The sequence below is a fragment of the Flavobacterium ginsenosidimutans genome (genome assembly GCF_003254625.1).
GTDB lineage: Bacteria > Bacteroidota > Bacteroidia > Flavobacteriales > Flavobacteriaceae > Flavobacterium > Flavobacterium ginsenosidimutans.
The window spans coordinates 114,415-172,085 of record NZ_QJRJ01000076.1 but is presented as its reverse complement, the minus strand read 5'-3'; the positions used below and the strand labels follow the sequence as shown (position 1 = coordinate 172,085).

Genomic DNA, 57,671 nt, shown 5'->3' with positions numbered 1-57,671 from the left:
TTCAGATGAAAATGAAAGCGGAAAACTTCAAACTAGAATTGATGCCGGAATTAGCAGTTTAACTCGATTGGTTCAAAACTTCTTTATTGATATTCTGCCTTTGTTTGCTAACGCTTTTGTGGCTTTAGTAATTATGTTTTATGCCAATGTTTATGTGGGTTTGGTAAGTTTATGTATTATTCCGATTTATTTTTACATCAGTCAATTGCAGGCAACGAGATTGAGCGGATTCCGACGAAGAATGCGCAAATATCGCGAAACTAAAAATAATGGAATCATCAGTTTAATTGAATCGATAACGGTAATTAAATCTTTTGTACGCGAATCGACAGAAGCCGATCGACATGAAAAGATTCAGTTTGAAATGACCGAAAATCAGCTGCAAACCAGAAAAACCAGTTTTATTTTTGAAAGCATTAAAAGTTTTGTAGAGCAGATTGGAGTAGTAATTATCATTATTCTGACTGCTTATTTCGTTTTGAATAATCAAATGACGATTGGTGCAATTATGTTTCATATTATGCTATTTAATAATGTTTCGTCGCCAATTAGACAATTACACCGAATTTATGACGAAGTAAATGATGCACTAATTTATTCGGAAGGATTCTTTGATATTTTAGAAGCAGAGCATGAAACAGAAACCAGCGGTAATTATATCCCAGAAAAAATTCTTGGATTAATAGAAGTGAAAAATGTAGATTTTGTATATCCAAACGGAACACAAGCGCTTTATGATATTAATTTTACAGTAAAACCAAATGAAACCACAGCTTTGGTTGGATTAAGCGGTGCTGGAAAAAGTACCATTATTAATTTGCTGGATAAATTCTACTTGCCTTCCTCTGGTCAGATATTTTTGGATGGAGTTGACTTGGTTGAATACAATACCGATTTTCTGCGTAAAAATATTGGTTTGGTGCTTCAGAAAAATCACATTTTTAAAGGCACAATTTTAGAGAATATTTTATATGGAAAACCAGAAGCTTCAAAAGATGAAGTTATAGAAGCCGCAAAGCAAGCCTATATTCACGAGCAAGTTATTCAATTGCCAAAAGGTTACGATTCTGATGCACATTTGCTTTCGGGCGGCCAGCAGCAGCGTATTGCAATTGCTAGATTGTTTCTAAAAAATCCGCCAATCATTTTCCTTGATGAACCAACGGCAAGTTTGGATGCTATAGCAACAGAACAAATTAAAAAGTCTTTAGATGCCATCAAAAAAGACAGAACCGTGATTATCATATCGCACAGTATTTCACAGATTATCGATGCTTCTAATATTATCGTTTTAGAAAAGGGAAGATGTGTCGAAAAAGGAACTCATGACGAATTATATGATAATAAAGGAACATATCATCAAATATTCATGGCAATGGCAAACAGCTTAAATATCGAAAAAATCACACAGACTTTTGATTGATATAATTCAAAGTTATTTTCTCAATACAAAAAGCGACAATAATTCCAAAAGTGTAAGCCAGAATATCTTCCCAAAGAAATCCTTGTCCTAAAACATATTTTCCAAAAAGTGTTTTTCTAAGCTCGATCATCCATTCTCCCTGATAAAGCTGTAAAAACTCAATTCCGTAACAAATAAATAGAGAAAGTAACACAATTGCGAAAGCATTTTTAAATGGAAGAAATATTCGAACTAAAAAATAAATCATTACGGCATACAAAAAATCGCCAATCCATAATGGAATAAAAGATGTTTTTCTTGAAAGGATTCCAAGAAAAATGATGCTTAGAAAGATTAAGAAATAGGTAATTCTAGTTTTGTTCAAGTTGAGATTGGGTTTTGGTTAAGACAAATTTAGAGTAATTTTTTTAAAGAAATTACGAGATGTTTTGTCATTCCGAGGAACGAGGAATCACACGAGAAATTCCACAAAGTAATTCGCCAATCTTTGTCGATCTGCGAGTGCGATTCCTCGTTCCTCGGAATGACAAACTAAATCTTATGCCTTAAAATAGTACATCAATAATCCACTTTTAGGTAACAAAAAATACAAAACCCAATTAGATTTATTTTATTTCCTAAATTTATCGATTAAACAAACTATCGACCACATGAATGCAAAATTTTTCACCCTGATTGCCACATTGTTTATTCTAGGAAATCAAGGCTATTCTCAAAAAGATAAAACATTTAATATTAAGAAGCAATTGGATTATTGCGCAGAACAAGCTTCGGAAACCTTAAAGGTAATTCCGAATAACGGAACGTCTCCACGAACAGTTCCAAACGGAAGCAAAGAATGGAAATTTGTTGACTACAAAGATTGGACAAGCGGATTCTGGCCTGGAGAATTATGGTTTTTGTATGAAGCAACAAAAGATAAAAAATGGGAAAAAGAAGCTGATAAATTTACTCGTTTTCTAACACCTTTATCGGTTACCAAAGCCGCAGACCATGATTTAGGATTTCAGGTTTTCAATAGTTTCGGAAACGGATATCGATTAACCAAAAACAAAGAGTATAAAGAAATCATTCTCAAAACTGCAGATACACTTGCAACACTTTTTAATCCAAAAGTGGGAACAATCCAATCTTGGCCTCACAATAAAATGGGCGGTCATAATACTATCATTGATAATATGATGAATTTGGAGCTTTTGTTTTGGGCTTCAAAAAACGGAGGAAGTAAGAAACTATACGATATTGCTGTAAAACATGCCGAAACTACAATGGCAAATCATTTCAGACCAGATAATACTTCTTATCATGTTATCATTTACGACTTCGAAACTGGAAAAAAAATAAAAGGAAGAACTGCACAAGGATATAGCGACGATAGTATGTGGGCACGCGGTCAGGCATGGGCGATTTATGGCTTTACAATGACGTATAGAGAAACAAAAGACGTTAAGTTTTTAGATTTTGCTCATAAATTAGCACGTGCTTATTTAGATAAATTAACCACAGAAGATTTAGTTCCGTATTGGGATTTTAATGCACCGAATATTCCGAACGAACCAAGAGATGCTTCCGCAGCAGCAATTGTTTCTTCGGCACTTTTAGAATTAAGTTCGTACACAAAAGACAAGAATTTAAAAGCTGAATATTTAACAAAAGCTAAAAAGATGATTGTGTCACTTTCAGATCATTATCAAAGTCATGATGTTAATTCAGCGTTTTTATTGCATTCAACAGGGCATAAACCTGCAGGAAGTGAGATCGATTGTTCTATAAATTATGCAGATTATTACTATCTTGAGGCACTATTAAGACTTCAAAAATTAAAATAAAAAATGAAAACAAGCAATTATAAATTTTGGAACGGGTTCTTAACATTTGTACTCGTTATTTTTATGATTGTTAGGTTAGGTGCTGGAATACTTAGATTTTATGCATCTAATAAAGCGAAAGAAAGAAAACCAAAGGAAATTCTGGATGTTAGTCCTTATGTAATGACTATTGAGCAAGCTGAAAAAAATGCAGAGAAAAAGCTTACTGATATTAAAAATCGAGATAAAAAAATAAGAAACATTCTTTATTCACAATATGTAGAATTAGAGAATTTTAATGCTTCCGAAAAGGGAGAATTTGGTTTGCATAAACTAGAAAAAGATTCAGTTATGTTTGTCGATTTTAAGACTCAGATAAGAATACCCAAAGGATATTATCTTAAAAGTAATAATGGGGACTCTTTAATTTCAGCATCTAAATCTCCTAACGATTTGAATGTTTTTGTTCGTAACTTTAGAACGGAAGATAATTTTGAAAAATGTCTTAAAAAAATTAAAAGTAAAAATAACTTAGAGAACTATCAAACTGAGGATTCGTGGGGAAATATGAAATCTATTTCGTATAAAATAAATCCTGATGAAAGAAAGTTCAATGGAATTGTTTTTTGCTTTGACAAAAATGAATATGGGCTTATTACCTTTTATGAATTTGAAAGTAATAAGTTGTCAATTAAAGAATTGAAGAACATTTCAAAAGATTTCTTGGCGCAAAATCTTATGCAAGTTTCTAGATAATGTAGATTTTATATAACCTAAAATTAGTAAAGTGATGAAATATAAAGAAGGGATTAAGAAAATAAGCCAGATTACCTTTGCAATAATGATGGTATTAATGCTTGTAAGCTGTAAAAACACCAAACAAAAACTCCAAGAGTATGTTGTTACATATAACAAATCGATTGCTCCGAGTTTTAGAGCCGATAATGTAACGCTTACTACTGCAAGAGGTTATATCAACAATGATAAAATTGAACTGAGATTTGAAACCAATTTAGAACAAAACGAAGCTCATAAATCGGCGGCTGTAATTTCTTTTCCTAAATTGATAAAATTGATGATTGATAAAGATCAAATTCCAAGACAATTAATTGAAGAAGGAGTTCAATTTGATGTTTATTTTCTGGCAAATGATAATACAGTTTTGGATAAAGAAGTGCTGACTGGCGAATCTCTAAAAGATTTTTTGAAATAACAGATTGAGTTTTTTTTGAAAAACAAATCATTTTAATTCTTACATATTAGAAGTCTCTTTATAATTTAATTAAAGAGACTTTTTTGTATTTATGGCCAAAAATTAAGTATAAAAGAAACGTTTTTATTCTTACAAATGTTTGCCTTTTTGAGAGTATAATTGGTTTGTATTCAAAGAATTATATATGCGTTTTCTGTAATTGAATGTTGTTTTTTTGTTGTGAATTAGTTATGTTTGAGTTAAAAATAACTATTAAAACCAAAAATTTATGAAAAAAATTACCCAAATCGCATTTGCGCTTGCTTTTGCATTATTTTTAGTTAGCTGTAAAAATACCAAGCAGAAAATTCAGGAACATGTAAGTAATTACAATAATTCATCTTCGATAAAAGGGAATGGTATTACTAGTACAACAGCAAAAGCTTTTCTAAACGATAATAAGATTGAAATTAGAATCGAAACAAATTTAGAAGAAAATGATGCAAATAAATTAGCCTACAAAGAATCTTTTCCTGGTTTGTTGAAAGACATGATTAAGAATGATCAAATTTCTCCATCTCTTATCGCAGAAGGAGTGAAGTTTGATGTTTATTTCTTGGCTTATAATAATGTTATTTTAGCACAGCAATTAGTTGATCAGGAAGAATTAGCGGTTTTAGAAGGAACCTCTGAACCAAACAAAGAAACAGCAAAATTATAATTGAAATATGGATTTTAAATGAAAAGCCTCTTCACAAGAAGAGGCTTTTTTTATGAGAATTGAGTAACGTTTTTCAGATTATCAGGGAAATACTGTTCAGATAAATTAGAAAATTCATCACCACGCATGAAAATATTGATATCTACATCTGCAAAACTGCTTTTTCCTGCAGCTGCTAAAAGTTCATTTGCGGCGTGAAGCGTATTTTTATGAAAGTGATATACGCGTTCTGATTTATCAGTAACAACCAAACCTTTCATCAGCATTTTGTTTTGAGTGGCAACTCCAGTTGGACATTCATTATTATGGCATCTTAAAGCCTGAATACAGCCTAAAGAAAACATAAATCCTCTCGCACTGTTACACATATCAGCACCCAATGCAATAGCATGTAAAATAGAATAGCCAGAAATAATTTTCCCGCTTCCAATGATTCGCATTTTATCACGAATTCCTAAACGCACCAAAGTTTTATTTACAAAAATTAATGCAGGTTCAAAAGGCATTCCAACTCCATCTGCAAATTCAAGCGGAGCAGCGCCAGTTCCTCCTTCAGCACCATCAACGGTAATGAAGTCTGGATAGATATCTTCAGTAATCATTTCTTGACAGATAGATTCAAATTCAGCAGTATTTCCAATACACAATTTAAACCCGATTGGTTTTCCATTAGATAAATCGCGTAATTGTTTAATAAAATGGATTAATCCTTTAGCATCAGAAAAAGCGTGATGTCCAGGAGGAGAAAGAATCATAGTGTGAGGAACAACCCCTCTAATTTTAGCAATTTGTTCAGTGTTTTTCTTAGCAGGAAGAACACCTCCGTGACCAGGTTTTGCTCCTTGAGAAAGTTTAATTTCGATCATTTTTACATTTGGGAGATTGGCTTTTTCCTTGAAGTTTTCTGGACTGAAATTTCCTTCTGCATCACGGCATCCAAAATATCCAGTTCCAATTTGCCAAGTAATATCTCCGCCTCCAGCAAGGTGAAATTCTGTTAATCCGCCTTCTCCCGTATTTTGGTAGAAATTTCCTTTTTTAGCACCAATATTAATGGCACGAACTGCATGTTCACTTAGAGAACCAAAACTCATAGCAGAAACATTGAATAAAGAAGCCGAATAAGGCTGTTTACAGTCTTTTCCACCCACTAAAACGCGAGGCAATTCTTCGTTGACTTTTGCTGGAAAAATAGAATGTTTGATTCCTTCGTAGTTTTCAGTATTTAAGTTCAATTGCGTTCCAAAAGGTGTGCTCGAATCAATATTTTTTGCTCTTTGATATACTAATGAACGCTGGTTTCTAGAAAAAGGTTTTCCGTCTGTAGATCTTTCGATAAAATATTGCTGGATCTCTGGTGCAATCATTTCAAACAGATATCTGAAATAACCCAAAACAGGGAAGTTTCGTAAAATAGCGTGTTTTTCTTGGAGAGCATTGTAGATTCCAACAATTAATAATATAGGTAGAATAATAATTAATAAAAATCCGCGCTCGGTGTAATAATAAATTGCGGCAACAAGTACAAACAATAAGAATCCGTAAATAAAGAATTTTTTTCTCATGTTTTTAAAAAATTAAATAGGTAATAAATGCGATAATTAGTTGAATCTTAAACGTACATAAACGTGTTTGATTCCTTTTTTGTCTGATTCTCTTTCGTCAATTTCCAAAATATCAGTTAATGATTTAAGCATTGGCGTTAGTTTAGAAAAGCCATAATTTCGAGGGTCAAATTCTGGTTTTTTCTTCACAATCAGATTTCCGACATCTCCTAAAAATGCCCAGCCATCATCATCTTCAATATCTTCAATGGTAGCTTCAATCAGTTCAATAGTCTGTTTGTCAATTTTATGAAGTGCTTTTTCAGCTGGTTTTTCAATTGGCTTTTTGGTATCTGCAGTCGCTGTTTTAGGTTTTTTCTTTTGAATTGCTCCATCCAAAACCTCAATGTAAATAAATCGGTCGCATGCCACAATAAAAGAACTAGGCGTTTTCTTTTCACCAATTCCAATTACTTTCATGCCAGATTCGCGAAGCCTGATAGCTAGACGCGTAAAATCGCTATCGCTGGAAACGATACAAAATCCGTCCAGTTTTCCAGAATAAAGCAAATCCATTGCATCAATAATCAAAGCAGAATCTGAGGAGTTTTTTCCAACCGTATAGCTGTATTGTTGAATAGGAGTAATGGCATGTTCCAATAAAACGCCTTTCCAGCCATTTGCATTTGGCTTTGTCCAATCGGCATAAATCCTTTTCGTCGTTGGTGTTCCTAATTTTGCAATTTCTTCCATCATACCTTTTACATTGCTGTATGGCACATTGTCTGCATCAATAAGGACTGCCAGTTTTAAATCTTTTGAATTGCTTAAAGGCATTGTTTTAATATTAAAAATTAAATACTATCAAAGTTAAAATTAAAATTGGTTTTTATAAGAATCGAATGATGAATAAGTGGTTTTATGAGCACTAATTAGTTTCATTATAAATAATATATGGCGTTTCAAAAATTAATTAAAGATAAATTTGTCTTTTATATAAAACCTCCATATCTTTGTTGAGAATTAATAAGGAATGTATGTTTTCAAAAGCGTGTGAATACGGAATTAGAGCGTCAATATTTATTGCAACCAAATCTTCTAAAGGAATTAGAGTTGGAATAAAAGATGTTGCAAAAGAGATCGATTCTCCAGAACCATTTACAGCCAAGATTATGCAGATTTTGACAAAAAACGGAATCATTCATTCGGCAAAAGGAGTGGGAGGCGGTTTTGAAGTTTCGCCAAAAGCATCGAAATCCATAAAATTAATTCAGATTGTTGACGCTATTGATGGAAATAAAATATACAGCGGTTGCGGAATTGGATTAAAAGAATGTTCAGAAGAGCATCCATGTCCAGTTCATCACGAGTTTAAGAAAATACGTGGTCTTCTTTTAGAAATGCTGACAAAAACAACTTTAGAGCAATTGGCTACAGACGTAAAATCAGGCGATTTCTTCCTAAAGACATTAAACATAAACGAATAATAATATTTTAATAAATTATCTTAAAAATGAATACAAAAACCAAAATTTCGATACTAATCCTTATGGGATTTTTAGCAGTTACTTCTTGCGGAAAAAAAGAAACAGTTCCTGCTGATCAAACAGAAACAACTGAGCCATCTACAGAAGGAGAAGCTGCGCCAGTAACGCCAGCTGCTGAGGAAAATGTATTAGTTATTGAAGGAAATGATCAAATGCAATTTAATGTAAATGAATTGAAAGCTGTTACGGGAAAACCAATCAAATTGACTTTGAAACACGTTGGAAAAATTCCAAAAGAAGCAATGGGTCACAATTTAGTGATTTTACAAGAAGGAACAGATCAAGCTGCTTTTGCTTTAAAAGCTAATGACGCCAAAGCAACAGATTATATTCCAGAATCTGAAAAAGCTTCAATTATTGCTCACACTAAATTAATTGGTGGCGGAGAAGAAGATACAATCGAGTTTACAATTGATAAAAAAGGATCTTATCCATTTATTTGTTCTTTCCCTGGCCACGTGGCTATGATGAAAGGTGTATTAATTGTTGAGTAAATAACATAAACTCCAAATGCTGTAAATAGGTTTGGAGTTTTTTTTAAAACAAATAAAAGATAATTTTGTCTTTTATTAATCAATTTCCCCCCAAGAAAAATGAAAAGAGAAAAAAAATTATGGATAGTTTTTGCATTGGTAATGAGTATATCATTTGCCGTGCTTGGTTATTACGGTTACGAGATTTATCAGCAGGCACCGCCAGTTCCAAAAGAAATAGTAACCGATTCTGGTAAAGTTGTCTTTAGCGAAAGCGAAATTAAAGACGGACAAAATATCTGGCAAAGTATAGGTGGCCAGGAAGTGGGATCTATCTGGGGACACGGCGCCTATGTGGCCCCAGACTGGACCGCAGATTGGCTACATAGAGAAGCCATTTTTATACTAGACATTTATGCCCAAAAAGATTTTAACAAAAAGTATGATGAATTAGATGCTGAAAAACAATCGGCCTTAAAAATTCGATTGCAGAAAGATTTGAGAACCAATCGTTATAATTCAGACACAGGTATTTTGACTATTTCTGAAAATCGTTTAGCAGCGATTGAGCATTTAAGCGAATATTATAAAGGTCTTTTTACGAATGATCCAAAATTCGATAAATTGAGAGAAGAATATGCGATTCCAAAAAACTCTATAAAAAATGCTGAGAGAATGCATAAAATGAATGCCTTTTTCTTCTGGGCAACTTGGGCAACAGTCACCAATCGTCCTGATAATACTATTTCTTACACACACAACTGGCCGTCAGATGAATTGGTTGGAAATACAGCCACAACAGAACTTTTAGCTTGGTCTGGAGTAAGTATTATTTTATTGATTTTAAGTGTGGGAATCTTAGTTTTCTATCATGCAAAATCGGGAGAAGAAGAAGAATTTCCGCTTCCAAAAGAAGATCCGCTTATTAAGCAAGGCAAAACAAAATCTATGGGATTAGTGACCAAATATTTCTGGATTGTAAGTCTGCTGATGGTTTTACAAATGGTATTTGGAATTATCACAGCGCACTACGGAGTGGAAGGAAATGGTTTATACGGAATTCCAATTGATCAGATTCTGCCTTATGCTGTAACAAGAACATGGCATACTCAATTGGCAATTTTCTGGATTGCAACGGCTTGGCTTGCAACAGGATTATATATTGCGCCTGCAGTTTCAGGTAAAGATCCTAAATTTCAATGTTTTGGAATTAACTTCTTATTTGTCGCTTTACTAATTATTGTTTTAGGTTCAATGGCTGGACAATGGTTTGGCGTAATGCAGAAACTGAATTTAGTTCAGAATTTCTGGTTCGGACATCAAGGTTACGAATATGTTGATTTAGGTCGTTTCTGGCAAATTTTCCTTTTAGTTGGACTGTTTTTATGGTTGGCTTTAATGATTCGTCCTTTACTTCCAGTTTTGAAGAAAAAAACAGAAGAGAAAAACCTAATCATTTTGTTCTTAGTTTCTTGTACTGCAATTGCCATGTTTTACGGAGCAGGATTAATGTGGGGAAGACAAACCAATTTAGCAATTGCCGAATATTGGAGATGGTGGGTAGTTCACCTTTGGGTTGAAGGATTCTTTGAAGTATTTGCAACAGTTGTAATTGCGTTCTTATTTGTTCGTTTAGGATTATTAAAAACGAAAACAGCCACTTTAAATGTGCTCTTTGCAACCATTATTTTCATGTCTGGAGGTATTTTAGGAACATTCCATCACTTGTATTTCTCAGGAACACCAACAGCAATTATGGCTTTAGGAGCAACATTCAGTGCCTTAGAAGTAGTTCCGTTGACTTTAATTGGATTTGAAGCGTATCAAAACTATAAAATCTCAAAATCAACGCAATGGATCGCCGATTACAAATGGCCTATTTATTTTATGATTTCTGTAGCGTTTTGGAATTTTCTCGGAGCCGGAATCTTCGGATTCATTATTAATCCGCCAATTGCCTTGTATTATGTTCAGGGATTAAATACAACGCCTTTGCATGGACACACGGCTTTGTTTGGAGTTTACGGAATGTTGGGAATTGGTCTGGTACTATTTGTACTGAGAAGTTTATACCGAAATGTAAGCTGGAATAACAAACTGCTAAAAATCACTTTCTGGTCTTTAAATATTGGTTTATTTCTAATGGCAATTCTAAGCTTATTACCAATTGGAGTTTGGCAGGCAATTGAAAGTATTAGTCACGGAATGTGGTACGCACGTTCTTCAGAATTAATGCAGCAGCCAACAATGATTACTTTAAAATGGCTTCGCGCTATTGGAGATTCTATTTTCGGAATCGGATTTATTACAATGGCTTGGTTTGTATTTGAACTGACATTAAAAAACAAAAAATAAAATACACAAAATATAAAATAGAGTAACATGGAAAATTTAAAAAACAAAACAATAGGATCATTTGTAGCTGAGGATTTTAGAACAGCTGCAGTATTCTCTAAATATAGAATTGATTTTTGCTGCAAAGGAAACCGAACAGTAACCGAAGTCTGCGAAAAGCAAAACATAGATGCAGATGCCTTATTAGAAAATGTACTGCAAGTTGTACAATCAGAAAATAGCGGAAGCATTGATTTCAATTCATGGCCTTTAGATTTATTGGCAGATTATATTGAGAAAACGCATCACCGTTATGTGGAAGAAAAAACAAATGTTTTGCTTCCATTTTTAGATAAATTATGCAAAGTGCACGGCGCAAATCATCCTGAATTATTCAAGATTAATGAATTGTTTATTGGCTGTGCAGGAGAATTATCTCAGCATATGAAAAAAGAAGAATTGGTGTTGTTTCCTTTTGTAAAACGAATGGTAAAAACGAAAGAATCTGACGGGATTTTATCTCAACCATCTTTCGGGACAGTTTCAAATCCGATTGCGATGATGATGCATGAACATGATAACGAAGGCGAACGTTTTAGAGCAATTGCCGAATTGACTAATAATTACATTCCGCCAGCAGACGCTTGTACGACTTACAGAGTAACTTTTGCAATGCTGAAAGAATTTGAAGCAGATTTACACAAACACATTCATTTGGAAAATAACATCTTGTTTCCAAAAGCGGTTGTTTTAGAAAAGGACTTTGTTGAAGTTCAATAAAGGTTAATTTTAATAGTTCGAAAAGCACCGATAAAATATCTAAACATGATAATTATCGGTGTTTTATTTTTCAAGAAATGTTATTTTTAAAGGGTTGAATTTGGTTAAAAAAGCAAAGCGGAGTTCTTATGATAGCTTTAAGACAGCGTTTGTCATCCTGACGAAGGAAGGATCATACTAGAAAATCTACAATCCATATCTCCAATCTTTATTGAGTTTCGTTTGTGATCCTTCCTTCGTCAGGATGACAAGATTGTGTAGATAATATAAAATCTATGTTTCTATGTGTTTAAAAAATATTTCTAAAATGAATTCTCAAAAAAGCTGGATACTTTGCTGTTTTTTTAATTTTCTGATTGCTTGCGTTTTCGGATTATTAATGCGGTTTATGTATCTCTATCCTTTAGATTTTCTTAATTATAGCTTTCTGCTTCATGCGCATTCGCATGTTGCGATGTTAGGCTGGGTTTATTTGATCGTTTATGTTTTGGTTGTTCATTTTTTTATTCCGAAAGAAAAAAGCCAGAAACCCATTTACAACCGCTTATTTTGGCTGACAGAATTTTCAGTAATCGGAATGATGATTGCATTTCCTATTCAAGGTTATGCTTTGTTTTCGATTGTTTTTTCAACACTGCATATTTTGTTGAGCTATGTTTTTTGCCGTTTGGTTTGGAAAGATTGTGTCAAAGATAAATCGCCATCACAAAGACTTTTGTTGGTTTCGATTCTGTTTATGATTTTATCGACTTTCGGAGTTTGGTGTCTTGGACCAGCCGTAAGCATGCTAGGAAAACAAAGTGCTTTTTATCAAATTGCCATTCAGTTTTTTCTTCATTTTCAATTTAATGGATGGTTTATATTGGCAATTTTGGCTTTGTTTTTAAAACAATTTCAAAATAAAATTGATGAGGTAAAGTTTAAGAAGTTTTACTTTCTAATGATTGTTTCTACGCTATTAACGGTTTGTTTTCCAGTTCGCTGGTTTATCGAAAATGATAGTTTGAGTTATATCAATGGTTTGGGAGTTTTAATGCAATTGGGAGCTTTTATTTATTTCTATAAAATGCTAAAACCACAAATTATTGATTTCAAAAGCAGATTAAATAAAACTACTAAAATGGTTTACGGTTTGGCTTTATGTTCTTTGTTTTTGAAAGTTGGAATTCAATTGCTGACTCTTTTTCCCAATCTAGCAGAAGTTTCACATCAAATTCGAAATTTTGTAATTGGTTTTATTCATTTAACGACTTTGGGAATCATAACTGGATTTTTGTTTGGAATTCTGCTTCAGAATAAAATGCTTTATACCAATTCTAAAACATTAAAAATAGGAGTGAAGTGTTTTATTTTAGGATATGTTTTGACAGAAGTTTTGTTGTTTCTTCAAGGTTGGTTCTTCTTTTTTGGAGAAGGAAGTATTACAGGATATTTTCAAAGTATTTTGATTTTCAGCATTCTTTTGGTTTTGGGGTTGGTTTTAATGATGAGTTCGATAATTAGGCGAAATTTATATTGTCATATCAAATAAGTCCCAGCGGGACGGCATATTTATAGCAGAGGGATGACATATTGTAAAGCTTAGGATTATAAAGCTTCGGAGAAGCGACATATTTATAGAAAACGTTTGGCGAAGATAAAAAGCTCCAGCGGAGCGACATATTTATAGAATCATATTTGTTAACCTGATAAATATTTCGCTCCGCTGGAGCTCTCTATGTAGATGATTCAGATTTTTCTATAAATATTTCGCTTCTCCGAAGCGATACGAGTTCTAGAAAATAAGTCCCAGCGGGACGACATATTTATAAAAAACGTTTGGCGAAGATAAAAAGCTCCAGCGGAGCAAAATATTTATAGAATCATATTGGGAATTTGCTAACCTGATAAATATTTCGCTTTTCCGAAGCTTAACTTAGCTTTTTATGTAAATAAAAAACAAGAGTCAATTTATTTCTAAACTTACTCTTGTTTCTTACTAATTAACCTATTTAAATATCTATATCTTTCCAGCTTCAAGATTTATTATTTCGATTGTTTTTTCATTATTTACGCCTAAACCTTCCTGCTGAAAAACCAATTCTCCTTCAGGATTAAAAACGCTGATAATATTTGAATGCGAAAAATCTATTGGAGAGATTTTTTTATAATTGACAGCCAAAACTGCTGCAAATTCGCGAGTGTTTTCTTCAGTTGAACGAAGGAAAATCCAAGGATCTTGATTCATTTTGTTTTCAATAGCGAATGATTTTAGTCTTTCTGGAGTATCTGTATTTGGATCTATACTTACCAAAATCAATTTTACATGCTGTTTTGTTTGTTTCTCCAATTTTGATTCAATATCACGCATATCGGCAACTAATCTCGGACAAGCCGATTTGCAGCTGGTATAAATCATTACCATTACCAAAACATTTCCTCTCAGACTTTTCAATTCAATGTCTTTACCATCTTGTGTTGTCCATTTTGAAGGAAGATTGTAAATCGATAAATCACTGATTTCCTTTTTTGTTTCTGCTATAGCTTCTTTTTTATCTGCTTCTTTACAGCTGTAAAATGAGAATAGGAGAAGAAAAGCGATTGCTATTTTTTTCATTGTAAACTAATTTAAATTAGATTTTTGGTTTTGTGGTGCTGGCGCATCTAAAGCCAAGATTTCGTGTTGAATATTGCGCTTTCAAGCTTCCTCTGAACGCGTAACGCATAAAAGCGGCATAATCCATTAAATCGGATGCATTTACAGATCCGCTTCCGCAGAAAAGATTTTTGTCGGTACTTTTATCTTTTCTAGATTCTCCAGATAAAAAGATGCTGTTGAAATCAGAAGTCCATTCCCAAACCAAACCATGCATATCGTAAACTCCCCAATAATTTTTGAAAGTTTTTCCAATTTCATTTTCATACGTTCTCGATTTCTCATACCAAGACAAAATGTATTCGTTGAATTCTTTTTTGGTTCTGGCGTCAATCTTTTTAGTATCTGCCATTGCTACGTATTCCCATTCATCCATTGTAGCTAAACGTTTTCCTTCGCATTCACAGTATTTTTTTGCGGCAAACCAAGAAACACTTGTCACAGGCGAATTTGGTTTTGCATTTCCAAAATCAAAATCAGTTGACCAATACGACAAATAGCTTTTATCAGCAAAAATGCCTTTAATTTTTGACTTTTGGTAAGAAGGATTTTTTTTGACGAAATCTAAGAATTCACGGTTTGTAACAGGGTAAATGTCTATATAAAAGGATTTTACTTCGACAGGTTTTTTAGAAACGACTCCATAAAGAGGGACAAAAGATCCCTCTTTAATGAAAGCCATTTCTGTTTCCTGTGCCTTCATGACACTAGTAAACACAGGGAAAAAGACAATTAAAAGAATGAAAATGTATTTTTTCATGCCGTTGGTTTTGCTGTTATCTTAGCGCTTTTACCATTTCTGGCGTAATTTCTGTTTTATTATTTCCCCAACTGCTATAAATGTAAGTCAGCACATTTGCGATTTCATCATCAGATAAATTCTGAGCTGGCATTACGTTGTTGTATTTTTTACCGTTAACTGTAACTTCTCCCGTTAAACCATGTAGAATCGTTTTAATAGCACGTTTAGAATCAGCATTCAGATAATCTGATTTTGCTAAAGGAGGGAAAGTATTTGGGATTCCTTGTCCTTCAGATTGGTGGCAAGCGAAACAAGTTGTTCCGAAAATTTCTTTACCAATTTTAACTTTTTCTTCAACAGTACGTTTTGGAACTGCTGCTTTTGCAGTTGAGGTTCCAGGCATTTTTTGAATTGTTCCACCTTCAGGCAAATAAATACCTTCTTGAATAGTTCCAGAATAGATGTTTTTGTTTTCTTTTCCTTCCACTTTTAGCATTCCCAGAGCACCTTTGTTGAAAGCTCTAAAAATAGAGTGATCAACTAAAATGAAAGTTCCCGGAGTTTCAACTTTAAAATCTACAATTGCAGCGCCACCAGCAGGAATTAAAGTCGTTTGAACATTTTTGTTTATTGTACTTCCGCCTTCAACATGCACATTGTCAAATATTTCTCCGATAACGTGGAAAGAAGAAACCAAATTTGGTCCACCATTTCCAACAAACAAACGAACGGTTTCACCAACTTTAGCAGTCAATTCATTTCCATTTGTTAATGATCCCACTTTTCCGTTAAATACTACATAATCAGGAGTTTCTTTTACCGCTTTATTCATGTCAAACGGCTGAAGACCTTTTGCACCATATTCACCTTGAGTGTAAAAATCGCCTTGCATAACGTAGTATTCTTTATCAACAGGAGGAAGTCCGCCTTCAGGTTCAACCAAAATCAATCCGTACATACCATTTGCAATGTGCATTCCCACAGGAGCTGTTGCACAGTGATATACATACAATCCAGGATTTAGAACTTTAAAACTGAAAACTTTTTCGTGTCCAGGAGCTACAAGAGAAGAAGTTGCTCCACCACCTGGACCAGTTACAGCGTGTAAATCGATATTATGCGGTAATTTGTTGTCAGGATGGTTTTTTAAGTGAAATTCAACTTCATCGCCAACTCGCGTTCTAATAAAACTTCCCGGAACAGAACCGCCAAATGTCCAATAAGTATATTTTACACCGTCAGTCATTGTACCTTCTTGTTCCTTAATTTCCATGTTTAATTTAAGTTTCATGGCGGTTCTGCTGCCAACAGGTTTAGGAACGTGAGGTGGTGATGTGAGTTCGGCATCCATTTCGCCCTCAGTCATAATATCTGCGTAATTTTTAGCTTCATCTTTTTTGCAACTGCCTAAAAGAAGAATCATAAAAAATGAACATATCAGTACGTTCATTTTAATCCAAATTTTGTTATTTCTTTCCATAATTACTTGGTTTTGTTTTCGTTTAAATATGGATCAAAATTAAAGGACTATTTTGTCTTTTATTATGATAAAAATCATGTTTGCTGATAATTCCGAATAATTGTTTAAGGTAAAACTTACAGAATAAAATCAGATGATTATTTTTAAATAAAAATAATTGAGGCTCTTCATTTTAAATTAATAATGATTATTTTTGCTCGCTGATTAAGTAAAAAAAATTACTACATATATTATGGTAAAAGATTTATTCGAAAGAATTCAGGACAATAAAGGACCTTTAGGAAAGTGGGCTTCTCAAGCAGAGGGTTACTATGTTTTCCCAAAGTTAGAAGGAGAGTTGGGTCCTAGAATGACTTTTCACGGAAAAAATATTTTAAACTGGAGTTTAAATGATTATTTAGGTTTAGCAAATCATCCAGAAGTTCGTCAGGCAGATACAGATGCAGCAATTCAGTTTGGTGCAGCATATCCAATGGGAGCTCGTATGATGTCTGGGCACACAACGTATCATGAACAATTAGAAAATGAATTAGCTGAATTCGTAATGAAAGAATCTGCTTATTTATTGAATTTTGGTTACCAAGGAATGGTGTCTATTATTGATGCTTTGGTTACTAAAAATGACATTATTGTTTATGACGTAGATTCGCATGCTTGTATCATTGATGGTGTTCGTTTACACATGGGTAAACGTTTCACATACAAACACAATGATCTTGAAAGTATGGAGAAAAACTTGCAACGTGCTACTAAAATGGCAGAAGAAACAGGTGGAGGTATTTTATTTATTACTGAAGGTGTTTTCGGAATGCGCGGACAGCAAGGAAAATTAAAAGAAATTGCTGAGTTAAAGAAAAAATACAATTTCAGATTATTGGTAGATGATGCTCACGGTTTTGGTACTTTAGGTAAAACTGGTGCTGGCGCAGGTGAGGAGCAAGGAGTTCAAGATCAAATTGATGTTTACTTCTCTACTTTTGCAAAATCTATGGCTAATATCGGAGCTTTCGTAGCGGCTGATAAAACAGTTATCGATTATTTGAAATATAACTTACGTTCTCAAATGTTTGCTAAAGCATTACCAATGATTCAAACAATTGGTTCATTAAAACGTTTAGAATTGTTACGTAAATCTTCTGCAATTAAAGATAAACTTTGGGAAAATGTGAATGCATTACAAAGTGGTCTTAAAGAAAAAGGATTTAATATTGGAGATACAAATACTTGTATTACACCAGTTTACTTAGAAGGAAGTATTCCAGAAGCAATGGTTATGGTTAACGATTTAAGAGAAAACTACGGTATTTTCCTTTCTATCGTTGTATATCCAGTTATTCCAAAAGGAATTATTTTGTTAAGAATGATCCCGACAGCTTCTCATACATTAGCAGATATCGAAGAGACTTTAACAGCTTTCGAGGCAATTCGTGAGAAATTGATTAACGGAACTTATAAAGAAATTGCTGAACGTACAACTGTTGACGTTTCGTAAATTCATAAAAAAATAGATTTCCTTAAGTGGGAATTATGTAAAAAAATCCATTTGTTCTACGAATGGATTTTTTTTATTTAAGCTAACTTTATGTCATAATCACAAAATAAAAACAGCATTATGAAAAAAGTATTAACTATAACAACTCTTGTTTTAACAGTTCTTGTTTCATGTAAAAAAGAAACTAAAACAGAGCCAATTCAAATAACGCCAAGTCCACCAAAAGAAGCCGAAATTGTAGAGCCTGCAGGCGATCAATGTTATGCTTGGAGATCAGACGGAAGCGTGATCGAAATGAGTTTTAATGTTAATTCTCATCAGGAAGTAAACGGAAAACTAAGTTATAATTTGGTTGGAAAAGATAAAAACGAAGGAACTTTAATAGGAAATATGAAAGGCGACACTTTAATTGCCGATTATACTTTTAATTCAGAAGGAGTTTCGTCTGTAAGAGAAGTTGTTTTTCTGCAAAAAGATGGAACTTTTGTTGAAGGATATGGCGATGTAGTAACTGCCAATGATAAAGTTTCTTTTAAAGATAAATCAAAACTAAAATTTGATCAAAAAAATACTTTGACTAAAGTTGATTGCAAAGTAGAGTAAATGATGTGTTTATGAAGTGAAAAATCCATTCGTTTGGGGGCGAATGGATTTTTTTATTGTTAATTTTCTAAAACTAAAAACTGAGACTGCGACTGAAAACTAAAATTAAAGATTCTTCAAATAAGTCTTTCTCTGACAGTGAATAACTGGATCAAAGTTTTTCCAAAGTAAATGAATAGCATTGTTTTCTAATAATTCAGGAGTTCTAATGCAAGTTTGGATTCCTTTAGCAGAAAACGTTTTGTAATATTCGTCAAAAATAATAGCCGTAACACCTTTATTTTGGTATTCAGGATGAACTCCGATAAGGTAAAAAACAACATCTTTACTGTGTTTTCTAGCTTTTAATAGTTGCAGAAAACCAAACGGAAATAATTTCCCTCTTATTTTTTGCAAAGCTTCAACAAAACTTGGCATTACAATACTGAAAGCAACCAAATTATCGTCTTTATCAACTACAAATTTGATGTATTCTGGATTGATGAAACTGATATATTTCTTTTTAAAATACTCTTTTTGCACATCAGAAATGGCTACAAATGAAGCTAGTTTTTCATAAGATTCATTAAACAAATCAAACATTTTGTCTACGTGAGGCATAATATCTTTTGTTTTGGTAAAATTAAGAGCTTTTAGTCCGTAACGTTTCTTGATTAATTCTTGTGCCTTTTGAAAGAATTCTGGTTTAACATTAGAAAAAGGAAATATGCTTTCTATATATTGTTTTTCAACTTGAAAGCCTAATTCCTCAAAATGTCTTACATAATATTCATGATTATACCATGTAATCATGGTTCCAACTTGATCAAAACCTTCGGTAAGAACTCCAACTTTATCTAAATTTGAAAATCCCATTGGACCTTCAGCATGTTCTAAATTATGTTTCCTTCCTAATTCATAAACTTTTTCAAGCAAAGCTTTTGTGACTTCAATATCATCAATTACATCAAACCATCCGAAACGTACTTTTCTCTTGTGCTGGTTATTAACTTCAGACCAATTGATAATAGCAGTAATACGTCCCACAATTTTATTATCTCTGTAAGCCAGATAAAAGTAAGCCTCGGCATTATCAAACGCTGGATTTTTAGTTTTATCAAAAGATTCCAATTCATCTGAAATAATAGGAGGAACCCAATACGGATTATCTTTATACAATGAAAAAGGAAATTTTATGTATTCGGTTAATTCTTTCTTGCTTTTGGCTTCTTTAATTGTAATCATTAAGGTGGTATTGAGTCCTTTTTAAAGGTTTGTTATTTTTACTTTATTCGTATTTTGCTTTACGTTTTCTTTCTTTTTCCTGATAATCTATTTGTTTTTCATTGTCTGGATTCTTTTTGGCTCTGTCTGCGGCTTTGTTTACTTCTACCTTTTCTTTGTACCATCCGTCATATCGCCATGAAACTCCAACGCCACCATATAAAATAGATGGTGTGTTTTTGAAATTAGTACTTATAGAAGCATCAACCTGCATATTTGAAGAAAGCAGAAAAGCAGCTCCTGTACGAAGAATAGAATCACTATAAAAGTCGCTTTTATATCCTTGATTTTCAATAAAACCAGACCATCTGTCATTAAATCCGTGCGTCAAAGTTAATACATATCCATAACTTGGATAGTCTGTGCCAATATAATCTGCAATAATATTAGTTACAAAAACCCAAGATCCTCCGCCTAATAGGTTTTGTGTAATCAATGAAATTTTAGGCGAAATAGCGCCATCTGGAGAAAAATAATAAGGATTATCGGCACCAACAAAATTAGCTCCTGCAAAAACAGAAACAGCTGGAATCAATTCGCGCCATTGAAAATTACGATTGGCTTTGTAGCTATAAATATTAGCTTCTCTTTTATAATTTTTATAAGGATCGTAAATAAGATATTTAGCACCTAAAACAGTCTGTCTGAAATTATTCTTTTTATAACTAGTGTAAGAAGTATCAAAATTTTCCATTTGATATTGAATATCAGCAATAAATTCTAATTTCTCAAGAAACGCACCATATCTAATAGTAAGATCTGTACCAAATCCGCTGGCGTCATAATCTAATAAATCGTGTTTTTCTTTAATGCCATAAACACCTAATTCGGCTTGAATCACTGATTTTCCAACAGCATAAGCTGACATGGTTTCACCTGGACGATTTGAATTAATGACATCAGTATATTGCGCAAAAAACAGTTGTGGAATAAAAAAAAGTACCGGGGCAAGTAAGTTTTTAATTTTGAACATATAATTTTTTTTGGATTAAAATATAATAACGCATTTCAAATGTACATATTTTATTATTTATTTAAGATTCATATTTTATTTTTAAACAACGGATTTATTAATTTTGGAAAAAAATTATAGAGTTATGCAAGAAGCATCATTTTCAGGTTTGAGATTTATTATTGGGCTTATCGCCTTTTATTATATCATGAAATTTTTAGCTCGAATCTTTTTGCCAGTATTGGTAAAAAAGGCAGTTGAAAATGCGAGTGAAAATTTTCAAAGACAGCAACAACAATACGGTCAGTACAATCAAGGCAATAATTGGCAGAATAACAATACTAATAAAGACGAAATAATTATTAATACTGCTAATGCTAAAAACCCGCGCGAAACCAAAAAAGTCGGGGAGTATGTTGATTACGAAGAAATAGATTAGATTTGTGTCCTGAAAATTTAGGATTCATTTTAACCCAAACCAGCCAAAATTGAAAATAGTAAATAAGTTCTATCCGCATGCCCTTGTTGTACTGGGCTTTATCTTAGTATCATTAATTTATTTTTATCCAGTTCTACAAGGAAAGCAAATTTTCCAGTCAGATATTGCTCAATATACCGGAATGGCAAAAGAGCAAAATGACTTTAGAGCTGTTGAAAATGCTGAACCTTATTGGACAAATTCAGCTTTTGGTGGTATGCCAACATATCAGCTTGGAGCAAATTATCCGAACGATTTTATTGGTAAAGTTGATGATGTACTGCGTTTTCTTCCGCGTCCTGCAGATTACTTGTTTTTATATTTCCTTGGTTTTTATGGTTTATTATTGGTCTTAAAAACTGATCCGTTGAAAGCTTTTATCGGAGCTATAGCATTTGGTTTTTCAACTTACATGATTATTATTTTAGGAGTTGGTCATAATGCCAAAGCGCACGCTATTGCTTATATGCCTTTGGTAATTGCAGGATTTATACTCGTCTTTCAGAAAAAATATATTTGGGGAGGTTTGCTCACCATGTTTGCTGTGGCACTTGAAATTAGTGCTAATCATTTCCAAATGACCTATTATTTATTGATATTCTTATTGATACTTTCAGGTTATTTTGCTTTTAATTTTATCAAAGAAAAGGACTTTAAAGGACTTTTAATTTCTTGTGGAGTTTTACTTGTTGCTGGAATTTTTGCTTTAGGAGCTAATGCTGGAAATTTAATGGCAACAAATGAATATGCCAAATATAGTATTAGAGATAAAAGTGAGTTGACTTTTAATCCAGACGGATCAAAAAATGAAACCACAGCTTCTATGACAACCGACTATATTACAGAATATAGTTACGGTATCGCAGAAAGTTTAAATTTAATTGCTCCAAGAATTTTTGGAGGTTCAAGCCATGAAAATGTTGGTACAGACAGCCGTATGTATGCATTTATGGTTGAACAAGGAGTTCCTACATCTCAAGCTCAGGATTTTGTTTCGGGAATGCCAACGTATTGGGGAGATCAGCCAATCGTTTCTGCGCCAGCTTATATTGGAGCAGTAGTTTTCTTTTTAGCAGTTTTAGCACTATTTATAGACGAAAGAAAAATCAAATATGTTTTCCTTACAGGAGCACTTTTTACTTTAGTGCTTTCTTGGGGTAAAAACTTCTCTTTGTTGACGAACTTTTTTATTGAATATGTTCCGTTGTATGATAAATTTAGAGCGGTATCTTCAATTCAAGTTATTTTAGAATTATGTTTCCCTGTTTTAGCTGTTATGGGATTACAGTCATTCTTTAAGGCTAAAGACGAGCCTAAATTACAGCAGAAAGCTTTAGTTCAGACTGGAGTTTTTGGTTTGGGAGTTCTTGTTATTTTATTAATAGCAAAAAGTTTCTTCCATTTTACAGGAACAAGTGATCAATATTTCTTAGAAAGCTACGGACCAGGCTTCGTTGATGCTTTAAAAGAAGATAGAATGACTATGTATTATGCAGATTTATTAAGATCTGGATTTTTAATAGTTGTTACTTTTGTGGTGTTGTGGATGTTTATTAAAAACAGATTATCTCAGACAACAACTTTAGTTATAGTTGGAATTGTAATGATTTTTGACTTATTCTTTGTGGATAAAAAATATGTTTCGGCTAAAGATTTTGTGAGTCCAGTTCAAATTGCGGCGCCATTTCAAGAAACACCTGCAGACAGTCAGATTTTAAAAGACACATCGGTTTACCGTGTATTTGATCTTCAGGGACAATTGCAAGGAAGATCTTCTTATTTCCATAAAACTATTGGTGGATATAGTGCTGTAAGACCAAGAAGAATGCAGCAATTGTACGATTATCAAATTGCTAAAAATAATCTTGAAGTGCTTAATATGCTTAATGTTAAGTATGTAATTCAAGTAGATAAAGAAGGAAATCAAATTCCTGCTGTTAATCCAGATGCTAACGGAAATGCTTGGTTTGTGGGTGCAGTAAAACTGGTAAATAAACCAGATGATGTAATGAAAGCGTTGAATACTTTAGATACTAAAAAAGTAGCGGTTTTCAATGTTCACGAGCATGAAAGTAAATTCCAAAACGCGAGATTAAAGAAAGCTTTTGATACAACAGGAACGATTAAGGTTGTTACTTATAAGCCAAATTATATCAAATACAAATCAGAAAATAACGGAGAAGGTTTAGCTGTTTTCTCTGAAATGTATTATAAAAATGGCTGGAACGCTTATATAGACGGTAAATTAACAGATCATTTCCCAGTTGATTATGTTCTAAGAGCAATGGAAGTTCCTGCTGGAAAACACACTATTGAATTTAAATTTGAGCCTCAGATTATCAAAACTGGAGGGACAATTACTTTAATAAGTTCAATTGGAATGCTGTTGCTTTTAGCTGGAGGAATTTATTTTGAAAGTAGAAATTCTAGTAAGAAAAATGAAGTCTAGAATTTCAAAATTCTAAATTCGCACTTTAAAAATAGTAAACTCATTTTCCTTGGAACAAAAAAAACTTTTAATAATTACCTATTATTTCCCACCTGCGGGAGGGCCTGGTGTACAGCGTTGGCTGAAATTTGTAAAATATTTGCCAGAATTTGATGTACAGCCAATAGTTTACGTTCCAGAAAATCCGACTTATCCAATTGTTGATGAAGGATTGGTAAGTGAAATATCAGATAAAGTAATTGTTTTAAAGAATAAAATTTGGGAGCCTTACCAATTGGCTTCCATTTTTTCGAAAAATAAAACCAAGAAAATCAGTTCGGGAATTTTTCCGCAAAAGAAAAAACAGACCTTTTTAGATAAAACATTCCTTTGGGTTCGAGGAAATCTTTTTATTCCAGATGCACGCGTTTTTTGGGTAAAACCATCCGTTTCTTATTTAGAAAAATACATTCAAGAAAATAATATTGATACGATTGTAACTTCTGGACCGCCACATAGTTTGCACTTAATTGGTTTAGAATTACAGCAAAAATTAAAAGTGAAATGGTTTGCCGATTTCCGTGATCCTTGGACAACAATCGGATATCATAAAGCGCTTAGATTATCTTCTTATGCAGAAAAAAAGCATAAAAATTTAGAACACAAAGTGCTTAATTCGGCAGATGAAATCATTGTAACAAGTAAAACCACTAAAACTGAATTTGAAGCGATTACCAATAAGCCAATTACAGTAATTACAAATGGTTACGATGTTGAAACTGTTGAAAAACAGACTTTAGACACGAAATTTACTTTAGCTCATATTGGTTCTTTCTTATCAGATAGAAACCCGCCATTTTTATGGGAGGTTTTGGTTGAATTACTGAAGGAAGTTCCAGAATTTAAATCTCATTTGGAAATTAAATTAATTGGAGCGGTAAGTCAGGAAGTTTTAGATGCAATAGAAGAAAATCAACTGAAAGAATACTTAAATTTAGTGGGTTACGTTTCTCATAAAGAAGCTGTTGCGCATCAGAGAAAATCTCAAGTTTTACTTTTAATAGAGATTAATTCTGAAGATACGAAAAGTATTATTCCAGGAAAATTGTTCGAATACATGGTTTCAAACCGCCCAATTGTTGCAATTGGACCTCAAGGTTCTGACTTTGCAGATATTGTAACAGAGACTAATACCGGAGTATTTTTTGATTATTCTGAAAAAGCGAAATTAAAAAGTGTACTTTTGGACTTTTTTAATCAGTTTTTGGAAGGGAAACTGCAATCGCATGGAATTGGCTTACAGCAATATTCTCGAAAAAATCTAACGAAGCAATTAGCACAGCTGATTAGGAAATCATAGATTGTAAAAAATCTAAAATCTAAAATCTAAATTCAGAAATCCAAACATGGGTATTGTCTTAAATCAGTCTTTTAAAAACACTATAATTACATACATTGGTTTTGGTATCGGAGCCATTAATACATTATACCTTTATCCTGTTTTTCTTGGGGCAACATATTATGCTTTAACGAATTATATTACTTCTGCAGCAAATGTAATTATGCCTTTGTTTGCAATTGGAATGCAAAATACACTTGTAAAATTTTATTCGCAATATAAAACAGAAGAAGAAAGAGAGCAGTTCCTGTCTTTTACAGCTTTATTTCCTGTTATAATGTGTATTCCGTTAGGTCTTATCGGAATCTTTTTTTATGATGATATAACCGATTTTGTTTCTAAAGAAAATCCTGTCGTTCGTGAATTTATGCTTCTTATTCCGTTTATAGGGATTTGTATGGCATATTTTGAAATTTTCTATGCGTGGGCAAGAGTGCATATGCATTCCGTTTTTGGAAACTTTATTAAAGAAGTTGGTTTAAGATTACTTTCAACTTTTGCCTTAATCGGATTGTATTTTAACTGGATAAGTTTGGTTGAGTTTGTTTATGTAACGGCGGCTATTTATTTCTTGGCTTTTATTGTAACAATGTTTTATGCTTTTTATATTAAGAAGCCTAATTTTCAGATAACTATACCTGAAAATGTAAAAAGTGTAATGGAATATACTTTTTATATTATTTTGTCAGGTAGTGTTGCCAATTTGCTTTTAGACGGTGACAAATTGATTTTGAATCAGTACATGAAAATTGAAAATATTGCGTATTATTCTGTTGCAACTTATATCGCTTTAGTAATTTCAGTTCCAAGTCGCGCTATGCACCAAATTGTGTATCCAATTACGGCGAGATTAATGCATGAAAACAAACATGACGAATTAAATCGGCTTTATAAAAAAACGTCTATCAATCTTCAGATTGTGGGAGGATTTGTAATGCTTTGTATTTTTGTAAATATTGATCAATTGTACGAGTTGGTTCCAAAGGAATATAGCGGAGGAATTCCAGTAGTATTTATGATTGGTCTTTCAAAGTATTTCGATTTGATTTTAGGAAATAATAATGCGATTATTTTCAATACTAAATATTACCGAATGGTATTGTATTTAGGATTAATGCTGGTTGTTTTAACGGTAATTTTGAATATCATTTTTATCCCTATTTTAGGAATTTTTGGTTCTGCGTTTGCAACTCTTCTTTCTATTACTTTATATAGTTTGGCTAAATTGCTTTTTGTGGTTAAAAAACTAGATTTATATCCATTCACAAAGCAAACCATTCATTCAATGGTTCTTACTTTTGCATTGTTTTTAGTGTTTTATTTCTGGGAATTTCCATTTTTCCAATTAATAAGCATTGCTTTAAAATCGGTTTTAGTAACTATTTTGTATCTGTATTTGAATTATAAATTCAGAATATCTCCAGATATTAATAATGTTATTGATTCTATTTTCAAGAAACTAGGATTTAAAATTTAATCTGATTTTTGAAGAAAGCTGATATTTCTAGCTAAAATATTCTTTAATTTTTATTAAGCAATCTCTTTTTTGCCTTGGATTTTTAATTGCTAGAAGCAAATGAAATTCTTTGGCGAGAAAATATTCCTGTTAAATTATTAGCCGTAACTTCCTTTGCTATGGTTAAGTAATTGAAAATAAGTGATTAAATAATCAATTTTAACAGGTGAATATTTTGTAATTAATTTTATAAAAATTAACTTTATCATGAAAGTTTAGAACTACTTTGAAGAAATTGTAGAATTATTTCTAACAAAATGGATAAATGTAGGTGTTTTTTTATTTTTTTGGATGAAGTAATTTTGCAAGAAATTGCGGAATAAGAAAAGTGTATTGGATTAATTGTAGATTTAAATTAATTATGAAAGACAATCATCTCAGCCAGGAACAAAGCATGCAAGTATTTTCGAACATGATTTCAAACAAAGTTCATAACGGATTTACTTTAGAAGAAAGAAATGATGAATTGCTTTTCGCGGTCTTATCTAAAGGTGGAAAAGTGGTTAATCACAGTTTAAATTTCATGATTTTTTGTTTAACTCTGGGTTTGTGGTCATTTGCTTGGCTCTATCTTACCTTTGAAGCATCAAAACAGAAAAAGATTTTAGTAGCTATAGACGAAGATGGTCTTCCTTTTGAAGAAAAATGTCTTGTAGCTTAAACATTAAAAAAGAAATAAAATAAAAGCCATAAATACAAACTAATCAATTGTATTTATGGCTTAACTATTTTAAAAGGAAGATATATTATAATTTGTCTTTCAAATAAACTCCTGTTACAGATTCTTTTACTTTAACAATATCTTCAGGAGTTCCTGAAGCAAGTAAATGACCTCCGTTTTCACCACCTTCTGGACCTAAATCTAGAATCCAGTCAGCACATTTTATTAAATCAAGATTATGTTCGATTACAATTATCGAATGTCCTTTTTCGATCAAAGCATCAAATGAAGCTAAAAGCTTTTTAATGTCATGAAAATGCAAACCAGTTGTTGGTTCGTCAAAAACAAATAAAGCTTTGTCTTTGGTTGCTCCTTTTACCAAGAAAGAAGCCAATTTAATACGTTGTGCTTCTCCGCCAGAAAGCGTAGAAGAAGATTGGCCTAATTGCACATATCCTAAACCAACATCTTGTAAAGGCTGCAATTTTTGAGTGATTTTTGATTGTTTGTTTTTTTCGAAAAAAGCAATAGCATCATCGATTGTCATCGTCAAAATGTCATTGATGTTCTGATTGTCAAAAGTCACTTCTAAAATCTCTTTTTTGAATCGTTTTCCTCCGCAAGTTTCACAAGGTAAAGAAACATCGGCCATGAAAACCATTTCGACATTTATAGAGCCTTCTCCTTTACAAGTTTCGCATCGTCCTCCGTCAACATTAAAAGAAAAATGTTTAGCCTGATAACCTCTTATTTTCGATAATTTTTCCTTGGCATACAAATCACGAATATCATCATACGCTTTAATATAAGTTACTGGATTTGATCGAGAACTTCTACCAATCGGGTTTTGATCTACATATTCAATATGCTTAATCTGCGAAAAAGAACCGCTAATTTCACTAAACTGTCCCGCTTTTTCAGCTGCACTTTCTAGTTTCTTCTGCATTGCCGGAAACAAGATTTTCTTAATCAAAGTACTTTTTCCACTTCCAGAAACTCCTGTAACAACGGTTAAAACATCAAGAGGAAAAGTAACATTAATGTTTTTTAAGTTGTTTTCGCGCGCGCCAATAATATCGATATGATTTTTGAATTTTCTTCGTCTCTTAGGAACAGAAATTTCTAGATCGCCGTTTAGATATTTAGCCGTAAGCGAATCCGATTTTAAAATTTCGTCATAAGTGCCTTGCGCTACCAATTTTCCTCCAAAAGTCCCTGCTTCAGGACCAATATCGATAATCATATCGGCTGCTTTCATAATATCTTCGTCGTGTTCTACTACAATTACAGTATTTCCAAGATCTCGAAGAGAAAGCAATACTTTGATCAATCTTTCTGAATCTTTTGGATGCAGACCAATACTTGGCTCATCTAAAATATACATCGATCCAACTAAACTGCTTCCAAGAGATGTAGCAAGATTAATTCGCTGTGATTCTCCACCAGAAAGAGTGGCTGAATTTCTATTTAAAGTAAGATAATCCAAACCAACTTCGGTTAAAAAAGATAAACGATTATTGATTTCGACCATTAAACGCTTTGCGATCTGCTGTTCGTAAACATTTAACTCGATGTTTTTGAAGAAAGTAACCAAATGTTTAATTGGTAAATCAACTAAATCAGAAACTGTTTTTCCGTTGATTTTCACATAAGAAGCTTCTTCACGCAAGCGTTTGCCTTTACAAACATGACATTTTGTTTTACCACGATAACGCGACAGCATTACACGATTTTGAATCTTATAATTTTTTTCTTCTAGTTCTTTGAAGAAGTCATTTAGTCCTTGAAAATACTGATTCCCAGTCCAAATTAAATCTTTCTGTTCATCTGTTAATTGAAAATACGGTTTGTGAATTGGGAAATCAAATTTGTAGGCATGTTTTACCAATTCATCTTTATACCAGCTCATACTTTCGCCACGCCACGGATAAATAGCACTTTCAAAAATAGATAATGAAGTATTTGGAACAACTAGATCAGCATCGATGCCAATTATATTTCCATAACCTTCACAAACTGGGCAAGCTCCATAAGGATTATTAAAGCTAAATAAATGAACATTTGGTTCTAGGAAAGTAATGTCGTCCAATTCAAATTTATTCGAATAAGAAAATCTTTTTTCTCCATTTAATTCCTGCAAATAACAAATTCCTTTTCCTTCAAAAAAAGCAGTCTGGACAGCATCTGCTAGACGGTTATAAAATTCCTCTTCCTCTTTAACAACAATACGGTCAATAATTAATAAGACATCTTTATTGTCAAATTTATGTAAATCTGAAGCAGAAAACTCGTCTAAACGAACCATTTCATTATCGACCAAAATACGGGCAAAACCTTGCTGTAAAAGTATTTTTAGTTTGTCTTCTAATTGTCTTCCTTCTTCAAGATGAATAGGAGAAAGAAGCAACCATCGGCTATCCAGCGGAAGACTTTTAACATCGGCAATAACATCTGTAACTGTATTTTTTTTGACTTCTTGTCCAGAAATAGGAGAGTAGGTGCGTCCGATTCTGGCAAATAAAAGTTTGATATAATCGTAAATTTCAGTTGAAGTCCCAACTGTCGAACGTGCGTTTGTTGTGTTTACCTTTTGCTCAATCGCAATTGCCGGAGCAATACCTTTAATATATTCTACTTTTGGTTTATCTAAACGCCCTAAAAACTGACGTGCATAAGATGATAAACTTTCTACATAACGTCTTTGTCCTTCGGCATATAATGTGTCAAAAGCCAAACTCGATTTACCTGATCCTGAAAGACCTGTAATGACAACCAGTTTGTTTCTCGGAATGACTACATCTACATTTTTTAAATTATGTACCTGCGCTCCTTTAATTATTATATTTGATTTTGGGTCTATTTTAGAAAGATCAATTTGCATAAAAAACTCAATTTTTACAAAAGTAATCAATTTTGAATTGGATTTAGTTAAGGATTTAGTTCCAAATTTTAACTATTTTATCATAATTAGAGCGAATTATGACTTCTTTTTGGATTGAAAAAAACGATTGATTTTTGATGCAATATTTGAATTTAAACAAGCTGGTTTAAAAAATATTCGAAAGAGTCCAATTTAATCAGGAAAAAATTGTAATTTAAATCTATAATTTAACTCAAAATATAATTTTACCTGATTAAATGTAAGGTATTTATGTCTGTTTTTTAACAGTTGTGATTCCTTTTTATTTTGGAGATTTTTAGCCTTTTGTACGTAAAATTTATGTTTATTGTACATTAATAAAAGTTTTTCTAATAATAATTAATGATTTTATTTGGATTATAAAATTAAAATTTGTTAAATTTGGACACAATATTAACATAACTCAAAAGATACGCCTATACAGAAAAACTACTTTTTAGAAAATTACTCCAAATTTTAATACAGAAACTAAAAAAGTAGTTATTATGGCTGATCTGCATACTCCAGACGCTCTATTAGTAAAAAAATATGTTGACGGCAGTGAAGCTGCTCTGGCAACATTAATAAAAAGGCATGAATCTAAGATATATGGTTTCATATATTCGAAGATTGCTGATAGAGATATTTCAAATGATATTTTTCAAGATACATTTATTAAAGTAATCAAAACTTTAAAAAGTAATTCTTATAACGAAGAAGGTAAATTCCTGCCTTGGGTAATGCGTATTTCTCACAACTTAATTGTGGATCATTTTCGTAAAACCAAAAAAATGCCAATGTACAGAGAAACAGAAGAGTTCTCTATTTTCTCTGTAATGTCAGATGACTCATTGACAATTGAAGGCAAAATGATTGTAGACCAGGTAGAAATTGATTTAAAAAAGTTGATCCACGAGCTTCCTGAAGATCAAAAAGAAGTATTGGTAATGCGTATGTATCAAGATATGAGTTTCAAAGAAATCTCAGAAGTGACAGGCGTTAGCATCAATACAGCATTGGGAAGAATGCGTTATGCGCTAATGAATTTGAGAAAAATAATTGATAAACATCAAATTATTTTAACCAACTAATACTATTTTGATAATAAGCCCGTTATACTATTATAAAACATTTTGATAGTATGGGGAAAATTTACTCAAAAAAAGCATTAGCTTCTAAAAATCTTAAGCCTAATAAAGAAGTCGTTTCTTTTATTTTAAATTATTCAAAAGCCTTAACAGTAGTTAAGATTGATGATAAAAATTTTGAGATTATAGCTAACTAAACAGCCCACTGCTCCTGTCGGATGTTTATTAAAATAAAACCAAATGGTCGTTTTGGTTGAAAAGCTCACTACTTGTATTATTCAGGTAGTGAGTTTTTTTTAGGTTGTAAAAATATTCTTTCTGTTAATTTCCTCCTTTTATAATTCTTATCTATTTTTTGGTTCCTATTTTTTATAAGTTTTTTATACCAATTTTCTTTAGTTTTGTTAAAATTTAATATTTTGATTCGATTTTATATGTTTATTTAGTTTTTAATTCTATTTTAGTTAAAAACTAATCTTTTATTCATTAAAAAAGCTTTTATGGAGTATTTTTCGTATTAGAATATTTATTTGAGTAAATAATTAAGAACACTAATAAATTAGAAATTAAATATTTAACCCAAAAACCCGATCATTTATGAAGAAAAACTACACTACTTTATTTTGTTAGGTTTTAATGTTCATTTGATTTTTGAGTAACTAATATTTTTACCAGAAAGTATTTTACTCATCCAATAGTGACGAAAATAATCTTTTAACCAGTTGATTATTTCTTACTATGCCTTTGAATAACTAAGAAAATCATTTAATCCACCAAAACTTAACCGCAAAATGAAAGAGAAAATTAAAATGCTATCATGCTTTTTGTTGATAGCTGTGGGTGCATTTGCCCAAAAAGACAATATTAAGGAAGCGCAGTCTTTGTTTGATAAAGGAAATAGCCAGGAAGCTTTGGCTGTTTTGACTAAAACAGAATATCTTATTCTTAACGCAACTGATGAAGATAAATCTGATTACTACTTTTTAAAAGGAAATGTTTTAAAAGATTTAGCTGGAAAAAATATTGATGCAGCTAATAATTTTACATTGGCTTCACAATCTTATCAAGATGTATTTCTATATGAGAATGAATCAGGTAAATTTAAATGGACTGTCAAAGCAAACATGGCTTTAAAAGATATGAAAGCCAATCTTGTAAATGGAGCTATGGCAGATTTTAAAGCAGAAAAGTATAAAGAAAGCGCTGAGAAAAGCTATAAAGTATATTTGTTTGATAAAAAAGACACCATCAACTTGTATAATGCAGCTTCTTCATCTATTAATGCAAAAGATTTTAATTCAGCAGTTACTTATTATGAACTTTTGAAAAAGATTAATTTCTCTGGAAAAGGTGTTTTGTATTATGCAGTCAATAAAAAAACAAAAGAAGAAGATGTTTTTATTTCTCCAAAAGCAAGAGAATCTGCAATTGCACAAGGTCTTTATGAAAAACCAAGAACAGAATCTGTTGCTTCTAAGAAAATTGAAGTAAATAATAATTTGGCTTATGCCTATTTAGAAAAGAAAGATTATCCTAAAGCAGAATCAATTTACAATTATGTTCTAGAATTAGATCCAAATTATGTTGATGCTTATATCAATTTAGCTTATTTGAAATTACAAATGAAGAAAGATTTAGCTGATGAAATTTCCTCTTTAGGAACTACTCCAGCCGAAATGCAAAAGTATGATAAGCTTAATGCAAGAAAAGACGATATCACGCGAAGTGCAATTCCGTATCTGAAAAAAGTACTTACGCTTGAACCAAAAAATCAAGATGCAACAAAAACATTATTAGGAGTTTATCGATCACTTGATATGACTGCAGAATATAACGCTTTGAAGGCAGGAATGTAATTTTAAGTTACAAAGTTTCAGAGATACAAGGGCACAAAGGTTTTTCTTTTGTGCCTTATTTTTTTGCTGCAGTTTTTTCCATCTCTTCAATAAGTGATTTTTTTCCAACAGTTTTGGTGATAATATCTTTTTCTAAATTCCATCCTCTTGCAGGCGAATATTCTCGGCCGTACCAAATAATCTGCAAATGCAAGTCATTCCATAAATCCCTTGGAAATAATCTTTTAGCATCTTTTTCAGTTTGCGCAACATTTTTTCCATTAGATAAATTCCATCTGTGCATTAATCTGTGAATATGAGTATCTACTGGAAATGCCGGAACACCAAAAGCCTGTGACATTACAACACTAGCTGTTTTGTGGCCAACGGCAGGTAGAGCTTCAAGAGCTTCAAAACTCTGCGGAACTTCTCCATTATGTTTTTCTATTAAAATCTCTGATAAACCATGAATTCCTTTGGATTTCATTGGAGACAAACCACACGGACGTATAATTTCTTTGATTTCCTCAATCGACATTTTAACCATATCATACGGATTGTCAGCTTTTGCAAATAACAAAGGTGTAATTTGGTTCACACGTACATCTGTACATTGAGCAGATAGTAAAACAGCAATTAAAAGTGTGTAAGGATCTTTGTGGTCAAGCGGAACAGGTATAGTAGGGTAGAGTTCTTTTAATTTATCGATAACAAATTGTACGCGAGCTTCTTTATTCATTTTGGTGATTTTAATGTCTGTAAAAATAAAGAATTATTAGTTATAAGTTATCTTTGCTAAATCTAAAAATCTAAAATCAATAATCTAAAATAAAAGATATGACAACATTAAAAGCAGGGGATAAAGCGCCAAATTTTTCAGGAATAGATCAAGACGGAAAAACACATAAACTAGCAGATTACGCTGGAAAAAAATTGGTAGTTTTCTTTTATCCAAAAGCAAGTACGCCGGGTTGTACGGCTGAGGCTTGTGATTTGAGAGATAATTTTCACCGTTTCCAAGCTAATAATTATGAGCTTCTTGGGGTAAGTGCCGACAGTCAAAAAGCGCAAGTAAAATTCAAAGAAAAATACGAATTGCCTTTTCCATTATTAGCCGATGAAGACAAATCGGTTATTAATGCATTTGGAGTTTGGGGACCAAAGAAATTCATGGGAAGAGAATACGACGGAATTAATAGAATTACTTTCGTAATCGACGAAAAAGGAATCATAGTAGAAGTTATAGAAAAAGTAAAAACAAAAGAACACGCTTCGCAGATTTTGAAATAGTTTTCAGTCCCAGTTTTCAGTTTTCAGCCTGACGACTGCAAAAAAAACTGAGACTGAAAACTGAGACTGAACACTAATAAAAAAGTCCCAATAAAGGGACTTTTTTATTATGTATTCTGTTCTAATTCTTTCTGTGGATGATATCCAAAAAGATGATGTTCCTTTATAATTTCAGGAATTCCAGGAGGAAGCATCGGTTCCCATCCAGTTTTGCCTTGATTGATCATTTTTAAGATTTCTCTAGAGAAAACATCCAAGATATTCGGATCGTAATCTTCAATATCTACCACTTTTCCGTTGAATTTGAAGAATTTGTATAATTCTTTCATTCTTGGATGAACTTTTAAGTTGTTCGAATTCATTAATGCACCGTCTTCATCTAACATTGGATATAAGAAAACTTTCATGTCACGATAGAATAATTTTCCGAAAGCCTCCAAGATTCCACCACTTAAATGACGGTAGTATTTCTCATCAAAAATATCAACAAGGTTATTTACACCCATTGCTAATCCCATACGAGCTTTGGTATAATTAGCAAAATACTCTACTACTTTATAGTATTCTTGGAAATTCGAAATCATAACCGTTTGACCAAGAGAACAAAGCAATTCAGCTCTATCCATGAAGTCTCTTTCGTCAATTTCACCGTCAGAACGAAGATTCGAAAGTGTAATTTCAAAAATTACAAGAGTATTATTTTTTTCAACCTTATTTTCTTTGAGAAACATTTCCAAAGATTTCTCGTACATGTCCATATTTACTTTAGTAACAGGACGGAAACTTCCTCTTAAAGCCAAAAGGTTTTTTTTGTATAAAATGGCAGCTGGCAGAATGTTTTTTCCTTCTGGATTAAACATAACGGCATCAGTCATTCCGTTTTTAACCAATTGCAAACTCATCAAACGATTGTCGACATCGGCAAAACGAGGTCCAGAAAAGTTGATAGTATCGATTTCTAATTGGTCTTTATCTAAGTGATCGTATAAATAACGAAGCAATCGTTTTGGATCATTGTATTTGTAAAAAGCACCGTAAATTAAGTTAACTCCTAAAATACCAAGTGTTTCTTGTTGTAGTCTTGCGTCAGTTTCTTTGAAACGAATGTGAAGAATAATTTCGTTATAAGCCTCGTCTGGTTCAATTTGGTATCGAATTCCAACCCATCCGTGACCTTTAAATTGTTTAGCAAAATCTATCGTCGCAACAGTGTTAGCATAACTAAAGAAAAGTTTTGTTGGGTGTTTTTCTCTGCTTAAACGCTCTTCGATGATCTGGCTTTCATGGGTAAGCATCTTTTTTAAACGCTCTTCGGTAACATATCTTCCGTCAGTTTCAGCGCCATAAACGGCATCACTAAAATCTTTATCGTAAGCAGACATCGCTTTTGCAATAGTTCCAGAAGAACCTCCGGATCTGAAAAAATGCCTAACAGTCTCTTGTCCAGCGCCAATTTCAGCAAACGTTCCGTAAATATTCTCGTTTAAATTAATGCGTAATGCTTTGTCTTTTATAGAAGGAATCTGTTCGATGACCTTGTCACCTTTGAGTTTTATTTCTGTACCCATTTTATTTTAAATAGATTTGTTACAAAGTTAGTAAATTAGGGTTCTAATGAAAGAGAAATAATCCTATTTTTGTAAAAAAATTAAGTTCAATTGAAGGTCTATTTTTTAGGTACTGGTACTTCTCAAGGCATTCCGATTATCGGAATCGATCATCCCGTTTGTAAAAGCACTGATGCTAAGGATAAAAGGCTCCGCGTATCCATTTGGATTACGTGGGATGAGAATTCATTTGTAATCGATTGCGGTCCCGATTTTAGACAGCAAATGCTTTCTTGCGGATGTAGAAAATTAGATGCAATTCTTTTTACGCACGAACATGCAGATCATACTGCTGGATTAGACGATATCCGCCCGTTTAATTTTAGACAGGGAGAAATTCCAATTTACGGACATGAACGCGTTTTAGAGAATCTAAGACGTCGTTTTGATTATGTTTTTGAAACGGTAAACAAATATCCAGGTGCACCAAGTGTAAAAACAATTGAAGTGCAAAACAATGCGCCATTTGCAGTTGGCGATAAAGTGGCAATTCCGATAAATGCTATGCACGGTGATTTGCAGGTTTTTGGATATAGAATAGATGATTTTGCTTATCTGACAGATGCAAAAACCATCGAACCAGCTGAAATTGAAAAACTAAAAGGACTGAAAGTTTTGGTTGTAAATGCTTTGCGTGTCGAACCTCACAATACTCATTTCAATCTGCAAGAAGCACTTGATTTTATTAATCTTGTTAAGCCCGAAAAAGCGTATTTAACGCATATTAGCCATGTTTTAGGATTTCATGAAGAAGTGCAGCAAAGCCTTCCTGAAAATGTTTTCTTGGCTTATGATAATTTAGAAATTACAATTTAATTATACCACACAATGAAAAAATCCTTAATGCTTTATCTTTTTATTCTTGCCATTTTAATGAATGTGTTTACTTACGCATTTTATAGCGGAGAAGTAAAATTTGCACAGAATAGATACGATAAAACGACTAAGAAACTAAGAGACAGTATTAATCTAGTGAAAACGCAATTAGCAGAAGCTGATTATTTTTCTTTAGAGCATAACGAAAATGCACAAAATTATTTTGATAATAGTGCTTCTGGCGGAAAAGTGATTTTGTACGAAAAACTGATTCCAGTTGTAACTGAAAAGCTGTTAGATTTCAATGCAAACCCAAAAGGAAATCCTTATACAGGACAAGATCAAATTGGGCCAAACAAATTTATCATCAATAAGGTAAAAATCTTAAACCATAGATGGATTATTGCAGATTATAGCAATGGAGAATTATGGGGAGAAGTCTTGTTAAAATACTTTGTTGATAACGACGATAATATTACCTTTGAAGTAAATCAAACTTGGTTATATCAAAAATAGGATTTTAATCCTATTTTTTTTTGACCTTTAAATTAAATAGGATTATGAAAAAGATGTTTTTGTTTTTGATTGTTGCAAGCGCGTTTTCTTGCGCTAAAAAAGTTTCTCAGGAAAGTGTAAATACAACTCCAAAAGAACCAAAAAAAGAAGCCGTTGTAGGCGCAGATACTGATTCTCATGGTTGTAAAGCATCAGCTGGTTATACTTGGTCAGTACTTAAAAAAGACTGTATTAGAATTTTTGAAAATAGTACAAAACTGAATCATGCTGAAGATGGAAAAACATATTCTACGGTTTCCTATGTAATTTTTGACGGAAACAAAGCAGAACTTTTCTTAGATACTCAAAAAGAGTCTATCCTTTTAGAAAGAAAATCTGAAGGAGATTCTTGGGTTAACGGTGATTGGCAGTTAATTCCTTGGAAAGGATATGTTTTGAAAAAAGGAGAGAAGATTCTTTATACGGGGGAATAAAGTTTGCAGTCGCAGTCTCAGTTTTCAGTCAGAACTTTGATAAAGTTTTTTACAATTCAAGACTGAAAACTGTGACTGCGACTGAATACTAAACAATCTCTTTAATAAACTCAGAAGTTACTACTTGAGCAAATTCATCATTTAAGCTTGCTAATGCGGTTTGATGAATTAATTCAGCAGGGAATTCTTCTCCGTTTATGCCTTTTTTATTGAAAGTCGCAGTTGCATCAGAAACTAAATATACGGTATAACCAAAATTACCTGCCATTCTCGTTGTGGTAGAAACGCAATGATCTGTAGTCAAACCCACAATTACAAGATTCGTGATTTTTGCATCATCAATCAGTTCTTTTAGGTTTGTTCCTATAAAAGCACTATTGACATTCTTTTTAATTATTTTTTCTCCTTCAAGAGGTTTTACAATATCTTGAAATTCATTTCCTGGACTCGTTTCGTTTAATATCGAATTTGGATTTGAAGAGCAATGCTGTACGTGAAAAATAGGCAATTTTTTAGACCTCCAAATCTCTAAAAGTTCACCTGCTTTTTGTTCTGCGTCAGCATTATTTCGGTCTCCACCCCAATATGCAACGTCATGAAAACCTTTTTGAATATCAATTAAAATTAAAGCTGGATTATTAAGTTTTATATTCATTTTTCAAGTGTTTTTATGCTATCTTTTTATTATAATTTAGCTATGTAGTCATCGAAGAATTTATCTCTTTGTGAAATAATTCCTAGATATTTGTGATAACGCAATCCTGAAGTTTCTGCTTGAGCATTTTCATTTGCCAACTCGGCGTATTCTTTTGCGATTTCTTTTTTTGAATTATAGTAATTGAGAATTGCTAGAATTGAAAATACTTTATACTTGTCAATCGGAAATAATAAATCGGATATGTTTTCTTCTAATAACTTTTCAACACTTAAATATTCATGGGATAATTGATTTTTTATGATTAATTCAGAATAAATTAAATAAGAATCTGTTTTTACATTTGGATAAACTTTTTCAAAATCGATTGATTTTTTATAATATTCAATTGCTTTTTCTGTAGTGTTTTCAAGTAAAAAAATATCTCCTAAAGTATTATAAACAGAACTTTTATTAAAGTTATCATTTGGATATTCATCAAGAATTTTTTCAAGTAATTCTTTAGCAACATTTAAAAGTTTAGGTTCTTTAGTTTCAACTAATTCTATTGCCTGAATTTTTAAATATTGTGCTCTTCCATCTTTTCTTGCACGAGAAAGTTTGGTGAAGAAATGTTCTTCATCTTCTTTTGTCCAACTCTTTTTTCTATACCAATCTATCATGCTGATTTTTTTAACTGAAAACTGAGACTGCGACTGAAAACTTACAAAGCCAGCCAATTCTTAAAATCAAAGAAATTTTGAGGCGCAACTCCATGTCCAACAGGATATTCTTTGTAAACAACAGGAATGTCTAATTTCTCTAAAATTGCTGGAGTTTTTCTTGCCCACTCAATCGGAATAACTTGATCTACAGTTCCGTGTGAGGCGAAGAATTTTAAGTTTTTGAAATTATTATTTTCAAAACCTTCTTTAATAATTTCTTCATTGAAATAACCGCTCATGGCAACTACTCGCTGAATTTTTTCTGGATAAGAAAGTGCCGTAGCATAACTTAAAATAGATCCTTGACTAAATCCGATTAAAGTCACATTATTAGCATCAATTGGGTAATTAGCAACCAACTCGTCAATGAAATTAGCAATTACATCACGAGAAGATTTTGCTTGTTCATTATCTGAAAATTTATTTTGATCGGCATCGAAATTAATCGCGTACCAAGCGTAAGCACCATATTGTAAATCGTAAGGTGCTCTAGCAGAAATGATGTAATAATTGTCTGGTAGCTCTGAAGCAAAAGAGAATAAATCGGCTTCGTTGCTGCCGTATCCGTGCAATAAAAGCAATAATGGGTTTTTATCTAAAATTACTTTTGGTTCTTGTATTTTATATTCTAAAGATAGATTCATTTTTTTTAATTGTAAATTGTAAGTTGTGAATTGTGAATTTTCCAACTTTGGAATTGTGAATTTTTTAATTGAATTTTGAAAAACTTATCCAATTTTCTTGAACCATTTTTGAAACAATTCCCCAACTAAAGGAATCGGTCTCATTTGTCCTTGAATAGCATTAAAAATTCCAAAAGTCCATAGAATTGAAATACAGATCCACATTGGGAAAGTGATAAAAAAACTATCGAAATTACTTATGATTGCTCCTAAAGAAATAAAAGTTAAAGACAAACCTAAAGCTTGACGTATATGAAAAGAAGCAAAACTGTTTTTGTTTTCAGAATTCATGCTCATGGCGATCAAAACACCAATGATTAGAATGTAACTCGTGATAGCGATTGGTTTTCCTTCTTCGACTGAATTATTCATTGTATTATTTTGTAACTAGTTGATTTTGATTTAAAATTCCGTAAACAGAACCTTTAAGTTCAGTTCCTAAAAAAGCAGAATTTTTAGATTTTGAAAGAATATTTTCTTTCGTAAAAGTTGATTTTCCTTCTGTTGTAAACAAAGTGATATTAGCTTTTGAGCCTTCTTCAATTGTGTTATTTTCTAAACCAAAAACGTTTCTCGCAGCAGTTAATTTCGCTACAATTGTTTCTACAGGTAAAACCGTTAATAAAGCCCCGAAAGCGCTTTCTAAACCAATAGTTCCGTTTTTTGCTGTATCAAATTCCATTTTTTTGAATTCAATATCAATCGGATTATGGTCTGAAGTAATCAAATCGATAGTTCCGTCAGCAACTCCATTAAGCAAAGCTTGTCTGTCAACTTCCGTACGCAATGGTGGTGTCACTTTAAAACGAGTATCAAAACCGTCCAGTTTTTCATCCGTTAAAACCAAATGATGTACAGATGCACTGCAAGTTACTTGTAAACCTTTAGCTTTGGCTTCTCTAATTAATTCAACCGATTTTGCTGTAGAAATAGTCGGAATATGAAGTCTTCCGCCAGTATATTCTAATAAAAATAAGTTTCTTGAAATCTGCAATTCTTCCGCTAGATTCGGAATTCCTTTTAAACCTAATCTTGTAGAAACAATTCCTTCATTGGCAACACCATTTCCTTTAATGTTCGGATCTTGCGAATATGCAATTACCAATCCGTCGAAATCTTGAACATATTGTAAAGCAATTTTCAGGATATTAGCATTGTCAATACTTTTGTTGTAATCTCCAAAAGCAATTGCTCCAGAATTTTTCATATCAAAAAGTTCTGCCATATCTTTTCCTTCGCTGGCTTTAGTTAAAGCACCGATTGGGAAAATTTCTGTCGCAAAACCATTTGCTTTATTTTTCACAAAATTTACCTGAGATTGATTGTCAATAATTGGTAATGAATTTGGCTGTAATCCGATTGCTGTGAATCCGCTTTTTCCGGCAACATTTAAACCGTTTGCAATAGTTTCCCTGTCTTCGTAACCTGGTTCTCCAAGAGAAACACTGCTGTCAAACCAGCCTTGAGAAACATGAAGATTGTCAAATCGCACCACTTCAGCGTCATCGTTTGGAAGAGAAACTCCTATTTTTTCTATTACACCATCTGCAATTAAAAGATCAACAGTCTTGTTGTGAAACGGACTTTTTGAGTCGATAATTTTGGCGCTTTTGATGATTAGTTTCATATGTAGATATTTTTTTGTCGTAAAATGATTTTTGTAAAAAGTAAAATGCCTTTAAAACAAATGCAAATGCTATTTCACAAATTTTATAATTGCCATTTCTAATGCTAAAAATAACAGTGCAAAGATAACAAACCATTTCCAAATTTGGCTGTCAGTTCGCTCAGTTTGTAGTGTATTAAAAATGGTTGAAATGGTATCGGCAGTTTTAAAATCAGAAACTACATTGGTGTTTACCTGACTCAAATCGCTTTCGGTTCTTTTGTAATTAAAACTGATATTTTCTACCCATTCTTTTTTGTCAAAAACGCTATAATTTCCAGCGGTTTCTGGAAAATCATTGAATGTTAATTTGACTTTATTGTTTAAAATCTGCTGAATCGGAATAAACGAATCGTCTGTTCCTTTAACTTCCAAGATAGCATCTTTAGTCAATAAAACATCAACAAAATAAGGCTGATTGTTACCGATTGTCAAAGCATTTACACCCGTTTTCTGATTGTTCTGAGCGATTTTATAAAATAATGGAACAATTAAAGGCGATTGCTGAAAATTTGAATTGGCACTATTTATTGGCGCGGTAAAAACCGTTATTCCAGAAACCTGATTTTGAACAGCAGTTACAAAAGCAGTTTGGTCTTCAAATGAAAGTACAGCTGGATAAGAACTCGAAACAGCAAACGAACTATTTACTTTTGGATATTGAAAATTGGTTATTTTGTTTTCAAAAACTCCTGAAAATAAAGGATGATCGAAATTAATTTTAGTGATTAATTTGCTGTTGGTTTCTAAATTTCCGAATTGGATTTTTCCAAAATTCCCTAGTAATGCATTTAAGCTCGAAAGAGAAGTTTTCTCAGATGGAATGACAACCAAATTTCCGCCTTTAGAAACAAAAGCTTTTAAAGTCGTTTGCAGTGCTTGCGGAATGTCAATTAATTCGTTTAGAATAATCGTATTTTGTTTTTCTAAACTATTATAGTCTAAAGCGCTGATTGGGTAATTGTTATAATTGAATTCTGCAGAGGTATAAATTCTCGATAAGAAATTGCTTTTTTCAGGTTCGCCAATGCTTATAACGTTTGTTTTTTTGTTTTTAGAAATACTGAAAAACAATTTGTTATCATAACTTAAACCGTTGTCTTCAATTGCCACATAACCATGAAAAGCTTCTTTTGGAATGGTAAAATTGATTTTCTTTTTTTTCGTTTCAAAATTGATAATCGTTTTGGCAATCAGTTTATTTTGATTGTATAAAGCTGTAGAAATAGGTTTGAAGTCTTCGCCATAAGCAGACAAATTAATGCCAATTTCGTAGAAGTTTTCTAAAGTCTGATTAATGTAAACGCTGTCAATGGAAACATTGTTTTTCTGTTCTGCTTCTGGAACGATGAAATATGGTTTTTCATCAAAATCTATAGTAGCAATATCTTTTTCTTTTAAACCAACGGCATCTGTAATAATAACAATATCTTTTTTATAAGCCGATTTATGGGCTTTAATTTTAGCTGTAATTGTTGCAAGATCAAAAGAAGTTGCGCTGTATTTTAGATTTTGTAAAGCACTTTTAGATGATTTTATATCGGTATTCCAGAAATTTTCGGTGTTTGTTAAAAGTGAAAACTGAGTGTTTTCTGGAGTATTTTCAAGTAATTCCTGAACAGCTCTTTTTAATAATTCACCTTTTTTGCCTTTTGCCTGCATACTGAACGAATTGTCCAGAACAATATACATCTCGTTTGAAGCGTTTTTACTGTCACTAGCTTCAAAAAAAGGTTGTGCAAACGCGATAATTGCACAAGTAAGCAATAATAAGCGTGTGGCTAATAAAAGTCTTTTTTTGATTTTAGAACTTTTGCGAGTCTGAATAGCAAGTTCTTTTAAGAATCGAACATTTGTAAAATAAGAAGTTTTAAATCGTCTTAATTGAAATAGGTGAACCAAAATTGGAACGATCAATAAAAACAGAAAGTATAGAATTTCGGGATGTTTAAAATGCATTCTGGCTTCGATTTACTTCACTACGTTTTGTTTTTCGCGAAGATGCTGGTCAAAAATACGAATTAAAAATTTATTAAACCATATATGTTCATGTAAGAGATTATAAGAAAAGTTCAAAGTCGAAAGTCGAAAGTGCAAAGTCGAACTTACTATAACTTATATGATTTTAAAAAATATCAAAATAGGCAACTTTTGTAAATTCTTTGTGATAAAGAATTTATTTTGAACAGATATTATTGCTTATTTTAGCTAATTCAAAAAAAACAAACTATGAAAAAAATATATCTAGTGTTATTTTCAGCTTTATCATTAACCACGGCTAAAGCTCAAAATAAGTTCAATTTATTGGTTGGAACCTACACCAATACTTGCCAAAGTAACGGAATCTATGTTTATGAATTTGACGTTACAAATGGTGAATATAAATTGAAAAATTCTTCTGAAAATGTTGTTAGTCCAAGTTATTTATCGGTTTCTGCTGATAATAAGTTTATTTATGCAGTAAACGAAAACGGAACACAAAGTACTGTAAGTGCATTTTCGTATGATTCAGGTTCTGGGAAAGTGAATTTTTTGAATAAAAATGATGCTTTAGGAGCAGATCCTTGCCATTTGATTAATGATGATAAAAATGTAATCGTTGCGAATTATTCTGGTGGAAACCTTGTAGTTTTTAAGAAAAACACTGATGGAAGCATTACAGAAGTTCAGCAATTGATTCAACATGAAGGTAAAGGACCAAATGCGGCTCGTCAGGAAAAAGCGCACGTGCACATGGTTGCTTTTTCACCAGATAAAAAGTTTGTGCTTTCGAACGATTTAGGTTTAGATAAAGTTTTTATTTATAAATATAATCCAGCTTCGAAAAGCGAAATTCTAACTTTAAAAGGAAGTGTAGATGTAAAACCAGGAAGTGGGCCAAGACATTTAACTTTTAGCAAAGATGGGAAATTTGTTTATTTAGTTCAGGAATTAGATGGAACTTTGACGACTTTAAGCTGGGATAAAACAGGAAGTTTAAAAGTAGTTGCCGAAACAAGTATTTTACCAAAAGATTTTAAAGGTGGAACAGGAGCAGCAGCAATCAAACTTTCGCCTGACGGAAACTTTTTATATGTTTCTGATCGTGTTGATGCTAATGCTATTTCAGTTTATAAAATTCTTAAAACAGGAGCTTTAGAATTAGTAGAACAGCAAAGCACATTAGGAAAAGGTCCAAGAGATTTTGCTATTGATCCAACAGGAAATTACCTTTTAGTGGGGCATCAATATACTAATGATATAGTTATTTTTAAAAGAGATATCACTACAGGAAAAATTACAGATACTGGAAGAAGAATACAGTTGTGTTCACCAGTAGGACTAGTTTTTACTAAGATCTAGAAAGTTTTCAGTCGCAGTCACAGTTTTCAGTATTGTACAAACTGAAAACTGTGACTGAAAACTGAGACTTATTTTTTTTTCTTCTTCTCATTTCTTGTCTTCAACATATTTCTGTTGACAGAACCGTGAGTTTTCTTTTTTGTTTTTGAAGGACCTCCAAGATTTACTTTTTGGTTCTTTTTAGATTTTTCGTGAAAAGCACCGTCACCTTCTAGTTTTGGTTTTTTCATTAAAAACTTTCTTGGTAATTTATCTTTTTCAGCTTCAATAAGCTTTTCTGAGATTTCAACTTCTTCAGGGAAATCAGCTATTTTTAGCTCTTGATCCATTAAAAGTTCTGTTTCAATTTTGAATTCTTCTTCTCTTGGAGTAACAAAACTAATTGCAGTTCCCGTTGCGTCTGCACGACCTGTACGACCAATTCTGTGCATATACAATTCTGGCTCTTCTGGAAGTTCGAAGTTAATTACGTGCGTGATATTGGAAATATCCAAACCTCTTGCCATAACGTCGGTTGTAATTAAGCCGCGAAGATTTCCTTCTTGGAATTCAGCCATCGTACTCAAACGGTAATTCTGAGATTTGTTTGAGTGAATTACACCAAATTGTCCTTCAAAAAGCTCATCAATACGATTAAAAAGCATATCCGAAATCTTTTTATTGTTTACGAAAACCAAAATACGACTCATACTTTCATCGTTTTCTAGCAAATGTTTTAAAAGATTTACTTTGGTATTAAAATTCGGAACATTATAAGTAAGCTGCGTAATTTTTTCAAGCGGAGTTCCTGATGGCGCCAATGTAACTTCTTCAGGAAAATCGAAATAATCATTTAATAAATCATCAACTTCATCTGTCATCGTTGCCGAGAAAAGAATGTTTTGACGTTTGGTTTTCATCATTGCAAAAAGCGAAGTCAGCTGTGGTCTAAAACCTAAATTCAGCATTTCGTCAAACTCGTCAATAACTAGTTTTTGAGTTTCATCAAAACGAACAACTGCGTCAAGCGCTAAATCCATTGTACGTCCAGGCGTACCAACTAAAATGTCAACACCTTCATAAACGGCTTTTTTCTGTGTATTGATGTTTACACCTCCGTAAATACCTAAAGTTTTAACCGACATATATGTAGTCAGTTTTTCTACTTCTTCAACCACCTGAACAACTAATTCACGAGTTGGAACTAGAATTACAATCTTTGGCGTATTGGTATGAGTGAATTTATAAAGCTTTAAAAGAGGCAGTAAATAAGCAAATGTTTTACCGGTTCCAGTTTGTGCAATTCCCATCATATCACGTCCAGACATGATTACAGAAAAAGATTTTTCTTGAATAGGAGTAGGCGTAACAAATCCCAATTCGTCAACTGCTTTTTGTAATGATTTTGGAAGATTGAATTTTTCGAAAGTGCTCATTTGCTTTAAATTTTGTGCAAATGTACGTTAAATTCATGGTTTTTTGTTGAATTTGTAATTTTTGATGTCTTTTGTCACCCTGAGCGAAGTCGAAGGGACGTGCCAATTGGAAACTTGGGCTTCGACTTCGCTCAGCCTGACAATCGTATAATTTTAGATTTTAAACAATTTAAAAACCTTCAAAAACACCCAAGCCAAATAAAGCAAAATCATATTTCACAGGATCTTGAGCGTCCATTTCTCTTAATTTAGTGTCTAATTCTAATAAAGCTTTGGCATCATTTTGCTTTCGCGAAAGGATTCCAAGTTTTCGGGCAACGTTTCCAGAATGGACATCAAGCGGACAAGATAAAACAGCTGGAGAAATGCTTTTCCAGATTCCTAAATCGACTCCTTTTGCGTCTTGGCGCACCATCCAGCGCAAGTACATGTTGATTCTCTTGGCTGCCGAATTGTTTAATGGATCTGAAATGTGTTTTTGAGTTCGAGCTAAATGATCTGTTTCAAAAAATATCTTTTTGAATTCACTGATACTTTTCTGCAAGCTATCTTTTTCCTGATTTTTGGCAAAAACAGCTTCAAGTCCGTTGTGGTTTTTGTAGATGTTATTTAAACCTTTTATGAAACCAGCAAAATCGTGTCCGTTGAAAGTTCTGTGGACAAAAGTTTCTAATCTTGCCAAGTCTTCGTCAGAATGCGACATAACGAAATCGTAAGGCGTGTTGCCCATTAATTCCATCATTTTATGCGAATTCTTAATGATCATTTTACGATTTCCCCAAGCAATTGAAGCGCTTAGAAAACCAGCGATTTCAATATCTTCTTTTTGGGTAAAAAGATGCGGAATCTGTACAGGATCACTTTCTATAAAATCCTGATTGTTATATTGAATGACTTTTTCGTCTAGAAATTCTTTGAGTTCTGATTTATTCATTTTTTGAGATTTTTTTCGCGTAAAATCCATCTTTTAATTCATGAGTACGCATTTGAGGAATGTACTGAAAGTGTTTTTCAAAAGTATCAATTTGTTTTTTATTGACACAAGGTAAATCTCCATTACCACTTGCCCATAAAAAATCATTTTTTTGAGGAGAATTATACTTTAAATTTCCTAATTGTATAATTTCAAAAGAGGTATTGTTTTTTGAATTTTGGAACGGAAAAACAATATTGTTAGAAGAAAATGTACTTATTTCCATCAACGATTTATGATTTGCAAATTTACTTAGATTAAAAGGAAAAAATAAAATAATTGCAATTGGGATTTGCGAGAGCACTAATAAGGCATTGATTGTTTTTTTGTTCTGTATCAAACAGATCAAACAAAAGGGAGAGAAAAATAAAACGAAATGAATGAAAAAACGATATTGCGGAGAGGTTATTAAAAGTAAACATATTTGTAATATCATATTGACATACAGTAGCCAAAGCGCTTTTTCATTTTTAAATTTATAAATAAAAAAGGGTAAGACTAAAATAAAAAATACGCTGAGTTTATTAAATAATCCATTCAGTTTTGGCAAAGTAATCCATCTTATAAATAAATCCCAAACCGACATTGAATTATATTGTTCAGCTGTAATAAAATAGCCGTAATATTTTAGGTTGTCATAATAAAAAGTTTGAATTGTACTCGGGATAGCATAATCTGTTGCGAATGCTGTGAATATTTTGGATGGAAAAAGAGGTGATCCGCAGATAATTAGGTTTTTAATGAAAAAAAGTACAATTACTAATGTGGTTAATAAAATAGGTTTTAGAAGTTTTCCTGATAACGATTTGAAATTTAAGACTAATAGAATTAAAGGAAAAATAGCGAATGTTATCGTTGTGTTTTTGATATAAAGCAAAAAAAGAACTAAAACCAAAAGCAAATCAAATGTCTCAGAAGTTATTTGTTTGTAGTTTTCTAAAAAATAAAAGAAGAAAATAAACGAGAAAATATAAACAGGAATATCTGGAGAAGGTGCGCTTATAAATTGAAAAAAGAAAAAATTAAATAAAGGAAGCAATCCAATTAAAAGATAATTTTTGTTCTCATTTTTGCTGTATTCATTTAGTTTCTGAATGGCAAATACATTTCCTAATAGCAAGCAAAAACCGCTTAAATCATTGAATTTTTTGTATAAAAAGGAAAAATTAAAAACACTTTGCGCAATATGCCAGCCGCTCGTCTGTCCGTAAAATAAATGAAGATTTGCAAGTCCTTTTACAAAGCCATATTCGTTAAGCCATTTTATGGTTTGGATATAATAGGATTCGTTATCAATTACAAAAGGAATTGAAGCACATTGTAAAATAATAAGAACCGAAATAATACTTAGAACGATTTTTAGGCTTTTTTGCAATTGCTGTAATTCTAATAAAAATGACTTGTAGAGATCAATAATCGAATTGCGATATTTTAGCAATGAAAAAACATTCAGAAGTATTAAAACGATATGAAATTCGATATTAATTCTTCCGAAAATTGCCCAAATACTTGCCAGTATAGTTGTTGAGAATAAACCTAGTATAGATGTAATTACAAAATTTTTATTGCTGAAATTCATTATTTTATCGAAACCAACACCTAAATTAATGGTTGTGAATAAAATATAAATCCAGCTAATTGTAATTAAAAGCATTAATTAAGAATTTGCCCGTCAGACATTACCAATTTTCTATCGGCCATATTAGCCAATTCTTCGTTGTGTGTTACAATGACAAAAGTCTGTCCAAACTCATCTCGAAGCTGAAAAAACAATTGATGAAGATTTTCGGCAGAATGAGTATCTAAATTTCCAGAAGGTTCATCGGCAAAAATGACATCTGGCTTGTTGATCAAAGCTCTTGCAACCGCAACACGCTGTTGTTCTCCGCCCGAAAGTTCACTTGGTTTATGATTGATTCTGTGTGAAAGTCCTAAATAATTAAGGAGTTTTACAGCTTCTTTTTCTGTTTCAGATGGTTTTTTACCTGCAATGTGCGCCGGAATACAAACATTTTCTAAAGCTGTAAACTCAGGTAAAAGCTGATGAAACTGAAATATAAAACCTAAATTTAAGTTTCTAAAATCGGATAATATTTTGTCTTGTTTGCTTTTCTTTTTAAAATAACGATTGTAGTAAACCGCCAATAAAAAAATAGGCATACATAATATTCCCCATGTGGCATAACCAAAAATATCGTTCTCTACTTTACTTCTAAAAAACAATAAAAAAACGGCTAATAGAATGATATAAAAAGAACCTAAACCAGTAATGATTTTAAATGTCTTTTCTTGTTTTGAATTGTCATTTTTGATGTCTTGAAGTTCCAGAACATTTTTACCATTAATCGTCAAAGATGACTCAGGATTATGGTCTGGTTTATCTAAAGTTCCTAAAATCTGTAACAAAGTCGTTTTTCCAGCACCCGAAGCACCAACAATAGAAACAATTTCGCCTTTTTTGATATGTAAATCGACTCCTTTTAAAACTTCAAGTTTGTCGTAGAATTTATGTATATTTTTTGCGTGTATCATGTAATGAAACTGTTTTTACAAAGAAACGAAGATTATGATCAAAATCAAATTCTAAAAAATTAAATTCCAATATGTAAAATTCCAAATTCCAAAAAGGAGCGAAGCGACTTTTAGAAAATCTAAAATCTAAAATCTAAAATCTAAAATCTAAAATCTAAAATCTAAAATCTAAAATCTAAAATCGGTACGTAAATTGATATGGGAATCTTGGAAATTAAATTTAGAAAAGAAATAATAAAGTTTCGTGAATTTATTTTTAATTTCGAATAACTTAAAAGTGAATGTGTTATGCAAGATTTAGAAGCTGTAGAGGATAATAGAATGTCAAAACTGCTTATTGGTTTAGTTTTGGACGGAATTGGTATGATTTCTTTTTCGATTCCTCTTTTGGGTGAGTTTTCAGATGTGGTCTGGGCGCCAATTGCTGCAATAATTATGGCAAAGATGTATAAAGGAAGAGTAGGGAAAGTTGCTGGGGTTTTGACATTTCTGGAAGAAATACTGCCTTTTACAGATGTGATTCCTTCGTTTACTTTAACATGGATTTATACTTATTTTTTTGCAGAAAGAAATAAATAGCTTTTTTAAAGCTTTAAAAGTAAAAAGGTCTTTTCTGTTATTGAAAAGACCTTTTTTATTTTATTGAATGATTACCTTTTTAAGGTATAATATTTTTTTTGTGTCAGGATCTGTAACTTTTAAGATAAAAACTCCTTTTTCAGTTATACTAATATTTTCCTGTGTTTGTCCGCTTATTGTGCGTTTTTGAATTTCTCTTCCAAAAATATTATAGATTCTAAGTTCGGCTTGGTCTACTTCAACATCCAACAAAATAGAGAAATTCCCTGTATTTGGTACAGGCCATACTTTGAAATTATCGATTAGATCCTTTATTATCTCATTTATAGGTGAAGTCGAGTAACCGCTGAGTATATTTACTTTTCGAGTCATCGTTCCTCCCTCAGCATCTGTAACTGTAAATTTGAAAGAGCATAAACCTTTTGCATTTGGTTTAAATTCTACAGTATCTCCAGAAAGTGTTGCGTTTCCGTTTATAACCTGAGATAAGGAATATGAGACTCCGTTTGTAAAACCTCTAGATAATTTTTGAATATTAATATATGTTTTGTTTCCTAAGACAGCGTCATAATGAGGTTCAGACATCCATTGTAAATATTTATCCAGATTTGTATAACCATCCAAATCAGGATCGGCATTGGCATCAGAGAAATCTCCAACTGCAGAGTTGACATTTGTACCAATTATAGTTTCCCACCAGTTTGGCAGTCCATCTTGATCCGTGTCCCAATTTTGATGTCTTACTTCGGTTGGATAATTTTCAAAACCTCCAACGTCAGCTTCATTATCTGGAAATCCTGGTTTTCCTGTTACACTTCCAACTGCAGAATATGTTCCGTTTAAAGTTTCTGAAATAATCCTCTGATCGTGTTCGTCAAATTCAGGCTGTGTACATCCAACATCAGAAAGTACGATTTTATAAGCATTTTTCGCCGATTGAGTTGTTACATACGAAGGGAAAAATGGTGTATCGACGAAGTTATCATAGGGAACTGTATTGCCTGAAGCTTTTCTTCCAAGGGTTTGATTGTTCTCATCGAAATACCCTGGCATTACGTTTCCACTAAAATAGCATCGCTGCATTCCAGTTCCTACACCTTCATTTTGCTGATTAAAAGCAACAAATATTTTTGATCCTGCACCAGGTTTGTAATAGTTGTTTACGAAGTTAACCTCCTTCGTTCCACCATCGGTTGTTCTTCCTCCCCAGTTGTAAACGACATTATTGGTAATATCCATTTTTCCTGTGTAAGCGCCGCTGCCGTCTAATCCGCCGCCAAGACTCCAGTTTCGGCCATAACAATGTGCTAATAAATTATGGTGAAAACTTCCTATGTCACCACCAATTGTAGCCGCATAGCCGTGTTCTGTTCCTGCTGGATAATTTTGATGATTTGCGGCATTTAAGGCTTCAGAAATAAGTGTTCGCTGAAGCGTTATGTTTTTTCCGGATCTAGAACTGAAAGATTCGTCGATAGTCCAACTGATAGAGCAATGGTCTATAATGCTGTTGTCAGCGCCTGTTAATCCCATTCCGTCATAAGTTGGTCCCGCGCCAATTCTCACTCTTAAATTTTGAACAATTGCATCATTTCCAGTGACGCCAAAAGGAGCAGAACGAATACAGATTCCTTTTCCCGGTGCGGTTTGCCCTGCAACAGTTACGTAAGGCTGGCTTAAAACCAAACGAGATTGCAATTGAATTACTCCTGCAGTATTAAAAACAATAGTTCTTGGTCCGATATCATTTGTAACAGCCTCACGAAAACTTCCTGGACCGCTGTCATTTAGATTTGTTACTGCAACAACTTTTCCGCCACGTCCGCCACGTGCAAAACGGCCATATCCTTCAGCTTCAGGAAAAGCAAGTTGCGCTGGGCGAAAACGCCAAACATTTCCTTTTTCAACTCCGTTTGCTAAAACTTCGTCTATACGCCAATAATACGTTTCTCCAGTGTATAATCCGTTTAGTTGGTAAGAAGTATTAATTAAATCTTGATTTCCTTTAAATTCGGGAGAAGATGTCGTAGCATTATCAACTGATGTTTGATCTGTTCCAAAATAAACATTGTGCGAAACGGCATTTGCAGCAGCTGTCCATTGCAGCAGTTTTCCGCCCGAGGTTAGTTCAACATGTTCATCATTTTGTTTCGGATTTGGATTGGTAGCCTGATAGAAAATGTTAGGCGTGTTTAGCTCAAAACCATTAAGAATGAAGTTTTTTACATTTTCAGTCCCTGAAGTTTCGGCGGCCATTAATATTACAACATCTGTTTCTACTGTAGCTTGAAACTTTAAATAAGTCGATTTCGCATCGGCAGTTTTTGTGGCTCTTACAGTTGGAATTAAATTATCAACGATTAAATTTCCATCGACAGAAATATCAACTGGACTAAAAGTATTCGTCGTTGGACTGTCTACATTATTAAAAAAAGCCAAGAATGTATGTTCTCCAGTTGCTAATCCGCTTATTTTAAGTTCGATTTGAGCGCCAAGATTTGCTGTTGCACCTTTTACGGTGAGTCCATCGCAGACTAAACGTGCATAATAAGGAGCTTGAATTCCAGCTTTGTACCAGTTGGTTCCTAATGCATCTCCATTATCTCCAACACGAGTAATGGTAAATGTGACTCCGTTTTCGGTATAAGTACTAGTGTTTCCAGAAGCTATTACCCATGCAGTATAATCGGGGTCGTTTACTTCGGCTTTCGGTCTTCCTGACTGGTCAAAGTCAATTTTTACAATCGGATTTTGGGCAAAAATCTTGACCTTCGGAGTAATGAAACAAATCATTGTCGCCATTACGGAGAGTTTTAAGTAATTTTTCAACATGTCAATTGTGGTTTGGTTAGTAAGTAATGATTTTAGTTAGAAATGATAGGTTTAAATGACTGATTGTCAGTTTAAAGTGTCGTTTTTAACTATTGTAAAGTTTAGTATTACTACAAACAAAACTATCCTGCACAATCCTGTTCTGGTTGCTATTTTCTTATAAAAATAGATTTAAAAAACAAGATGTTTATGTTTTTTATTAATTTTTTATAATGTTTGCATTTGATAAATAAAGGGATTCTGTAAGAAAAATGGTGTGTCGAAATAATTGAGAAAAAGTATATTTTCTCAATTGAGTGAAGTAAAAATTTATGGAAAAAGGATTAAGAATAAATCTTAACCAGAACAGTTTGAAAAAAAGAAGCGTGAAAAAATGAAGAAATTAATCTTTAAATAAAAAACCAAGTCCCATTCTTTTTAGCATTTTCTTTTCGAAATTCCAAAAGAAGCGGAATTGTCCAAAAATTGCTCCAATGGCAACTAATAAAACTTGATAAACAGGAAGAATAATTAATAAACGGATAAGTGTAAACCAAACTGCTCCTAAATCTTCTTTGTGAATTCCAACCCAGTCACAAAAAGGTCTAGAAATCCACGCAGATGCCGATCCGGTGATGGCAAAAACAATAAGTATGATTATGGCTTGTAGGTTGGAAGTGATTCCCCAGCGTTTTTTAAGTCTATCCATTATTTATTTATAATCATTACAAATATACTAACATTATCTTATCGGAACATATCCGGCGAGCTTTTGTTTGTAAGTATTTTGAAAATAAATCATGTAGTTGTAAATTAAGTAATTTACTTCATATCCATAATGAATTTGCGGCTGGTAATCGATAGTCATTTCGTATAAATTTGGGTTGTAACGATTTGGTTGAGAAGCACGAATATTCCACTCCGTTACATATTGATAATTTTTGTTTTCCAAAAATGCTAGCGTATGGTAATTTCTTGGATAAGCTCTGGTATTTAGCCAATAATTAAATCCGTTATCGATGATGATTACTTCATATTCTAAAGAATCATTCGAAATTCTAACGGTATCATTTCCTTTTTTATTTGGCACAGTATCATTGCTCGCAATATTTTGCGATGCTGACGAACAAGCTAAAATAGTCAGTAATATTGCTACTATGGAAACGATTTTTTTCATGACTTAAATTTACGAATATTTGATGAGAAGAAGGAGAAGTTTAACAGGAATCTAACTCATTAAGGTGCTAAGTGTCTAAGATGCTGAGATGCTAAGTTTTTTAAACAAAAAAGCGGTTTGCTATCAAACCGCTTTAAAATATTTATATTAAAATCTCAGTATCTTAGTATCTCAGAAACTTAGCAACTTATTTGCTTCCAAATAACTTCCCTATAAAGCCTGCGATTCCTCCTTTACTTTTTGTAACAACAAGAACATCTGCTACGTCAACTTTTCCGTCGTTGTTTTGGTCAAGTCCAAATTGCATTCCGTATTTAGAAATGGTATCCATTATTCCAGAAGCTTGTCCGCTGTTTCCTGAAATAGAATTTATAATATCTGAAATTTGGAAACTATTATCGTTTGGATCTTTTGCTTTATTCACTAAAGAACCTAAAATTTGTGGAATCAAATTTGAAGCAACTCCGCTAGAATCTGCACTGCTTAATCCAAATTTTTCTCCAAGGTTTCCGCTTAACTGCTGTTGAATTTGCTGTACTACTGGATTTGAACTGTCAATAGGTGAGTTTCCGTTAAATAATCCAGCGATTTGATCTGTACCTCCTTCAGAAACAATTTTTTTTAATCCTTCAAAAATAGAATTGCTTGTTTCATTAATTACGGCGTCATTATGTTCGTTTGGGACAGCGGTATTGTTTACAACTGCATCGCCTCCATATTGTTGTACTAATTGGGTTAATTGTTCAAACATGATATTAAGGATTTAGATTAGAATTCAAATTTAAACAAAAAAAGAAAGGGATTTATTAAACAATGTTAATAAATCCCTTACAAGTAATTTAATTTATAGTTAATTAGCTTAACAAAGTAATGATTTGTGATGCTAATTCAGTACCAATTCTGTCTTGTGCTTCTCCAGTTGCGGCTCCAATGTGTGGAGTCAATGAAATTTTAGAGTGCATTAAGATTGCCATTTCTGGTTTTGGCTCGCTTTCGAAAACATCTAAACCAGCAAAAGCAACTTTTCCTGAATCTAAAGCTTTTACTAAAGCTACTTCATCAATAACACCACCACGAGCACAGTTTACGATTCCAACACCATCTTTTAAGATTTCAAATTCTTTTTCTCCGATGATGTAACCATCTTGAGCAGGAACGTGTAATGTGATGAAATCTGCTTCTTTAAATAAAGATTCTAAAGATTGAGAAACGATTTTAGTTGTAATAGATTGTCCGTCAAAAAACTCAACTTTTACATCTACTTCAGGAATAAAGCTGTCAGCAGCGATAACTTTCATACCTAAACCAAGCGCCATTTTTGCAGTAGCTTGCCCGATACGACCAATACCAACAATACCAAGAGTTTTTCCTCTTAATTCAGTTCCGTTCGCGTAAGCTTTTTTCAAACCGTCAAAGTTTGAATCTCCTTCAAGAGGCATATTTCTGTTAGAATCATGCAAGAAACGAACACCAGAAAATAAGTGTCCAAACACTAATTCAGCAACAGATTCTGAAGATGAAGCAGGAGTATTAATTACATGAATTCCTTTGCTTTTAGCATAATCCACATCGATATTATCCATACCAACACCACCACGACCGATGATTTTGATACCAGGACAAGCATCGATTATATCTTTACGAACTTTAGTTGCACTACGAACTAAAATTACGTCAACATTATTTTCATTGATATAGTTAGCTACTTGTTCTTGAGCTACTTTTGTAGTTATAACTTCAAATCCACCTTTTTCTAAGGCTAGAATTCCGCTTTTAGAAATTCCATCATTTGCTAATACTTTCATTGTGTGTTTATTGTTTATTTGGTAAATCGTTTATTTGTTTAATCGATAAACCAGCTATTTGATTTTTCTTTTTTGATATTTTTCTAAAGGAAACATTTTTTACGATTAAACAGTTAAACAAATTAACGATTAACCGAAAAAAAGATTAAACTTTAGTTTCCAATGCTTTCATTACATCAACTAAAACCTGAACGCTTTCAATTGGCATAGCGTTGTAGATAGAAGCTCTGTAACCACCAACAGAACGGTGGCCTGGCAATCCAGAAATGTTTGCAGCTTTCCATAAAGCGTCAAAAGTTTCAGTGTGTTCAGGATTGTTCAATAAGAAAGTTACGTTCATGTTAGAACGATCTTCTATTGCAGCAGCGCCTTTGAATAATGGGTTTCTGTCGATTTCAGCGTAAAGTAATTCCGCTTTTGCGTTGTTTAATTTTTCAACAGCAGCGATTCCGCCTTTTTCTTTAATCCATTGTAATGTTAAAAGAGAAACGTAAACAGCAAATACAGGTGGAGTATTGTACATACTTTCTCCTTTAATGTGTTTAGCGTAATCAAGCATACTTGGAATAGTTCTTCCATTTTTGCCTAAGATTTCTTCTTTTACTACTACTAAAGTAGTTCCAGCAGGTCCCATATTTTTTTGAGCTCCAGCATAGATTAAGTCAAATTTAGAGAAATCTAACTCACGTGAAAAAATATCAGAACTCATATCGCATACAACAGGTACGTTTGTTGATGGGAATTCTTTCATTTGAGTTCCAAAGATGGTATTGTTACTTGTGCAGTGGAAATAATCAGCATCAGCTGGAATTTCGTAACCTTTTGGAACATAAGTATAATTGTCTTCTTTTGAAGAAGCTACGACAACAGTCTCACCGAAAAGTTTCGCTTCTTTGATCGCCGCAGTTGCCCACGTTCCTGAATCTAAATAAGCTGCTTTTCCGTTTTCTTTCATTAAGTTATATGGTGCCATTAAGAATGCTGTACTTGCACCACCTTGTAAAAATAAAGCCTGATAACCTTTTCCTTGAAGTCCTAATAATTCTAAAGCAAGGGAACGAGCTTCCTCCATTACAGCAACGAAATCTTTGCTTCGGTGCGAAATTTCAAGAATAGATAATCCTGAATCATTAAAATTTAAAATTGCTTTTGATGCCTTCTCAAAAACTTCCTGAGGTAAAATACTTGGTCCTGCGCTGTAGTTGTGTTTTTTCATGGTTGTTGTTAATAGTCGAAAATTTTAAAGACGCAAATTTCGTCAATAAGAGCCGAAAAAGCGTTAAAATATTCGAAATAATTAAACAATTTTTTACTTTGTTGTTAACAAAAACGTT

General features: G+C 32.6%; 53 protein-coding genes and 2 pseudogenes (2 of these 55 only partly in view). 26 read left to right on the top strand and 29 right to left on the bottom strand.

The features are described 5' to 3' along the window. Window positions 1-1,423, top strand: the 3' portion of a protein-coding gene (locus tag DM444_RS11495; protein WP_111286736.1) for an ABC transporter ATP-binding protein. It extends 356 nt beyond the left edge of the window; 1,423 of the gene's 1,779 nt are visible here — the last part of the coding sequence; its start codon lies beyond the left edge, outside the window; it ends in the stop codon at window positions 1,421-1,423. Here the strand turns inward: DM444_RS11495 and DM444_RS11490 are convergent. Continuing rightward, the gene (locus DM444_RS11490) at window positions 1,404-1,787 is read right to left on the bottom strand and encodes a ribosomal maturation YjgA family protein (RefSeq protein WP_111286734.1); all 384 of its coding nucleotides are present in this window, start codon (window positions 1,785-1,787) and stop codon (window positions 1,404-1,406) included. The two genes, DM444_RS11495 and DM444_RS11490, sit on opposite strands and share 20 nt — an antisense overlap. Before the next feature lie 286 nt (window positions 1,788-2,073). On the opposite strand from DM444_RS11490, the gene DM444_RS11485 reads away from it, so the two are divergent. The 4 genes from DM444_RS11485 (at window position 2,074) to DM444_RS11470 (ending at window position 5,144) form a co-directional block, all read left to right on the top strand. Then, window positions 2,074-3,252, top strand: a complete 1,179-nt coding sequence (locus DM444_RS11485; RefSeq protein WP_111286732.1) for a glycoside hydrolase family 88 protein — start codon at window positions 2,074-2,076, stop codon at window positions 3,250-3,252. Window positions 3,253-3,255: 3 nt separating this feature from the next. Next, window positions 3,256-3,987, top strand: coding sequence for a hypothetical protein (locus DM444_RS11480; protein WP_162614957.1), 732 nt, complete (start codon window positions 3,256-3,258; stop codon window positions 3,985-3,987). Between the two features lie 34 nt (window positions 3,988-4,021). After that, entirely contained in the window at window positions 4,022-4,444 is a 423-nt protein-coding gene (locus DM444_RS11475; protein WP_111286728.1) for a hypothetical protein, read from the top strand. A gap of 268 nt (window positions 4,445-4,712) precedes the next feature. Next, window positions 4,713-5,144 (top strand): hypothetical protein, encoded by a 432-nt coding sequence (locus DM444_RS11470; protein WP_111286726.1) that lies wholly within the window; start codon window positions 4,713-4,715, stop codon window positions 5,142-5,144. Window positions 5,145-5,194: 50 nt separating this feature from the next. On the opposite strand, the gene DM444_RS11465 is transcribed toward DM444_RS11470, so the two are convergent. Both DM444_RS11465 and DM444_RS11460 read right to left on the bottom strand, forming a co-directional pair. Then, the gene (locus tag DM444_RS11465; RefSeq protein ID WP_111286724.1) at window positions 5,195-6,709 is read right to left on the bottom strand and encodes an FMN-binding glutamate synthase family protein; all 1,515 of its coding nucleotides are present in this window, start codon (window positions 6,707-6,709) and stop codon (window positions 5,195-5,197) included. A 36-nt stretch (window positions 6,710-6,745) separates the two neighbouring features. Further along, window positions 6,746-7,525, bottom strand: a complete 780-nt coding sequence (locus DM444_RS11460) for an NYN domain-containing protein (protein ID WP_111286722.1) — start codon at window positions 7,523-7,525, stop codon at window positions 6,746-6,748. Window positions 7,526-7,725: 200 nt separating this feature from the next. On the opposite strand from DM444_RS11460, the gene DM444_RS11455 reads away from it, so the two are divergent. From DM444_RS11455 to DM444_RS11435, 5 genes are all read left to right on the top strand, one after another. Continuing rightward, a complete protein-coding gene (locus DM444_RS11455; protein ID WP_111286720.1) occupies window positions 7,726-8,175 on the top strand; it encodes an RrF2 family transcriptional regulator in 450 nt (149 codons plus the stop codon). A gap of 26 nt (window positions 8,176-8,201) precedes the next feature. Beyond that, window positions 8,202-8,729: an azurin gene (gene azu, locus DM444_RS11450; protein WP_111286718.1), complete on the top strand. Its 528-nt coding sequence runs from the start codon at window positions 8,202-8,204 to the stop codon at window positions 8,727-8,729. A 99-nt stretch (window positions 8,730-8,828) separates the two neighbouring features. Beyond that, the gene (locus tag DM444_RS11445) at window positions 8,829-11,063 is read left to right on the top strand and encodes a nitric-oxide reductase large subunit (RefSeq protein WP_111286716.1); all 2,235 of its coding nucleotides are present in this window, start codon (window positions 8,829-8,831) and stop codon (window positions 11,061-11,063) included. A 27-nt stretch (window positions 11,064-11,090) separates the two neighbouring features. Then, a complete protein-coding gene (gene ric / locus DM444_RS11440) occupies window positions 11,091-11,822 on the top strand; it encodes an iron-sulfur cluster repair di-iron protein (RefSeq protein ID WP_111286714.1) in 732 nt (243 codons plus the stop codon). 307 nt (window positions 11,823-12,129) lie between these two features. Next, window positions 12,130-13,353: a cbb3-type cytochrome c oxidase subunit I gene (locus DM444_RS11435; protein WP_239455664.1), complete on the top strand. Its 1,224-nt coding sequence runs from the start codon at window positions 12,130-12,132 to the stop codon at window positions 13,351-13,353. A gap of 468 nt (window positions 13,354-13,821) precedes the next feature. On the opposite strand, the gene DM444_RS11430 is transcribed toward DM444_RS11435, so the two are convergent. Genes DM444_RS11430 through nirK form a run of 3 tightly spaced genes read right to left on the bottom strand, consistent with a single transcriptional unit; the run spans window position 13,822 to window position 16,649 of the window. Further along, a complete protein-coding gene (locus tag DM444_RS11430; protein ID WP_111286710.1) occupies window positions 13,822-14,418 on the bottom strand; it encodes an SCO family protein in 597 nt (198 codons plus the stop codon). A 16-nt stretch (window positions 14,419-14,434) separates the two neighbouring features. Beyond that, window positions 14,435-15,217 carry a formylglycine-generating enzyme family protein gene (locus DM444_RS11425; protein ID WP_111286708.1) on the bottom strand — a complete coding sequence of 261 codons (783 nt, stop codon included), beginning with the start codon at window positions 15,215-15,217 and terminating at the stop codon, window positions 14,435-14,437. A gap of 16 nt (window positions 15,218-15,233) precedes the next feature. Further along, the gene (gene nirK, locus DM444_RS11420) at window positions 15,234-16,649 is read right to left on the bottom strand and encodes a copper-containing nitrite reductase (RefSeq protein WP_394364528.1); all 1,416 of its coding nucleotides are present in this window, start codon (window positions 16,647-16,649) and stop codon (window positions 15,234-15,236) included. Window positions 16,650-16,911: 262 nt separating this feature from the next. On the opposite strand from nirK, the gene DM444_RS11415 reads away from it, so the two are divergent. Together DM444_RS11415 and DM444_RS11410 are read left to right on the top strand one after the other, a co-directional pair. Further along, window positions 16,912-18,171, top strand: a complete 1,260-nt coding sequence (locus DM444_RS11415) for an aminotransferase class I/II-fold pyridoxal phosphate-dependent enzyme (protein WP_111286704.1) — start codon at window positions 16,912-16,914, stop codon at window positions 18,169-18,171. 120 nt (window positions 18,172-18,291) lie between these two features. Continuing rightward, entirely contained in the window at window positions 18,292-18,774 is a 483-nt protein-coding gene (locus DM444_RS11410) for a hypothetical protein (RefSeq protein WP_111286702.1), read from the top strand. A 105-nt stretch (window positions 18,775-18,879) separates the two neighbouring features. Here DM444_RS11410 and DM444_RS11405 read toward each other — a convergent pair whose 3' ends face one another. Continuing rightward, entirely contained in the window at window positions 18,880-19,998 is a 1,119-nt protein-coding gene (locus DM444_RS11405; protein ID WP_111286700.1) for a GTP cyclohydrolase, read from the bottom strand. A gap of 43 nt (window positions 19,999-20,041) precedes the next feature. After that, entirely contained in the window at window positions 20,042-21,010 is a 969-nt protein-coding gene (locus DM444_RS11400; protein WP_111286698.1) for a transporter, read from the bottom strand. Window positions 21,011-21,134: 124 nt separating this feature from the next. Here DM444_RS11400 and DM444_RS11395 point away from each other — a divergent pair, with 124 nt between their 5' ends. The 5 genes from DM444_RS11395 (at window position 21,135) to DM444_RS11375 (ending at window position 27,471) form a co-directional block, all read left to right on the top strand. After that, window positions 21,135-21,428, top strand: coding sequence for a DUF4834 family protein (locus tag DM444_RS11395; RefSeq protein ID WP_111286887.1), 294 nt, complete (start codon window positions 21,135-21,137; stop codon window positions 21,426-21,428). A gap of 49 nt (window positions 21,429-21,477) precedes the next feature. Beyond that, window positions 21,478-23,916 (top strand): YfhO family protein, encoded by a 2,439-nt coding sequence (locus tag DM444_RS11390; protein ID WP_111286696.1) that lies wholly within the window; start codon window positions 21,478-21,480, stop codon window positions 23,914-23,916. A 49-nt stretch (window positions 23,917-23,965) separates the two neighbouring features. Continuing rightward, entirely contained in the window at window positions 23,966-25,255 is a 1,290-nt protein-coding gene (locus tag DM444_RS11385; RefSeq protein WP_111286694.1) for a glycosyltransferase family 4 protein, read from the top strand. Between the two features lie 46 nt (window positions 25,256-25,301). Continuing rightward, complete coding sequence (locus DM444_RS11380; protein ID WP_111286692.1) at window positions 25,302-26,771, top strand: oligosaccharide flippase family protein; 1,470 nt, start codon at window positions 25,302-25,304, stop codon at window positions 26,769-26,771. A gap of 400 nt (window positions 26,772-27,171) precedes the next feature. Beyond that, the gene (locus DM444_RS11375; protein WP_111286690.1) at window positions 27,172-27,471 is read left to right on the top strand and encodes a hypothetical protein; all 300 of its coding nucleotides are present in this window, start codon (window positions 27,172-27,174) and stop codon (window positions 27,469-27,471) included. A gap of 85 nt (window positions 27,472-27,556) precedes the next feature. Here the strand turns inward: DM444_RS11375 and uvrA are convergent, their stop codons facing one another. After that, window positions 27,557-30,352 (bottom strand): excinuclease ABC subunit UvrA, encoded by a 2,796-nt coding sequence (uvrA, locus tag DM444_RS11370; protein WP_111286688.1) that lies wholly within the window; start codon window positions 30,350-30,352, stop codon window positions 27,557-27,559. Window positions 30,353-30,876: 524 nt separating this feature from the next. Between uvrA and DM444_RS11365 the strand changes: the two genes are divergently transcribed. From DM444_RS11365 to DM444_RS11360, 3 genes are all read left to right on the top strand, one after another. Further along, complete coding sequence (locus DM444_RS11365; RefSeq protein ID WP_111286686.1) at window positions 30,877-31,461, top strand: RNA polymerase sigma factor; 585 nt, start codon at window positions 30,877-30,879, stop codon at window positions 31,459-31,461. Between the two features lie 50 nt (window positions 31,462-31,511). Next, window positions 31,512-31,655, top strand: coding sequence for a hypothetical protein (locus DM444_RS23770; protein ID WP_204251680.1), 144 nt, complete (start codon window positions 31,512-31,514; stop codon window positions 31,653-31,655). A 594-nt stretch (window positions 31,656-32,249) separates the two neighbouring features. Continuing rightward, complete coding sequence (locus DM444_RS11360) at window positions 32,250-33,314, top strand: tetratricopeptide repeat protein (protein WP_111286684.1); 1,065 nt, start codon at window positions 32,250-32,252, stop codon at window positions 33,312-33,314. A 55-nt stretch (window positions 33,315-33,369) separates the two neighbouring features. On the opposite strand, the gene DM444_RS11355 is transcribed toward DM444_RS11360, so the two are convergent. Further along, on the bottom strand, window positions 33,370-34,032 hold the full coding sequence (locus tag DM444_RS11355) for an endonuclease III domain-containing protein (protein WP_111286682.1): 663 nt from the start codon (window positions 34,030-34,032) through the stop codon (window positions 33,370-33,372). A gap of 98 nt (window positions 34,033-34,130) precedes the next feature. Here DM444_RS11355 and bcp point away from each other — a divergent pair, with 98 nt between their 5' ends. Beyond that, a complete protein-coding gene (bcp, locus tag DM444_RS11350; RefSeq protein WP_111286680.1) occupies window positions 34,131-34,583 on the top strand; it encodes a thioredoxin-dependent thiol peroxidase in 453 nt (150 codons plus the stop codon). 107 nt (window positions 34,584-34,690) lie between these two features. On the opposite strand, the gene DM444_RS11345 is transcribed toward bcp, so the two are convergent. Then, on the bottom strand, window positions 34,691-36,151 hold the full coding sequence (locus DM444_RS11345) for a TonB-dependent receptor (protein WP_111286678.1): 1,461 nt from the start codon (window positions 36,149-36,151) through the stop codon (window positions 34,691-34,693). A gap of 90 nt (window positions 36,152-36,241) precedes the next feature. On the opposite strand from DM444_RS11345, the gene DM444_RS11340 reads away from it, so the two are divergent. From DM444_RS11340 to DM444_RS11330, 3 genes are read left to right on the top strand one after another with little or no spacing between them, the layout of a single operon-like run. Next, window positions 36,242-37,006 carry an MBL fold metallo-hydrolase gene (locus DM444_RS11340; RefSeq protein ID WP_111286676.1) on the top strand — a complete coding sequence of 255 codons (765 nt, stop codon included), beginning with the start codon at window positions 36,242-36,244 and terminating at the stop codon, window positions 37,004-37,006. A 12-nt stretch (window positions 37,007-37,018) separates the two neighbouring features. Next, a complete protein-coding gene (locus DM444_RS11335) occupies window positions 37,019-37,522 on the top strand; it encodes a hypothetical protein (protein ID WP_111286674.1) in 504 nt (167 codons plus the stop codon). 44 nt (window positions 37,523-37,566) lie between these two features. Further along, window positions 37,567-37,995, top strand: coding sequence for a hypothetical protein (locus DM444_RS11330; RefSeq protein WP_239455663.1), 429 nt, complete (start codon window positions 37,567-37,569; stop codon window positions 37,993-37,995). Between the two features lie 88 nt (window positions 37,996-38,083). Here the strand turns inward: DM444_RS11330 and DM444_RS11325 are convergent, their stop codons facing one another. From DM444_RS11325 to DM444_RS11300, 6 genes are all read right to left on the bottom strand, one after another. Continuing rightward, window positions 38,084-38,650, bottom strand: coding sequence for a cysteine hydrolase family protein (locus tag DM444_RS11325; protein WP_111286670.1), 567 nt, complete (start codon window positions 38,648-38,650; stop codon window positions 38,084-38,086). Between the two features lie 29 nt (window positions 38,651-38,679). After that, window positions 38,680-39,312 (bottom strand): hypothetical protein, encoded by a 633-nt coding sequence (locus DM444_RS11320; RefSeq protein ID WP_162614956.1) that lies wholly within the window; start codon window positions 39,310-39,312, stop codon window positions 38,680-38,682. A gap of 41 nt (window positions 39,313-39,353) precedes the next feature. After that, a complete protein-coding gene (locus DM444_RS11315; protein ID WP_111286885.1) occupies window positions 39,354-39,998 on the bottom strand; it encodes an alpha/beta hydrolase in 645 nt (214 codons plus the stop codon). A gap of 84 nt (window positions 39,999-40,082) precedes the next feature. Beyond that, window positions 40,083-40,409, bottom strand: a complete 327-nt coding sequence (locus tag DM444_RS11310) for a hypothetical protein (RefSeq protein ID WP_111286666.1) — start codon at window positions 40,407-40,409, stop codon at window positions 40,083-40,085. Between the two features lie 4 nt (window positions 40,410-40,413). Then, entirely contained in the window at window positions 40,414-41,664 is a 1,251-nt protein-coding gene (locus tag DM444_RS11305) for a dihydroorotase (RefSeq protein ID WP_111286664.1), read from the bottom strand. A gap of 69 nt (window positions 41,665-41,733) precedes the next feature. Then, window positions 41,734-43,662, bottom strand: coding sequence for a vWA domain-containing protein (locus tag DM444_RS11300; protein ID WP_111286661.1), 1,929 nt, complete (start codon window positions 43,660-43,662; stop codon window positions 41,734-41,736). Between the two features lie 270 nt (window positions 43,663-43,932). Here DM444_RS11300 and DM444_RS11295 point away from each other — a divergent pair, with 270 nt between their 5' ends. Next, complete coding sequence (locus tag DM444_RS11295) at window positions 43,933-45,045, top strand: lactonase family protein (RefSeq protein WP_111286659.1); 1,113 nt, start codon at window positions 43,933-43,935, stop codon at window positions 45,043-45,045. Between the two features lie 68 nt (window positions 45,046-45,113). Here the strand turns inward: DM444_RS11295 and DM444_RS11290 are convergent, their stop codons facing one another. The 5 genes and pseudogenes from DM444_RS11290 to DM444_RS24095 form a co-directional block, all read right to left on the bottom strand. Further along, entirely contained in the window at window positions 45,114-46,460 is a 1,347-nt protein-coding gene (locus DM444_RS11290; protein ID WP_111286657.1) for a DEAD/DEAH box helicase, read from the bottom strand. A 169-nt stretch (window positions 46,461-46,629) separates the two neighbouring features. Continuing rightward, entirely contained in the window at window positions 46,630-47,394 is a 765-nt protein-coding gene (locus DM444_RS11285; protein ID WP_111286883.1) for a TIGR02757 family protein, read from the bottom strand. Continuing rightward, entirely contained in the window at window positions 47,387-49,087 is a 1,701-nt protein-coding gene (locus DM444_RS11280) for an LIC_10190 family membrane protein (protein ID WP_111286655.1), read from the bottom strand. The genes DM444_RS11285 and DM444_RS11280 overlap by 8 nt, the downstream gene beginning before the upstream one ends. Further along, window positions 49,087-49,533: pseudogene (locus DM444_RS24100) on the bottom strand (ABC transporter ATP-binding protein); the annotation flags it as partial. The gene DM444_RS11280 and the pseudogene DM444_RS24100, both read right to left, overlap by 1 nt. Before the next feature lie 207 nt (window positions 49,534-49,740). Beyond that, window positions 49,741-49,965, bottom strand: a pseudogene (locus tag DM444_RS24095) (ATP-binding cassette domain-containing protein); the annotation flags it as partial. 288 nt (window positions 49,966-50,253) lie between these two features. Here DM444_RS24095 and DM444_RS11270 point away from each other — a divergent pair. Then, window positions 50,254-50,544, top strand: coding sequence for a hypothetical protein (locus tag DM444_RS11270; protein WP_111286651.1), 291 nt, complete (start codon window positions 50,254-50,256; stop codon window positions 50,542-50,544). 60 nt (window positions 50,545-50,604) lie between these two features. On the opposite strand, the gene DM444_RS11265 is transcribed toward DM444_RS11270, so the two are convergent. From DM444_RS11265 to DM444_RS11235, 7 genes are all read right to left on the bottom strand, one after another. After that, a complete protein-coding gene (locus tag DM444_RS11265; protein WP_239455662.1) occupies window positions 50,605-53,376 on the bottom strand; it encodes a T9SS type A sorting domain-containing protein in 2,772 nt (923 codons plus the stop codon). Window positions 53,377-53,758: 382 nt separating this feature from the next. After that, a complete protein-coding gene (locus DM444_RS11260; RefSeq protein ID WP_111286647.1) occupies window positions 53,759-54,064 on the bottom strand; it encodes a DUF6787 family protein in 306 nt (101 codons plus the stop codon). Between the two features lie 33 nt (window positions 54,065-54,097). Continuing rightward, on the bottom strand, window positions 54,098-54,532 hold the full coding sequence (locus DM444_RS11255) for a DUF6146 family protein (RefSeq protein ID WP_111286645.1): 435 nt from the start codon (window positions 54,530-54,532) through the stop codon (window positions 54,098-54,100). 187 nt (window positions 54,533-54,719) lie between these two features. Then, complete coding sequence (locus DM444_RS11250; protein ID WP_111286643.1) at window positions 54,720-55,283, bottom strand: DUF937 domain-containing protein; 564 nt, start codon at window positions 55,281-55,283, stop codon at window positions 54,720-54,722. Between the two features lie 103 nt (window positions 55,284-55,386). Then, a complete protein-coding gene (locus DM444_RS11245) occupies window positions 55,387-56,337 on the bottom strand; it encodes a D-2-hydroxyacid dehydrogenase (RefSeq protein WP_111286641.1) in 951 nt (316 codons plus the stop codon). Window positions 56,338-56,482: 145 nt separating this feature from the next. Then, entirely contained in the window at window positions 56,483-57,553 is a 1,071-nt protein-coding gene (gene serC, locus DM444_RS11240; protein ID WP_111286639.1) for a 3-phosphoserine/phosphohydroxythreonine transaminase, read from the bottom strand. A 93-nt stretch (window positions 57,554-57,646) separates the two neighbouring features. After that, window positions 57,647-57,671 carry the 3' end of an acyl-CoA reductase gene (locus DM444_RS11235; protein WP_111286637.1) on the bottom strand. It continues 1,040 nt past the right edge of the window, so only the last 25 of its 1,065 coding nucleotides appear in the window; its start codon lies beyond the right edge, outside the window — the gene reads right to left on this strand; the stop codon is at window positions 57,647-57,649.

Bases quoted from the DNA above. Each gene is read 5' to 3' on its own strand.
- DM444_RS11485 (WP_111286732.1), top strand. From the start codon at position 2,074: ATGAATGCAAAATTTTTCACCCTGATTGCCACATTGTTTATTCTAGGA.
- DM444_RS11480 (WP_162614957.1), top strand. From the start codon at position 3,256: ATGAAAACAAGCAATTATAAATTTTGGAACGGGTTCTTAACATTTGTA.
- DM444_RS11475 (WP_111286728.1), top strand. From the start codon at position 4,022: ATGAAATATAAAGAAGGGATTAAGAAAATAAGCCAGATTACCTTTGCA.
- DM444_RS11470 (WP_111286726.1), top strand. From the start codon at position 4,713: ATGAAAAAAATTACCCAAATCGCATTTGCGCTTGCTTTTGCATTATTT.
- DM444_RS11465 (WP_111286724.1), bottom strand. From the start codon at position 6,709: ATGAGAAAAAAATTCTTTATTTACGGATTCTTATTGTTTGTACTTGTT.
- DM444_RS11460 (WP_111286722.1), bottom strand. From the start codon at position 7,525: ATGCCTTTAAGCAATTCAAAAGATTTAAAACTGGCAGTCCTTATTGAT.
- DM444_RS11455 (WP_111286720.1), top strand. From the start codon at position 7,726: ATGTTTTCAAAAGCGTGTGAATACGGAATTAGAGCGTCAATATTTATT.
- azu (WP_111286718.1), top strand. From the start codon at position 8,202: ATGAATACAAAAACCAAAATTTCGATACTAATCCTTATGGGATTTTTA.
- DM444_RS11445 (WP_111286716.1), top strand. From the start codon at position 8,829: ATGAAAAGAGAAAAAAAATTATGGATAGTTTTTGCATTGGTAATGAGT.
- ric (WP_111286714.1), top strand. From the start codon at position 11,091: ATGGAAAATTTAAAAAACAAAACAATAGGATCATTTGTAGCTGAGGAT.
- DM444_RS11435 (WP_239455664.1), top strand. From the start codon at position 12,130: ATGAATTCTCAAAAAAGCTGGATACTTTGCTGTTTTTTTAATTTTCTG.
- DM444_RS11430 (WP_111286710.1), bottom strand. From the start codon at position 14,418: ATGAAAAAAATAGCAATCGCTTTTCTTCTCCTATTCTCATTTTACAGC.
- DM444_RS11425 (WP_111286708.1), bottom strand. From the start codon at position 15,217: ATGAAAAAATACATTTTCATTCTTTTAATTGTCTTTTTCCCTGTGTTT.
- nirK (WP_394364528.1), bottom strand. From the start codon at position 16,649: ATGAACGTACTGATATGTTCATTTTTTATGATTCTTCTTTTAGGCAGT.
- DM444_RS11415 (WP_111286704.1), top strand. From the start codon at position 16,912: ATGGTAAAAGATTTATTCGAAAGAATTCAGGACAATAAAGGACCTTTA.
- DM444_RS11410 (WP_111286702.1), top strand. From the start codon at position 18,292: ATGAAAAAAGTATTAACTATAACAACTCTTGTTTTAACAGTTCTTGTT.
- DM444_RS11405 (WP_111286700.1), bottom strand. From the start codon at position 19,998: ATGATTACAATTAAAGAAGCCAAAAGCAAGAAAGAATTAACCGAATAC.
- DM444_RS11400 (WP_111286698.1), bottom strand. From the start codon at position 21,010: ATGTTCAAAATTAAAAACTTACTTGCCCCGGTACTTTTTTTTATTCCA.
- DM444_RS11395 (WP_111286887.1), top strand. From the start codon at position 21,135: ATGCAAGAAGCATCATTTTCAGGTTTGAGATTTATTATTGGGCTTATC.
- DM444_RS11380 (WP_111286692.1), top strand. From the start codon at position 25,302: ATGGGTATTGTCTTAAATCAGTCTTTTAAAAACACTATAATTACATAC.
- DM444_RS11375 (WP_111286690.1), top strand. From the start codon at position 27,172: ATGAAAGACAATCATCTCAGCCAGGAACAAAGCATGCAAGTATTTTCG.
- uvrA (WP_111286688.1), bottom strand. From the start codon at position 30,352: ATGCAAATTGATCTTTCTAAAATAGACCCAAAATCAAATATAATAATT.
- DM444_RS11365 (WP_111286686.1), top strand. From the start codon at position 30,877: ATGGCTGATCTGCATACTCCAGACGCTCTATTAGTAAAAAAATATGTT.
- DM444_RS23770 (WP_204251680.1), top strand. From the start codon at position 31,512: ATGGGGAAAATTTACTCAAAAAAAGCATTAGCTTCTAAAAATCTTAAG.
- DM444_RS11360 (WP_111286684.1), top strand. From the start codon at position 32,250: ATGAAAGAGAAAATTAAAATGCTATCATGCTTTTTGTTGATAGCTGTG.
- DM444_RS11355 (WP_111286682.1), bottom strand. From the start codon at position 34,032: ATGAATAAAGAAGCTCGCGTACAATTTGTTATCGATAAATTAAAAGAA.
- bcp (WP_111286680.1), top strand. From the start codon at position 34,131: ATGACAACATTAAAAGCAGGGGATAAAGCGCCAAATTTTTCAGGAATA.
- DM444_RS11345 (WP_111286678.1), bottom strand. From the start codon at position 36,151: ATGGGTACAGAAATAAAACTCAAAGGTGACAAGGTCATCGAACAGATT.
- DM444_RS11335 (WP_111286674.1), top strand. From the start codon at position 37,019: ATGAAAAAATCCTTAATGCTTTATCTTTTTATTCTTGCCATTTTAATG.
- DM444_RS11330 (WP_239455663.1), top strand. From the start codon at position 37,567: ATGAAAAAGATGTTTTTGTTTTTGATTGTTGCAAGCGCGTTTTCTTGC.
- DM444_RS11325 (WP_111286670.1), bottom strand. From the start codon at position 38,650: ATGAATATAAAACTTAATAATCCAGCTTTAATTTTAATTGATATTCAA.
- DM444_RS11320 (WP_162614956.1), bottom strand. From the start codon at position 39,312: ATGATAGATTGGTATAGAAAAAAGAGTTGGACAAAAGAAGATGAAGAA.
- DM444_RS11315 (WP_111286885.1), bottom strand. From the start codon at position 39,998: ATGAATCTATCTTTAGAATATAAAATACAAGAACCAAAAGTAATTTTA.
- DM444_RS11310 (WP_111286666.1), bottom strand. From the start codon at position 40,409: ATGAATAATTCAGTCGAAGAAGGAAAACCAATCGCTATCACGAGTTAC.
- DM444_RS11305 (WP_111286664.1), bottom strand. From the start codon at position 41,664: ATGAAACTAATCATCAAAAGCGCCAAAATTATCGACTCAAAAAGTCCG.
- DM444_RS11300 (WP_111286661.1), bottom strand. From the start codon at position 43,662: ATGCATTTTAAACATCCCGAAATTCTATACTTTCTGTTTTTATTGATC.
- DM444_RS11295 (WP_111286659.1), top strand. From the start codon at position 43,933: ATGAAAAAAATATATCTAGTGTTATTTTCAGCTTTATCATTAACCACG.
- DM444_RS11290 (WP_111286657.1), bottom strand. From the start codon at position 46,460: ATGAGCACTTTCGAAAAATTCAATCTTCCAAAATCATTACAAAAAGCA.
- DM444_RS11285 (WP_111286883.1), bottom strand. From the start codon at position 47,394: ATGAATAAATCAGAACTCAAAGAATTTCTAGACGAAAAAGTCATTCAA.
- DM444_RS11280 (WP_111286655.1), bottom strand. From the start codon at position 49,087: ATGCTTTTAATTACAATTAGCTGGATTTATATTTTATTCACAACCATT.
- DM444_RS11270 (WP_111286651.1), top strand. From the start codon at position 50,254: ATGCAAGATTTAGAAGCTGTAGAGGATAATAGAATGTCAAAACTGCTT.
- DM444_RS11265 (WP_239455662.1), bottom strand. From the start codon at position 53,376: ATGTTGAAAAATTACTTAAAACTCTCCGTAATGGCGACAATGATTTGT.
- DM444_RS11260 (WP_111286647.1), bottom strand. From the start codon at position 54,064: ATGGATAGACTTAAAAAACGCTGGGGAATCACTTCCAACCTACAAGCC.
- DM444_RS11255 (WP_111286645.1), bottom strand. From the start codon at position 54,532: ATGAAAAAAATCGTTTCCATAGTAGCAATATTACTGACTATTTTAGCT.
- DM444_RS11250 (WP_111286643.1), bottom strand. From the start codon at position 55,283: ATGTTTGAACAATTAACCCAATTAGTACAACAATATGGAGGCGATGCA.
- DM444_RS11245 (WP_111286641.1), bottom strand. From the start codon at position 56,337: ATGAAAGTATTAGCAAATGATGGAATTTCTAAAAGCGGAATTCTAGCC.
- serC (WP_111286639.1), bottom strand. From the start codon at position 57,553: ATGAAAAAACACAACTACAGCGCAGGACCAAGTATTTTACCTCAGGAA.